Origin of the sequence: Bartonella japonica (genome assembly GCF_040545385.1) — a bacterium.
GTDB classification, from domain to species: domain Bacteria; phylum Pseudomonadota; class Alphaproteobacteria; order Rhizobiales; family Rhizobiaceae; genus Bartonella; species Bartonella japonica.
This window is the reverse complement of record NZ_JBEPLT010000004.1, coordinates 57,672-108,468: the sequence shown is the minus strand read 5'-3', so window position 1 is coordinate 108,468 and position 50,797 is coordinate 57,672. Positions and strand designations below refer to the sequence as shown.

Sequence of the window (50,797 nt, the reverse complement as noted above, 5' to 3'; positions counted from 1 at the left end):
TTTGCTATTCGTGAAGGTGGTCGTACTGTTGGTGCCGGTATCGTTTCTAAGATCATTGAGTAAATAAAAGACATCTTTATTGTTAAAGATGTTTTGCATGACAGGGAAATAAAAGAGCATGAATAGTCAAAATATCCGCATTCGCTTGAAAGCGTTTGACCATAGAATTCTTGATGCTTCGACGCGTGAGATTGTGTCGACTGCTAAGCGTACCGGTGCGAATGTCCGTGGTCCTATTCCGCTCCCAACGCGGATTGAGAAGTTTACGGTCAACCGTGGTCCGCATATCGATAAGAAGAGCCGTGAGCAGTTTGAAATGCGTACACATAAGCGTCTTCTTGACATTGTTGATCCAACACCGCAAACGGTGGATGCGCTTATGAAGCTCGATCTTTCTGCTGGTGTGGATGTGGAAATTAAGCTCTGAAGTTTGAGGACAGAAGGAACGATCAGATGCGTTCAGGTGTAATAGCACAGAAGCTGGGTATGACCCGCGTTTATAACGATGCTGGTGAGCATGTGCCAGTCACAGTACTTCGTTTGGAGAATTGTCAAGTCGTTGCCCAGCGTACAGTTGAAAAGAACGGTTATACTGCTGTTCAATTAGGTGTTGGCTTTGCCAAGGTTAAAAATACTTCACAGGCTCTTCGTGGACATTTTGCTAGGGCTTCTGTTGAGCCAAAGGCTAAAGTAGCGGAGTTTCGTGTGAGTCCTGAAAATCTTCTCGATGTTGGTACGGAGATTACAGTGGAGCATTTTGTTCCGGGACAGAGAGTTGATGTAACGGGTACGAGTATCGGTAAAGGTTTTGCTGGTGTTATGAAACGGCATAATTTTGGTGGACATCGCGCTTCACATGGTAACTCGATCACGCATCGTGCTCATGGTTCTACGGGACAGTGTCAAGATCCGGGTAAGGTGTTTAAGGGTAAAAAAATGGCTGGCCATATGGGGCAGGTTCGTGTAACAACACAGAATATTGAAGTTATTTCCACAGATATTGAACGTGGTTTAATTTTAGTGCGTGGTGCTGTTTCAGGTTCTAAGGGTGCTTGGATTTTGGTGCGAGATGCTGTAAAGAAGCCTCTTCCTAGTCATGCGCCAAAGCCTGCTGGTATTCGCCAACTTGCGAAAGAAAAAACGGAAGTGGTTACTCCAGTGATGGAAATCTCTGAATCTGAGGGAGCCGAATAATGGATCTTGTAATTAAAACTCTTGATGGCCGTGAAGCTGGCAAGTTAGAGGTTTCTGAGAGTATTTTTGGTCTTGTTCCGCGTGAAGATATCTTGCAGCGTGTTGTTCGTTGGCAACTTGCTCGTCGTCAGCAGGGGACACATCAAGCACAGGGGCGTTCAGATGTTTCGCGGACTGGAGCAAAGATGTTTAAACAAAAAGGAACAGGGCGTGCTCGACATTCGTCTGCTCGTGCGCCACAGTTTCGAGGTGGTGGTAAAGCACATGGTCCGGTAGTTCGTAGCCATGCGCATGATCTTCCTAAAAAAATTCGTGCTCTCGGAGTACGTCTTGCTTTGTCAGCAAAATTGAAGACAAATGATTTGATTATTGTTGATGATCTGAGTGTTAAGGATGCTAAAACGAAAATCCTTGTTTCTCGTTTTTCTAAGCTTGGATTGGATAATGCTCTTTTAATTGGTGGAAAAGAAATTGATATGAATTTTTCTTGTGCTGCATCTAATATTCCTAATATTGATGTTTTGCCAATTCAAGGGATTAATGTTTATGATATCTTGCGTCGCAGCAAACTTGTTTTGTCAAAAGCAGCTGTCGAGACTCTTGAGGAGCGTTTTAAATGACAGATCTTCGCTATTATGATATAATTGTTAGTCCAGTTATTAGTGAAAAGTCGACTATGATTTCTGAGTATAATCAGGTTGCTTTTAATGTTGCGCCGAAGGCGACGAAGCCTGAGATTAAGGCTGCTGTTGAAGCGCTTTTTAACGTTAAAGTTAAGGCGGTTAATACGATGGTTCGCAAGGGTAAAGTGAAGCGTTTCAAGGGTGTTATTGGTTGTCAGAGTGATGTGAAGAAAGCGATCGTAACCTTGGCTAGTGGACAATCTATTGACGTTTCAACAGGTCTTTAGAGGAGCTCGGAGATAAGAATAATGGCACTTAAGCATTTTAATCCAACTACGCCCGGGCAGCGTCAACTTGTTATTGTCGATCGCTCTTGTCTTTATAAGGGTAAGCCTGTAAAGATTTTAACTGAGGGGTTATCATCAAAAGGTGGGCGTAATAATCGTGGTCGGGTTACTGCTCGTTTTCAGGGTGGTGGACATAAGCGTAGTTATCGGTTTGTTGATTTTAAGCGTATCAAACGTGATGTTCCTGCGAAAGTTGAGCGTTTAGAATATGATCCGAATAGGACAGCGTTTATTGCATTGGTTCGTTATGAAGATGGACAGTTAAGTTATATTCTTGCGCCACAGCGCCTTGGGGTTGGTGATTCTATTATAGCTGGTTCAAATGTTGATGTTAAACCAGGTAATGCTATGCCGCTTGGTAATATGCCAGTGGGTACGATTATTCATAATGTTGAGATGAAACCGGGAAAAGGTGGTCAGATTGCACGTTCAGCTGGCACTTATGCACAGCTAGTTGGACGAGATCAGGGAATGGCTATCCTTCGTCTTAATTCTGGAGAGCAGCGTTTGGTGTCTAGTAGTTGTTTTGCGACTGTTGGTGCTGTTTCAAATCCTGATCACGGTAATATTAATGATGGTAAGGCAGGACGGTCGCGTTGGCGTGGTAAGCGTCCGCATGTTCGTGGTGTTGCTATGAATCCGGTTGATCATCCACATGGTGGTGGTGAAGGTCGTACGTCGGGGGGGCGTCATCCAGTGTCTCCTTGGGGTAAGCCTACAAAAGGTAAGCGTACGCGTTCTAATAAAGCCACTGATAAGTTTATTATGCGTACGCGTCATCAGCGCAAAAAATGAGAAAGGTAGTCTGAAGTGGTTCGTTCAGTTTGGAAAGGTCCGTTTGTTGACGGCTATCTTCTTGGAAAAGCAGAAAAGGTTCGTGCGAGTGGGCGCAATGAAGTTATTAAAATATGGAGTCGTCGCTCTACTATTTTGCCGCAATTTGTTGGTTTGACTTTTGGTGTTTACAACGGTAATAAGCATATTCCTGTTTCTGTTTCTGAAGAGATGGTTGGGCATAAGTTTGGTGAGTTCGCTCCCACCCGGACTTATTATGGTCATGGTGCAGATAAGAAAGCGAAGAGGAAATAGGGATGGGAAAAGCTAAGGTTCCACGCCAACTTAAAGAAAATGAGGCGAAAGCTGTCACTCGGACGATTCGTGTTAGTCCGCAAAAACTTAATTTGGTTGCTGCGATAATTCGTGGTAAAGGAGTTAATACTGCATTAGCTGATTTGACATTTTCGCGTAAACGTATTGCAGGTACTGTGAAAAAAACTCTTGAATCAGCGATTGCAAATGCAGAAAATAACCACGGTCTTGATATTGATTCGCTTATTGTTGCAGAGGCCCATGTTGGCAAGTCGATAGTGATGAAGCGTTTTCATGTCCGTGGTCGTGGACGTGCTAGTCGGATTGAACGTCCGTTTTCGCATCTTACTATTATTGTTCGTGAAGTTACCGAAAAAGTGGAGGCCGCATAATGGGTCAGAAGATCAATCCAATAGGACTTCGTCTTGGAGTTAATCGGACCTGGGATTCCCGTTGGTATGCTGATAGTGGTGAATATGGTCGTCTTCTTCATGAGGATTTGAAGATTCGTCTATATGTTCTTGAAGAACTTAAACAAGCAGCTATTTCGAAAGTTGTTATTGAACGTCCTCATAAGAAGTGTCGTGTGACGATTCATTCTGCACGTCCAGGCTTGATTATTGGTAAAAAAGGTGCTGATATTGAAAAGCTTCGCCGTAAGCTTTCAGAGATGACGAGTGCTGAGACTTCGTTGAATATTGTGGAAATTCGTAAGCCGGAAATTGATGCTACGATTATTGCACAATCGATTGCTCAGCAGTTAGAGCGTCGTGTTGCTTTTCGACGTGCAATGAAGCGTGCGGTTCAGTCCGCTATGCGTCTTGGGGCAGAGGGCATTCGTATCAACTGTTCTGGTCGTTTAGGTGGTGCTGAAATTGCTCGTATGGAGTGGTATCGTGAAGGTCGCGTTCCTCTTCATACCTTGCGTTCTGATGTTGATTACGGTACAGCAGAGGCTAAAACTGCTTACGGTATTTGTGGTGTTAAGGTTTGGGTCTTTAAAGGTGAGATCCTCGAGCATGATCCGATGGCTTCAGAACGTCGTGCTACAGAAGCTGACAATTCTGGTGCTTCATCGAATCGTCGCCGTGAAAATGCTTGATTTTTGTGGTTGAACTAAAATTTGGAGTAGAGAGCAATGTTGCAGCCAAAGCGCACAAAGTTCCGTAAACAGTTCAAGGGCCGTATTCACGGTGTTTCGAAGGGTGGTACGGATTTAAATTTCGGTGCTTACGGTTTGAAGGCTGTTGAGCCGGAACGGATTACCGCCCGCCAAATTGAGGCGGCGCGTCGTGCGATCACGCGTTATATGAAGCGTTCTGGTCGTGTGTGGATTCGTATTTTTCCAGATCTTCCGGTTACATCTAAGCCAACTGAAGTTCGTATGGGTAAAGGTAAGGGGAGTGTTGATTATTGGGCTGCTCGTGTTGCACCTGGGCGTGTTATGTTTGAGCTTGATGGGGTCCCTGAGGATGTAGCACGTGAGGCGTTAAGATTAGGGGCTGCAAAGTTGCCTATTAAAACACGTTTCATCCAGCGTATTGCTGAGTAAAAGAGGTTAAGCGATGAGAGCCACAGAACTACGGGCGCAAACGCTCGACCAAATGAAAGATGAATTGGCTAAGTTAAAGAAGGAGCAATTTAATTTGCGCTTTCAAAAGGCGACAGGTCAATTGGAAAAGACGGCACGTGTTAGGCAGGTTCGTCGTGATATTGCGCGTGTAAAAACTCTTCTTCATCAGAAGATAAATGAAAGTAAGGTTTAAGGAAAATAAGAGATGCCTAAACGCATTTTGCAGGGTGTTGTTGTTAGCGACAAGAGTGATAAGACTGTAGTCGTCAAAGTGGAGCGCCGTTATTCTCATCCACTTCTCAAAAAGACTGTTCGTCAGTCTAAAAAGTATAAGGCGCATGATGAGAACAACCAGTTCAAGATTGGAGATCAGATTTCTATTCAGGAATCTAAACCAATTTCGAAAGATAAGCGTTGGATTGTTGTTAAAGACAGTGTAGCGTAGTTTAATCAGGTTTATTGTTTTAAAATTTAACAGTGGTTTTATTCTCATTGATAGATTTAAAAACGGTAACTTTATCATTGTTTGGCAGGCAGATCCGGATGTGTTAGGGGTGCGACCGGATGTAAATATTTAAGAGAAGGTGGCCAGTCATGATTCAGATGCAAACAAACCTCGACGTTGCTGATAATTCTGGTGCTCGTCGTGTCATGTGCATCAAGGTGTTAGGCGGTTCAAAGCGAAAATATGCTTCGGTCGGTGACATTATTGTTGTTTCGGTTAAGGATGCTATTCCTCGAGGACGTGTTAAGAAGGGTGATGTGATGAAGGCTGTAGTGGTCCGTACTGCTAAGGATATTCGTCGCGCAGATGGTAGTGTCATTCGTTTTGATAGTAATGCTGCTGTTTTGGTGGATAATAAGAAAGAGCCGATTGGTACACGTATCTTTGGGCCAGTTCCTCGCGAACTTCGTGGTAGGAATCATATGAAAATCATTTCGCTCGCTCCTGAAGTGCTATAAGGGGTGGATATCATGCAAAAGATTCGAAAAGGTGACAAAGTTGTTGTTTTATCCGGTAAGGATAAAGGATTTAGTGGTGAAGTAATTAAGGTAAAGCCGAGGGAGAGTAAAGCTTTTGTTCGTGGGATTAATATGATCAAGCGTCATCAGCGTCAGACACAAAAGCAAGAAGCTGGAATTGTTTCTAAGGAAGCTCCGATTCATTTATCTAATTTAGCGATTGCTGATCCTAAGGATGGTAAGCCTACACGTGTAGGTTTTCGTGTGAATGCAGATGGTAATAAAGTTCGTTTTGCCAAGCGTTCGGGAGATTTGATTGATGGCTGAGGAAAAACAAACGCCGCGCATGAAGATGCATTATTTTGAAGTCGTACGTAAAACTCTTCAAGAGAAGTTTAATTATAAGAATGCGATGCAAATTCCACGGGTTGATAAAATTGTGGTTAATATGGGAATTGGTGAGGCAACTGCTGATTCTAAAAAGCCATCTATTGCTGCTGAGGATTTAGGATTAATAACAGGTCAGAAGGCTGTTGTTACTCGTGCGCGCAACTCTATTGCAACCTTTAAGGTTCGTGAAGGTATGCCTCTTGGGGCTAAAGTTACGTTGCGTAAAGATCGTATGTTTGAGTTTTTGGATCGACTTGTTACAATTGCGCTTCCGCGGGTTCGTGACTTTCGTGGTTTGAATCCAAAAAGTTTTGATGGTCGTGGTAATTTTGCTATGGGTATCAAAGAACACATTGTGTTTCCGGAAATTAACTATGATAAAGTTGATCAAATTTGGGGCATGGATATTATCGTTTGTACGACAGCAAAAACGGATGATGAGGCGCGTGAATTGTTGCGTGCTTTTAATTTCCCTTTTCGTTCGTAACGGCAAACGTAGCGAGGTGAAGTTATGGCCAAAGTGAGTGCCGTTGAAAAAAATAAACGTCGTGAGGTTATGGTAAGGCGCTATGCTGCGCGTCGTGCACGCTTAAAGGCAATAGTTATGGATCAGAAGTCTTCTCTTGAAGAGCGTTTTCGAGCTTCTGTTCAGTTGGCAGAATTGCCGCGTAACTCTGCAAAGGTTCGTGTTCGCAATCGGTGTGAAGTTTCGGGGCGTCCACGTGCTTATTATCGTAAATTAAAAATGTCGCGGATTGCATTGCGTGAACTTGGTTCTATAGGCCATATTCCGGGCATCGTTAAGTCTAGTTGGTGAGAGGAGATTACTTAATGTCTATGTCAGATCCTCTTGGTGATATGTTAACGCGTATTCGTAATGCGCTTGGTCGTAAAAAAAACAAAGTAGTTACACCTGCTTCGAAGCTTCGTGCGCATGTTCTTGAAGTTCTTCAATCAGAAGGTTATATTCGCGGATATAATCAAGTCAATTTAGGTGATGGAAAGTCTGAGATTGAAATTGAGTTGAAGTATTTTGAAGGTTGTGCTGCTATTCGTGAAATTTCACGTGTTTCAAGACCTGGGCGTCGTGTGTATGTTTCTGCTAAGTCGATTCCTCAAGTAGCAAATGGTCTTGGTATTTCGATTTTATCGACTCCTAAAGGCGTTATGGCTGATCATGAGGCGCGTGAACAGAATGTCGGTGGAGAACTACTTTGTCGTGTTTTCTAAATTCTATTAGGAAAACAGAAGAAGAATAGGTTAGAACAATGTCTCGTATTGGAAAAAAGCCCATTTCAGTTCCTTCTGGGGTTACAGCAACTGTTGAAGGTCAATTGGTTAAGGCAAAAGGACCAAAAGGTGAATTAAGCTACATCGTTAGTGATGAGGTTTTGGTCAAGCTTGAAGAAAATGTTGTATCGGTTTTACCACGAGATCAATCGAAAGATGCGCGCTCTAAATGGGGAATGTCGCGCTCAATGATTGAGAATATTTTTTGTGGTGTGAAGGATGGTTTTGAAAAAAGACTGGAAATTAATGGTGTTGGTTATCGTGCTGCTTTGCAAGGTAAGGATGTTCAGCTTTCATTAGGTTTTTCACACGATGTGATTTATAAAGTTCCATCGGGTGTTACTGTAATGGTTCCTAAGCCTACTGAAATTGTTATTTCTGGAATTGATAAACAACAAGTTGGGCAAGTTGCTGCAGAGATTCGTGAATATCGTAGGCCTGAGCCTTATAAAGGTAAGGGTGTCAAGCATGCAGATGAGCGTATCTTCCGTAAAGAAGGTAAAAAGAAATAAGGATTTTGCGTCATGGTTTCATCTAAGGATATCATCCAGCGTCGTGCACGACGTGTTCGCCGTAGAATTAAGATGGTTTCTAATGATCGTCCTCGGCTTAGTGTCTATCGTTCAAATCAAAATATTTATGCTCAAATTATTGATGATTTGCGCGGATGTACGCTTGTTTCGGCATCTACCATTGAAGGTGATTTAAAAAAGACGCTAAAACGTGGTTCAGATAAAGAAGCTGCTTTTGCTGTTGGTAAATTGATTGCTGAGCGTGCAAAAAAAGCTGGTGTGAAGGAAGTGGTTTTTGATCGTGGTGCATATGTTTACCACGGTAGAGTAAAAGCTTTGGCTGATGCTGCTCGTGAAGGTGGTTTAAGCTTCTAAAATACCTTATTTAGTTTGAATAATGAGGTTTTTAGTGTATTTCGTGTAAGTTCCTCTTGTTTGATGAGGAGACTTTGTTGTGGTGCTTCCGGAAAAGAAAAAGGAATGAGGAATGGCACAGAAAGAACGTGGTGAACGAGATGAGCGGGATAGTGAATTTGTCGATAGACTTGTTCATATCAACCGTGTTGCTAAAGTTGTGAAGGGTGGTCGGCGTTTTGGTTTTGCTGCTCTTGTTGTTGTTGGAGATCAAAAGGGGCGCGTGGGATTTGGTCATGGGAAGGCGCGTGAAGTGCCGGAAGCAGTTCGTAAAGCTACAGAAGCTGCAAAGCGTAGCATGATTTATGTTCCGCTTCGGTCTGGGCGTACATTGCATCATGATCTTGAAGGTCGTCACGGGGCAGGTCGTGTTTTGCTGCGTTCAGCTTCTGCTGGTACTGGTATTATTGCTGGGGGGCCGATGCGTGCTGTTTTTGAGACTCTTGGTATGCAGGATGTTGTTGCAAAGTCACTAGGGTCGTCTAATCCTTATAATATGGTGCGTGCAACTTTTGATGCGCTAAAACATCAAATGCATCCTAGAGATATTGCTGCGCAGCGTGGTATTAAATATTCGACTTTGCAGGCACGTCGTCAACATTTAGTTGATGCAGAAGGGTAGTTTCTGAGATTGTCAGAATAAGGAATTAGAAAATGGTTCAGAAAAAATCTCAGAGTAGTAGGACTATAACAGTCGAACAAATTGGAAGTCCGATTCGGAATCCACAGGTTCAGCGTGCGACCTTGAAGGGGCTTGGGTTAAATAAGATGCGGCGGCGGCGTGTTTTAGAGGATACACTTTGTGTTCGAGGAATGATTGCTAAAGTTCGGCATCTTGTTCGCATTGTGGATGAAGGTTAAAGGTTGCGGGAGTATAAGATATGAAACTCAATGAACTACGTGATCGTGAAGGTGCAACAAGAAATCGTAAACGTGTTGGGCGTGGTATTGGTTCCGGTATTGGTAAAACTGGTGGTCGTGGTGTAAAAGGACAAAAGTCACGTTCTGGTGTTTCACTTAATGGTTTCGAAGGTGGGCAAATGCCTATTTATCGTCGTTTACCAAAGCGTGGATTTAGAAATTTTTTTGCTAAGGCTTATAATGAGGTTTCGTTAGGACGTGTTCAGTTGGCGGTTGATGCTGGTAAGTTGAATATTGAAAAAACTGTTGATATTGTTGCCTTAAAAGAGGCTGGTATTATTCGGCGTATGAAAAATGGGGTACGTCTTCTTTCTGATGGTGATTTGAAAGCAAAGATTATATTTCATGTTTCTGGTGCTTCTAAGGCTGCTCGTATTAAGATTGAAAAAGCTGGTGGTCAGGTTATTTCCCCTAAGGTTGTACAGTAATTTTGGGGGGTAAGTGATGTTCTAAAAGTACGTATGTACTGTGTTGGGGCGATATCTTTTGTGGAGAATTCTTTAAGTTTTATATTTATTATGTAGTATGGTTTTTTCAGGTTATACTGCTGTAATTTTAAAGAATTGGAGTGGTGGAGACATTTTATGGCATCAGCAGCAGAGCAATTTGCTTCTAATATGAACTTCGGAACTTTTTCACGTGCGACCGAATTGAAAAAGCGCATTTTGTTTACTTTAACTGCGCTTCTCGTGTATCGTTTTGGTACTTATATTTCCCTTCCCGGTATTAATATAGATTCTTTACGGCAGACGTTTGAGCATCATGCATCTGGTGTTTTGGGGTTGTTTAATATGTTTGCTGGGGGAGCTGTCGGGCGCATGGCGATTTTTGCGCTAGGAATTATGCCTTATATCTCAGCCTCGATTATTGTTCAGTTGCTCACTTCAATTATTCCTTCGTTGGAAACTCTCAAGAAAGAAGGTGAGGTCGGGCGTAAAGTTATTAACCAGTATACCCGCTATGTAACAGTGGTATTGGCAATATTGCAAGCTTTTGGTATCGCAGTTGCACTTGAAACTGGTATAGGAACAGGTCTTCAAATTGTTGTGGAGCCGGGTCTCATGTTTCGCATTTCTTCTGTCATTACACTTGTTGGTGGGACGATGTTTTTGATGTGGCTTGGTGAACAGATTACGTCACGCGGTGTCGGGAATGGGATTTCTCTCATCATTTTTTCAGGTATTGTGGCTAATCTGCCTTCTACTTTTGCTCAACTTTTGACTGCTCATAGCCAAGCTGATTTATCAACTTTTTTGTTGATAGCAATCGTTCTTATTGCTGTTTCTGTTATAGGAATTATTGTTTTTGTAGAGCGTGCGCAACGGAGAATTCTTATTCAATATCCAAAACGTCAAGTTGGTAACCAAATGTTTCAAGGTGATATGTCGCATCTTCCTTTAAAGCTCAATACTGCTGGTGTTATTCCGCCAATTTTTGCTTCATCTTTGTTGTTGTTACCTGCGACTGTTAATAACTTTTCTAGCACAATGCCACAATGGGTTCAGTCCATTTCTTATTCTCTTGGTCACGGACAGCCACTTTATATGTTTGTTTATGCGCTATTGATGGCGTTTTTCTGTTTTTTTTATACGGCTATTGTATTTAATCCAAGTGATACAGCGGATCAGCTGAAAAAGCATTCTGGTTTTATTCCTGGAATTCGCCCTGGTGAACGTACAGCTGAATATCTTGATTATGTTTTGACGCGTATTACTGTTGTAGGGGCAATTTACATTATTTTGGTTTGTTTGCTGCCTGAGTTTATGATATCTGCGCTGCAGGTTCCTTTTTATCTTGGGGGAACCTCTTTGTTGATTGTTGTTACTGTTACGCTTGATACTGTTGCTCAAATTCAGGGACATCTTGTTGCACACCAATATGAAGGACTGATTAAAAAGTCGAAACTTCGTGGAGGTAAGCGGAATCGATGAGAATTGTTCTTTTAGGACCTCCTGGGGCGGGGAAAGGTACACAGGCAAAAATGTTAACTGAGCTATATAATGTCCCTCAGTTATCGACAGGTGATATATTACGTGAAGTTGCTACAAGAGAAACGGAAATTGGTAAGAAAGCTAAAGATATTATGAGCTCTGGTGCTTTAATATCTGATGGCATTGTTAACCAAATTGTATCGGATCGAATTGATGAAAGTGATTGTGTGAACGGTTTTGTCTTAGATGGGTACCCACGAACTGTGGGACAGGCAGAAGCTTTACAAGAAATTTTGCAATCGAAAAATATGCAGCTTGATGCTGTTATCGAGCTAAGTGTCGATGAGGATGTGTTGATTGAGCGAATGAAAAGGCGTGTTCATGAGACAGTGTCTGCTGGTGGACAGACCCGTTCTGATGATAATCCTGTTGCTTTTGCCAAGCGATTGGCGGAATACCATGAAAAAACAGCGCCTCTATCAAAATTTTATTTAGAAAAGGGATTATTGAAGGTCGTTGATGGAATGATTGATATTGTTGAGGTATCACGTATAATTAGAAAGTTTCTTCAATAAGAAAATTTTTAGAAATAAATGAAAAGTGTTGACTTTTTGGATAAAATCTATCAGAAAATGCTTTAATTTATTTTACTAAAGTAGTTGGATTCGGAATATATGTATACCGGATTATTTTTCTATAAGATACATCAGGTATTTTATGGTTAATTGTCAATATAACCAAGGAGAATAGGCGTGGCTCGTATTGCTGGCGTCAACATCCCGACAAATAAGCGTGTAATTATTGCGCTTCAATATATCCACGGGATCGGACCAAAATTTGCTCAAGAAATTACTAAAAAAGTTGGCATTCCTGCGGGCCGTCGTGTACATGAGCTTTCGGATGCAGAAGTATTGCAAATTCGTGAAGCAATAGATCAAGGTTATCAAGTTGAAGGTGATCTTCGTCGTGAAGTTGCGATGAATGTTAAGCGTTTGATGGATCTTGGTTGTTATCGTGGTTTACGTCATCGCCGTTCTTTGCCCGTTCGTGGACAGCGTACGCATACAAATGCGCGCACGCGTAAAGGTCCAGCTAAGGCAATTGCTGGTAAGAAGAAATAGTAATCTCTTTAGTTTACTAAAGAGGCATGTTTATTACATATTTCATTTCTTGTTAAAATTTTTAACAAGGATAAAGAAGGTGGAGCTGCTGGTGTTACGGCAGTAAAGAGATCGTTGAAAGGAAAGCTATGGCCAAAGAAGCCACACGTGTTCGTCGTCGCGAACGTAAGAATATTTCGTCAGGTGTTGTTCATATCAATTCAACATTTAACAATACAATGATAACCATTACTGATGCTCAAGGAAATACGATTGCTTGGTCGTCTGCTGGTGCCCAGGGATTTAAAGGTTCGCGAAAATCTACGCCTTTTGCAGCGCAAGTTGCGGCAGAGGATTGCGCTAGAAAAGCACAAGAACATGGTATGCGTTCTTTGGAAGTTGAAGTTTGTGGACCTGGCTCAGGCCGTGAGTCTGCTTTGCGTGCATTGCAGTCTGTCGGTTTTATTATTACTTCTATTCGCGATGTAACACCAATTCCTCATAATGGATGCCGTCCACGAAAAAGGCGGCGTGTTTAATTGGGTATTGTTTTTTTGTTGTCAGAGATTTCTCTGATGTTCACATTGGCCGTTACGATTGAATGGTGGCGGAACTAAAGAACGGGAATAAAAATATGATCCAGAAAAACTGGCAGGAACTGATTAAGCCCAATAAGGTTGAATTTTTTAGGCATGATAATTCAAATGTGTCAAGCATGATTGTGGAGCCTCTTGAGCGTGGCTTTGGTTTGACGTTGGGAAATGCGCTTCGTCGCGTATTGTTGTCTTCGTTGCGGGGGGCGGCCATTACTGCTGTGCAGATTGATGGTGTATTGCACGAATTTTCATCCATTCCGGGTGTTCGGGAGGATGTGACAGATATTATCCTTAATATTAAAGAAATTGCTCTTCGTATGGAAGAAGAGGGGCCGAAACGGGTTGTTATCTCTAAAGAGGGTCCAGGCGTTATAAAAGCCGGAGATATCAGTGTTGTTGGGGATATGGTTATTTTGAATCCAGAGCATGTTATCTGCACCCTTGATGAAGATGCTGAAATTCGTATGGAGTTTATTGTTAATACAGGGAAAGGTTATGTTCCATCTGATCGCAATTGTGTTGATGATGGGCGGATAGGGCTTATTCCGATTGACAGCCTTTATTCACCAATTCGTAAAGTATCTTATAAAGTAGAAAATACGCGTGAAGGTCAAGTTCTAGATTATGATAAATTAACGCTTACGATTGAAACCAATGGTGCTGTTAATGGAGAGGATGCAGTTGCTTTTGCAGCACGTATTCTTCAAGATCAATTGGCGTTGTTTGTTAATTTTGAAGAGCCAGAAAAGGATGATGTGGAAGAGCCTGATTCTGAACTTTCTTTTAATCCTGCACTTCTCAAAAAAGTGGATGAGTTGGAGCTTTCAGTTCGTTCGGCAAATTGTCTTAAGAATGATAATATTGTTTATATCGGTGATCTTATTCAAAAAACAGAATCTGAAATGCTTCGAACACCAAATTTTGGACGCAAATCGTTGAATGAGATTAAAGAAGTTTTGGCATGTATGGGATTGCATCTTGGTATGGAGATCTCTGCATGGCCTCCTGAAAACATTGATGATCTTGCTAAACGTTATGAAGATCAGTTTTAAAGTTAGAATTTAAGGAGAAGACTCATGCGCCATAGTAAGTCAGGCCGCAAGTTGAACCGGACTGCCAGTCACCGTAAAGCGATGTTTGCAAATATGGCGATTTCGCTGATCGAGCATGAGCAGATTGTGACAACGCTTCCAAAGGCTAAAGAAATTCGTCCTATTGTTGAAAAATTAGTGACATTAGGCAAACGTGGGGGGTTGCATGCACGTCGACAAGCTATTGCATCTCTTCGTGATACAGGGAAGGTTGCGAAATTATTTGATACGCTTGCGCCACGTTATGCATCACGCAACGGTGGGTATTTACGTATCATGAAAGCAGGTTTTCGTACTGGTGATAATGCTCCTATGGCCGTTATTGAGTTTGTTGATCGTGATATTGATGCAAAGGGCGCTATAGATCGTGTACGCACGGAAGATTCTGAAAATCAAAAAGAAGTTTCTTCATAAAAATAAAGTGTTTTCTTTTCTTGAGATTTGAAGAAGCCGCCTTTTTATGGCGGTTTTTTTATAGATATTCTAGGTCAATGTTTTCAAAAGTGAAACATTGATGGAAGATTACCATATATTGAATTATTTTATTTTTATAATATTTACTGTTCAAGTGGTTGTTTTTTTCTCCATTATAAATATTAATGAAAATCCTTAGCTTGTGGAGGATAAGGAGATTTCTTATCCTATTACTATGAAAAAGTGGATTACTTTTAAAGAGGAGTGAGGCATGAGGTATTCTCTTTTGGCGTGGCTTTTTGGAGCTATAATGGTACATATATCTTTTCATTGCGCGTATGCTCAAATTCCGCAAACACAAAAAGAAATCACTCTTTCATTTTCTCCTTTGGTAAAAAAGGCTATTCCATCTGTTGTAAATATTTATGCTGCTCGGCAAATTAGAGCTCGTTCACCCTTTGACGGTGACCCATTTTTTGAGCAATTTTTTAGCCGTTTTCAAAACAATTTACCTGTACGTAAGCAATCTTCATTAGGATCTGGGGTGATTGTTGATCCACGTGGTTTGATCGTTACAAATTACCATGTCATTAAGGATGCCAGCGAAATCAAAGTTGCTCTTTCAGATGGGCGGGAGTTTGATAGTAGAGTTATGCTAAAAGATGAAGCAACAGATATTGCTGTGCTTGAAATTAATATAAAGGATGAGAAGTTTCCTGTTATTCCTTTGGGAGATTCTGATACCGTTGAAGTTGGTGATCTTGTTTTAGCAATTGGTAATCCTTTTGGTGTTGGTCAAACAGTTACCAGTGGTATTGTTTCAGCACAAGCGCGTACACGTGTTGGTATTTCTGATTTTGATTTTTTTATTCAGACAGATGCTGCTATTAATCCAGGAAACTCTGGTGGTGCTTTGATTGATATGAAAGGACATCTCATAGGGATTAATACGGCTATTTATTCACGTTCAGGTGGTTCCGTAGGAATTGGTTTTGCTATTCCAGCAAATCTTGTGAAAGTGATGCTGGATACTGTTAAAAATGGTGGAAAATATTTTGTACCACCTTATATTGGTGCATCTTTTCAAAATGTTACACCTGATATTGCGAGTGGTTTAGGTTTAGAACATCCCTATGGTGCTCTTGTTATTGAAATTATCAAAGATAGTCCTGCTGCGAAAGCTGGTTTGAAAGTAGGCGATGTTGTTTTGAGTATGCAAGGGGCCCGCATTGATAATCCAGATGGTCTTGGATATCGTTTGATGACAGCTGGCACTGGACAAAGTCTTGATTTAGAATATTTCCGAAGTGGAAAGACTTTAAAGACAAAAATAGTGGTTTCGTCAATATCGGAATCTGCATTTTCGAAGTCTGAAAAAATTACTGGTGAAGGTCCTCTTTCTGGTGCTGAAATATTGGATTTAACACCGCAAAATAGTCAGCATTTTCATCTTCCTATTTCTACAAGAGGTGTGGTGATTACTAATGTTGATAATATGAGTAATGCAGCAGGTATTTTTCGTCCAGGAGATGTTTTGCGTGTTGTTAATGGACATAAGGTTCAAACAGTGAGTCAGTTAAAAAAAATTCTTATGCAAGGTCGCCCCAATATGTGGCAATTAGAATATGAACGTGGTGGTATGTATATTCGTCAGTTTATTCGCTGAGGTTTTTTTGAATAAAGATTTTTTTACTTCATCTTCTGATCTCCAAGTTAATAAAAATCGTCCGCTTGCAGAAAGAATGCGTCCTCGTTCTCTCAGTGAAGTAATGGGACAAGAACATTTGCTTGGAGAGACAGGGGTGCTTTCGCGTATGCTGGCAACTGGCTCAATTGGTTCGATGATTTTTTGGGGGCCTCCTGGCACGGGAAAAACAACGGTTGCGCGATTATTAGCGCTTGAAACAAGTTTTATTTTTGAGCAAATTTCTGCTATTTTTACTGGAGTTTCTGAGCTTAAGAAGATTTTTGAAAGTGCTCAGATGCACTTTATGTCTGGAAGACAAACGCTTTTGTTTGTTGACGAAATTCATCGATTTAATCGTGCTCAGCAAGATAGTTTTCTTCCTATCATAGAAGATGGTACTGTTATTCTTGTAGGGGCAACAACAGAGAATCCCTCATTTGAACTTAATGCTGCCCTTCTTTCTCGTGCACGTGTTTTGTCATTTTTTCCGCATAACAATGAAAGTTTGGAAAAGCTTTTGAAACGTGCTGAAGAAGTAGAAGGAAAGCTTCTCCCGTTGGATGCTGCTGCCAGAGATGTTTTGATAGGAATGTCTGATGGAGATGCAAGGGCAGCATTAACATTGGTAGAGGAAGTGTGGAGTGCTGCACAACCAGGGGAGATATTTGATGCTCTTTCTTTGCAAGAAATTATTCAACGTCGTGCACCGATTTATGATAAAGGGCGAGATGGGCACTATAATCTTATTTCAGCATTGCATAAATCAGTTCGTGGATCTGATCCTGACGCCGCTCTTTATTATTTAGCACGTATGTTTGTTGCCGGTGAAGATCCTCTGTATATTGGACGAAGATTGGTTCGTATGGCTATTGAAGATGTTGGTTTGGCTGATCCGCAAGCTTTGGTTATTTGTAATGCTGCGAAAGATGCCTATGAGTATTTAGGTTCACCAGAAGGAGAGCTAGCTTTAGCGCAAGCATGTCTTTATGTTGCAACAGCACCAAAATCAAATGCAGCATATCTTGCTTACAAAGCAGCTATGAATTGTGCTCGCAAAAATGGTTCTTTGCCTCCTCCTAGGCATATCCTTAATGCGCCTACGAAATTTATGAAAGAAGAAGGATATGGTCACGGTTATCGTTATGATCATGATGAGCCAAATGCTTTTTCAGGACAGGAATATTTTCCAGAACAGCTTGGGCGTCAGATTTATTATAAACCACAAGAACGTGGTTTTGAGCGTGAGATTATAAAACGTCTTGAGTGGTGGGAAAAATTGCGACAAAAACGAGGTCAATAAAGAAGTTTCGTTGAGATAGGAGTTTTGTGTCGTTGTCAGGTTGATTTTATTCTCATTCTATGATTATCGTTATCATTGATAATTGAGTGTATATTTATAAAGTTTATTGTTTTTTATAAAGTAAGAAGATTTTCTTTTTGATACTTCAGAGCTTCATATATGCTTAAACTAAATTTGAATAAATGTTTTGAGCTATAATTTATAGGTTGTTCTATATTTAATGGTTTAAGTTTAACGCGGAATTTTGAAATTGATTAATGATAGATTCATAGGGTGCCAAGAATGAGGTATTGAGATAAAGAGAGTTGAGATTCTTTATTGTATGAAAGAGAAATGCTCAAGGGATGAGGATGTAGAAACAATCGATATCATTATGGAATCAGCAATCGAAGCTGGTGTTGAAGAAAGATACTGCATTTAAATTGTTTCTTTTTTGGAGGAGCGTTATATATATTTCTGTTTTTTTCTTAGAGATGTCTCATTGAAGTTTTTTTATGTATCATAAAATGAAAAGCTTTTTATGCATGCTCATGAGAGATTGTGGATAGATATGCTGAGAAGAATAGAAATAGTTTGTGAAAATCTAAAATCAAGGCTTTAGTTGAGTTAAAAGAACAGTGTAAACTGGATATTGGGTTATTATGTATTGATCAAGGATGTAGTCGTGGATAAAACAAAAGCTCTCGATGCTGCTCTATCACAAATTGAACGTTCTTTTGGTAAAGGCTCGATTATGCGTCTTGGACAAAAAGAGCAGGTTGTTGAAATTGAAACAATTCCAACGGGGTCATTATCCTTGGATATAGCTTTGGGTGTCGGAGGATTGCCAAAAGGGCGTATCATTGAGATTTATGGACCAGAAAGTTCTGGAAAAACAACATTGGCTCTTCATGCTATTGCTGAAGCACAGAAAAGTGGTGGGGTTTGTGCTTTTATTGATGCAGAACATGCTCTTGATCCTATTTATGCACGTAAGCTTGGGGTTAATTTAGAGAACTTATTTATTTCTCAGCCAGACACCGGTGAACAGGCATTAGAAATTACAGAAACGTTAGTTCGTTCTGGTGCTGTTGATGTGCTTGTTGTTGATTCTGTAGCAGCTTTAACACCACGTGCGGAAATTGATGGTGAGATGGGTGATGCTTTACCTGGATTACAAGCACGCTTAATGAGTAAAGCTTTGCGAAAATTAACAGCGTCAATTTTTCGTTCTAATTGTATGGTAATCTTTATCAATCAAATTCGTATGAAAATTGGTGTGATGTTTGGTTCTCCTGAAACAACAACAGGTGGGAATGCCTTAAAGTTTTATGCTTCTGTTCGTTTGGATATTCGTCGCATTGGATCTATTAAGGATCGGGATATGATTGTTGGCAATCAGACACGTGTTAAAGTAGTGAAAAATAAGTTGGCTCCTCCATTCAAACAAGTTGAGTTTGATATTATTTATGGTGAGGGTATTTCCAAATTGGGGGAGTTGATTGATTTGGGAGTCAAAGTTGGCATAGTGGAAAAATCTGGCTCGTGGTTTTCTTATAATTCTCAACGTTTGGGACAAGGACGAGAAAATGCTAAGCAATTTTTACGTGAACATGCAGAAATAGCTACAGAAATTGAAGCGGCTTTACGTCAAAATGCTGGTTTAATTGCTATTGAGTTGTTAGAAAATACAGGATCAGAAATTGCAGAGAGCGATGAAGAAATTTGATGGAATTTTTATTCGAGTACAATTCCTTCATTTAAAACATTTAAAATTTTTTCTGTTTTGGTTTTATCGAGTTTTTAAATATAAGATCGCTTATTTCTAAGCTTTTTTGAATAAATATTCCACTCTTTGATTAAATTGACTCTAGGCGTGGCAAAGAGGGTATTTAATGAGGAGGGGAAGCCTTTATGGTTTTGTGCTGTATTTAGCAGGTAGAAATATGAATAGTGTTAATAACATACGGTCAACTTTCCTAGATTATTTTCATCGTCATGGACATAAAGTTCTTTCTTCTAGTCCACTTGTTCCACGTAATGATCCTACGCTTATGTTTACAAATGCAGGAATGGTACAGTTTAAAAATGTTTTTACTGGACTTGAGCAGTATCCTTATAGACAGGTAACAACGGCGCAGAAATGTGTTCGTGCGGGTGGAAAGCATAATGATCTTGATAATGTTGGTTACACGGCACGTCATCATACATTTTTTGAAATGCTGGGGAATTTTTCTTTTGGTGATTACTTTAAAGAAGAAGCTATTTTGTTATCATGGAATCTTTTGACAAAAGAATTCTGTCTTCCAAAAGATAAATTGTTGGTGACAGTTTATCATAGTGATGATGTTTCTGCTGAATTATGGCGTAAAATTTCAGGTCTGCCAAACGAAAAAATCATTCGTATTGCAACATCGGATAATTTTTGGGCTATGGGAGATACAGGCCCTTGCGGTCCTTGTTCAGAGATTTTTTATGACCATGGTGATAAAATCTGGGGAGGTCCGCCTGGAAGTAAGGAAGAAGATGGGGATCGCTTTATTGAGATTTGGAATCTTGTTTTTATGCAATATAAGCAAGTGGATAAGGAGAATCGCGTTGAATTACCTCACCCTTCTATTGACACAGGGATGGGATTAGAGCGGATTGCTGCGGTTTTACAAGGCGTTCATGATAATTATGATATTGATCTTTTTCGTACATTAATTGGTGCATCACAAGAAATAACAGGGGTTAAGGCAACGGGTGATTTTGTTGCAAGTCATCGTGTGATTGCTGATCATCTTCGTTCATGTGCGTTTTTGATTGCTGATGGTGTTCTTCCTTCCAATGAAGGGAGGGGATATGTTTTACGTCGTATTATGCGTCGTGCTATGCGTCATGCTCATCTTCTTGGGGTTAAGGAACCATTGATGTGGCGTCTTTTGCCTGCTTTAATCCGTGAAATGGGGCAAGCTTATCCTGAGTTGGTGCGAGCTGAATCTTTGATTTCAGAAGTCTTGAAATTGGAAGAGATGCGTTTTCGTAAAACGCTTGATCGGGGACTTAGTTTGTTGAATGAAGCAAGTACTCATCTTACAGAAGGAGATCATTTAAATGGTGAGGTTGCCTTTAAACTTTATGATACCTATGGTTTTCCACTTGATTTAACACAAGATGTTCTTCGGCGTCGTGGAATATTTGTTGATGTTGATGCTTTTGATAAAGCGATGGAGCGTCAAAAAAAAGAAGCACGTGCCAATTGGTCTGGCTCTGGTGAAGCTGTAACAGAAACAATTTGGTTTTCTGTTCGTGATCAAGTGGGCGCTACAGAATTTTTGGGTTATAAAGAAGAAAAAGCTGAAGGCATTATAACAGCTCTTGTCTTTGATGGTAAAATTGTTGATCATATTTCTTCAGGACAAAAAGCATTTCTTGTTGTAAATCAGACACCCTTTTATGGTGAATCTGGTGGGCAGGTTGGTGACAGCGGTATTATTTCTAGTAAAAATTTTATTTTTGAAGTCCATGATACTCAGAAAAAGGGGGATGGGGTTTTTGTTCATATTGGAGAAGTTAAATTTGGTCAGGCAAAGACGTCTGATTGTGTAGAATTAAGAGTTGATGTTATTCGCCGTAAAAAAATTCGTGCAAATCATTCTGCTACTCATTTATTACATGAAGCTTTACGTCAAGTATTAGGGGTTCATGTTACACAAAAAGGTTCTCTGGTATCTCCGGATAGATTGCGTTTTGATTTTTCTCATCCTAAATTAGTTTCTTTAGAAGAATTGAAAAAAATAGAAGATTTAGCAAATGATATTGTGTTGCAAAATAATGAGGTAATAACACGGCTTATGCTCACAGATGATGCAATTTCTGAAGGAGCAATCGCATTATTTGGTGAAAAATATGGTGATGAAGTGCGTGTTGTTTCTATAGGAAATCAGATTGAACAAGGAGGTTTAAAAAAGCATTGGTCCGTTGAGCTTTGTGGGGGAACACACGTGGAAAGAACAGGGGATATTGGTTTCATTCATATTGTTTCTGAGAGTTCTGTGGCAGCCGGCGTCCGTCGTATTGAAGCTTTAACAGGTACAGCTGCACGCCTTCATCTTAGTCGTCAAAATGAGAGAATACGTGAAATTGCTGATCTTTTAAAAACTTCTTCTGTTGAGGTGGAAGAACGTATTCAAACTTTGCTTGATGATCGTCGTAAGCTTGAAAAAAAGTTAAATGACATACGCAAAAACATGTTGCTAAATGATGGAGCAATGAAAAGTGGCCAAGAAGATATTCACATCATCAATGGTATTTCTTTTATGGGGCGTGTTGTTCAAAATGTTTCACCAAGGGATCTTAAGGCATTGGTCGATTCTGGAAAGAAACAAATTGGATCTGGGATCATTGCTTTTATCGGTATTTCAGAAGAGGGTAAGGGAAGTGCTGTTGTCGGTGTTACTGATGATTTAACGGATAGGTTCAGTGCTGTTGATCTTGTGCGTGTTCTTTCAGCTTCTCTTGGTGGTCAAGGTGGCGGTGGACGCCCTGATATGGCACAGGCTGGTGGTCCGGAGGGAAATAAGGCTGATGAAGCACTGACAGCGTTAAAAGATTCTCTTGAGGGATAATTTTTGATCATCTGGGCGCATAATCTTTAAACCTCTTAAAGAGAAAGTTTTTTCAGAAATGAAAAATTGTTAGGCAGAGAGTATAGCGAGAAAATATTTCGAAAAGGAATCTTTTTCCGTAATAATTGCTTTGCACAATAAAGTTTGCAAAACCTAGAATCTTATTAGTCAATAATTCGAAAGAAAGGATGCACTTTGTAGAGTGTATGTTTGAAATTTCTACGCCCTAGTTTTTTTTACGCACCTCTAATCTAAAATATATAAAATCAATATACTCTTCTAGGCATAGAGGTAAGTATTTTCTTGCAGTGGGATTACGTTTTCATCTTTTTCTTTTATTTCTGGTGGGGTGATTGTTAGATCACCAGTTTTTAAGAGTTTATAGAAACGCCCACCTTTGTTGACTAATTCTTGAAAGCTTCCTTTTTCAATTAAATGACCATGTTCTAGAAAGAGTACAACATCAGCATTGCGTATTGTTGAAAGCCGATGAGCTATAATGAAAGTAGTACGATTGCGATTTATGCTTTCAAGAGCTTCTTTAACATGCGCTTCTGTTTCGACATCAAGAGCACTTGTTGCTTCGTCTAGAATAAGAATGGGAGCATTTTTTAAAACAGCGCGTGCGATTGCTAATCTTTGTCTTTCACCACCTGACAAATGAGATCCACGCTCACCAACTATTGTATCGTAACGATCTGCTTTTTTCAAAATAAAATCATGGGCAGCTGCTATTTTTGCTGCGTTGTAAAGTTCTTCATTCGTTGCAGTTGTTCTTCCTATTGAGATGTTGTCATGAATACTGCGGTTAAAAAGTCCAGCGTCTTGAAACACTGTTGCTAAAGATTTGCGTAAGGATTCACGATTAATGGAGCGTATATTGATTCCGTCAATAGAGATATGCCCAAATGTAGGATCGTACACACGTTGCAAAAGATTGATTAATGTTGTTTTCCCAGCGCCTGTTGGTCCTACAATTGCAACAGTTTGTCCTGTTTTAACTTCAAAGGAAATATCAAAAACACCTTGAGAAGAATTTGGAAATTTATAGGTAACATGATGGAATTGTACTGTTCCTTTAACCTCTTTGAGAGAGGGCAAGTTTTCAGGTTCGTTGAGATGAAAAGTAGAATCTTCCATTGCAAAGAATTCTTGTAGTTTTGCTTGTGAGGATATGGTCAAATTAATAAAATTGCTCATTTGATCTAGACGGTTAATCATTAATTGTGCAAATCCAACAAAAGCAACAACTTCACCTACACGAAATTGATTTTTTGCTACAAAAAAAGCACCAAGTAGAAGAACACAAACGATTGAAATGGTTGAAGCCATTCGGTTTAAACCGCTTGCAAGAGCCCACCAGTTAAGAACAGGATTTTGTTCTTTAAGAAGATCGTTTGTATATCGATGTAATGTTGAAGTTTCTTCCTTTATTCGGTTATAACTTTGTACAATGGAAACGTTAGAGATTGAATCACTAATATGTTGAAAAAGATTATGATGATAGCATTCGACAGCAGCTTGCCCGTCTTTTGTTTTTCGCATCACTAAACGTGCAATCAATACATAGATAATGGCGAGCAGTACTAAAATTGTTGAAAGACGCCAATTCATGTTAAAGGCTATAGGAATGAGGATGAATAATGTGACAAGGGTCGAGAGATGCTGACGCATAAAATCAAGCCATATGGTTGACATGCAGTCTACAGCACGTAGAAGTGTATGAAGAGTGTTAGAAGTTCCACGCTGGTGATGCCAAATTAAAGGCATAGCGATGATACGTCCAAAAGATTCAGTTAAAACAGCTAAGCGGCGTCTATGCATTAAGCGGTCAGCACTACGAGCAATAAGAACATAAGCAATAATATGAGAAAGACCAAAGCATACCCAAAGCGTAAGGGTAGGTATAATTGCTGATTTCTCTGCAATGGAGTCAATGACACGTCCAAATAAAATAGGTTCCGCGATGGTGATGGTTGCCAACATAACGTTAGCAATACAGATTAAAGAAGATATACTTTTTTCTCTGTTGAGATAAGTGAGGACACGAGCATAGGTTTTCAATAAAGACACAGGTGATAATCTCCACTCAACTATTGCAAAAATTGCTAAACTTTGAGCTAATAAAATTTGAATGATAAGAAAATGCAATTTTCGATACGGGCTGTAATATGGTGTGATAAAGCCAACACTATGGGATATAGATCTTTGTGTTTATACAGAGAAAGCACAAAAGTTAGTAAATAAAATCATATGGGCAAAGGAACTTTTATGGCAGGCGTAGAAATAAAAAAAGTTGAGATAGATGAAAATGGAATGCGTTTAGACCGCTGGTTTAAAGTGCATTATCCAGGACTTGGATTTGGATATTTACAAAAATTACTACGTTCTGGACAGATACGGGTTGATGGGGGGCGTGTCAAAGCAGATATGCGTCTTTTTCTGGGACAAACTGTTCGTGTGCCACCTTTACCTGTTAAAGACAGGGAAAGTCTTCTTGTAACGGATAAAACACTTCGCGGACAAGATGATGCAACCGTTTTGAAAAAAATGCTACTCTATGAAGATTCTAAAATCTTTGTTTTTAATAAACCTGCAGGTTTAGCAGTACAAGGGGGATCTGGTTTAACCCGTCATGTGGATAGTATGCTGGAGGTATGGCGTAACAAAAAAGGTGAAAAGCCGCGTTTGGTTCATCGTCTTGATCGTGAGACATCAGGTGTGCTTATTGTTGCTCGGTCAAGGGGAGCTGCACAGGCTTTAACAGCTGCTTTTAGAACACGGGAAACGAAAAAGACTTATTGGGCATTGGTTCGGGGGGTACCTAAAAAAAAGCAGGATAAAATTTCAACATGGATAGTGAAGGAAAATATTGCACAAGGTGATAAAATGCGTGTTTGTGAACATGGGGAGCCAAATGCTAACCATGCAGTTTCTTACTATCGCGTTCTTGATACGCGAGGGCGGGCTCTTTCTTGGCTTGAGATGGAACCTTATACAGGTAGAACACATCAGTTGCGTGTGCACGCTGCTTATATGGATCATCCTATCATCGGCGATTCAAAGTATTTTTTTTCTGATAGTAATTGGAATTTACCAGGAGGAATTCAAAATCGACTTCATCTTCACGCACGCCGTATTCGTATACCTCATCCTTCTGGAAAAATATTAGATATCACCGCACCTTTACCACCTCATATGGTACAAAGCTTTAATCTTTTGGCTTTTAACGAAATTGATGGTGATACGGAATAATAAAAATTTTTATGTAGATTGAATGAGCTGTATACAGGTATAATTTATTATGAATGGATCTCTTGATGGAAGTAACGAGTAAGATTTGTGTTCTTTTATGATAAATTTGTGGCTAGCTTTATTAATTCTTTTTCTATAGTTTTTTTATTTTATCAAGCTGTAAAAGATCATTATTTAGTCCAGTGGTATAAGACATGTAAATCCTTATTATAGGACATTTTTTGTTTTTTAATGGTTTGATGAATAACGTTAATCGATGTATCTTTGCAATTGATTGACAAAATAGGATAGTGAGAAAAGTCTTTTTTTATATTATGAATACTTTCTTTCTTAAATATTTTGACGAGAAATCTCTTTTTTAAGTACTTGTATAGTGATTGCTATTTGGGATGAGTAATTTACAAGCAGATAAGTATAATTCTCTTCAGCACCACGTTTAATTATTTAGCTGCAAATCAGTGCAAATACTATTTAAAAGTTGTTCTCGTAACTCTTATTCAATGTATAAATTATAGCTTGTATGGATTGAATGTTTTGTAATCATGTCATAAAAATGAGGTGGTTAGATGCTCCATACTGTATCTTCATATTGTTGTTATGGAAAAATATCATAAGCATCCTTTGTTTTCATGAAAAGATGTCTGATATTTTCCGAATTAAAAATACTATTTTTCTTGTTTTATGCTTGCGAAATATCTTTACAGATATTTTATTCAATGGCCTATACAAGTAATTTTCACTGCATTTTCTATGCTATCAAGAGTCTGAAAAATCATTATAGAATGGTTCTGATCATGTTCTGTGATTACCATCATTGTTGGTACTTCATAAAGCTTCATTCAGATTCATAAAAATGTATTTTCCACAGTTGCTTCCATATTGCTTATTGGCTTTGGTTAATTCTCTGGTTTTAGAATAAGTTAGTATGTTTTTTTTAACCCCCTTTTATTGATAGACAGATGCTTGATATAATGAGATCGCTCTAATTTTTATATAAATGTAGAGAAAATTCGTATGAAGCAATATCAAAAAGGTTCTAAAAATATTTTTATCATGAACACACAAAAATGAGTGATTATTTTTCATTTTTGCAACAAATGCAGAAAAGAAGTGGCAGCTGTTTTATGTTCTGATTTTTTCTGAAGAAAATAGTTTAAAGAAATAATTATTACAATAATCGGGAAGAAGGCGAGGTGGGACATCTTGAAAAAGGCAGTTAATCTAAAAGGTTGTCGACATATATATTCTGGCTTTTCTTATTATCATTGATAGAAGCATATATAATAGAGGTATAGAGATCATAGTTATCAATATTTCATTGTGCACTGCTTTTAATACTCTCTAAAAATACATTTTCAAGAAAATATGCAGTTGTACAAATTTTAATCGGTATCTTTAATATCAATTGTCATAATTTTTCTAATAATATGAAGAGTGGTTTTTAAAATTTCCAGTTTTGTTTCATGGTTTAATTTTAAGAGCCGATCGATTTGTTTTGGAGATAGAGCTTCAAAAGGCGCAATAAGATCAGCTTTGCATAAGTTTTTTTGATCATGGTATGATATATTGTAATTTTTAAAGTAATCAGTTTTTAGATGAGCAAAAACAGAAACTGAAACAGGTTTACTATATTTAAAATATTATAAAATTTAAAATATTATAAAGATACTGATGACGTTATATACAGTGCGATAGTAAAGATCTACAAAGTGATGGTAAAGATGGAAGCTTGTTTTATCTTTATATTTTTTCTAAATGAGTTTCTTTACTCGTTTTGAGAATTTCTCAAACAGATGTAATATACTCGCTTCAAACTGCCATGGAAAAGCTGGCACTTCTTACAGAAGAACGTGATCATTTTTTATCTCAAAACTTATTGAGAAGTATAGAATTAAAAAACAGTAGATTGATTGAAAATATCAGAGGTAGAATAATATGCGTGAAATTTTGGATCATTTTTCTATACCATTGAACAAAAAATGTTCTGTTCAGAAGACGCGGAAGCCTTCATGTCAGCTACACGCTAAACGATTTTATAGAGAAGTGAAAACTGTGTGTGAAGAAGGTGGTTTTTCTATATTATTGGATGGGGTTTCAGTTAAAACACCGGCAAGGCGTCACTTTTTTGTGCCAACAGAAGTGTTTGCTACATTAGTTGCACATGAATTTGAGAATCAGAAAGAAGTTATTGATCCAGCAAAAATGCCGATTACGCGCCTTGTTAACACTGTTATTGATGGCGTAGCTGATGATATGCAAGCTGTTTTTGAAGATTTATTGCGTTTTGTTGCATGCGATATGATTTTTTATCGTGCTCAAACACCAAAAGAGCTGGTACAGCGACAGTGTGAGAAATGGGATCCTTTACTAGATTGGGTAGAAGAAAAATTTGGTGCACGTTTTCATTTGGTAGAAGGGATTATGCATGTTGAACAATCACGGGAATCTGTTCAAGCAGTCAGTAATTATTTACGTAAATTTGAGTCTCCCTATATGCTTGCTGCACTTCATACAATGACAACCTTAACAGGATCAGCTCTCATTGCTCTTGCTGTTGCTGCAAGAAAAATTGATGCAGATTATGCTTGGGATATTGCTCATTTAGATGAAAATTGGATGATAGAACAATGGGGATTTGATGAAGAATCAATGGTACGTCGTGTACATAAGAAAGCTGAATTTGATGCGGCAGTTGCAGTCATTACAACCTGTTTTTAAGGATAAATTTTCTTTTATTTTCCTCCGCTCTTTTTCTTAATCATAGTATTTTTGTAATTTTCTGAGGATTGATTTTTATTTTTTCAAGTCCAGGAAATGCTTCATTGGTGATGTTTAAGATTGTTTCGTCATTACTGGGGATAAAATACCACTTGTTATTATCAAAAAGGGCAACAACCTCTGTTTGAATAGAGCATTTTTTTCCAGCATTTGTTATGGCTACAAATTCTACAGGTATAACAAAATAAGGGATACCGTTATCAAGTTTTCCTTCACGTCTTTGTGCTTGGTCGATGCGGACACTTTCAATTTTATAATTTTCCCCCAGCCGCTTTATTTGGTTTTTCATAATCTGTTGAAATTGTGATTTACTAAATTTTTTTTTTGCAGTTAAACTGTCGATGATTTGGGGAGGAATTGCATCTAAGATGACATTTGCATCGGAATCTTGGATTGCTTTGCTGTAAGAAAAAATTGCTTTTTCAAGATCTATAAGTTTTGGGTCTGTAATTGTATAAGCTTGAATTGTTGGTATACTGAGGGTCATGCATAAGAGAATAGAGAAGAGAAAACAAATTCGCGGCATTAGAGACCTTGTTAATTGATTTAAGTAGATTCACCTGAGATTATAAAGGAAAAGTACATTGTCAAAAAGCTATTTGAGCTCTTTGATAGGGGGAATATTCACAAAAATGGAGATTATAACCTCCATTTAGAGCGTAAAGAATAGCCTATTATTTCTAAACAGAATAGTACATATCAAATTCAACAGGATGAGGTGTTGTTTCATAACGTAAGACTTCTTGCATTTTTATTTGGATGAAGGAATTAATTTGATCATCATCAAAAACGTCACCCGCTTTAAGAAAACTACGATCTTTATCAAGAGCTTCAAGTGCTTCACGCAAACTTCCTGAAACAGTAGGAATCTCTTTGATCTCTTTTAAAGGAAGATCGTAAAGATCTTTATCCATAGCATGTCCAGGATGAATTTTATTTTTGATACCATCAAGACCAGCCATTAAGAGTGCTGCAAATGCTAAATAAGGGTTTGCTGTAGGATCTGGAAAACGTACTTCTACACGTTTTGAATTGGGTGAAGAGCTCATTGGAATACGGCAAGATGCAGAACGATTGCGTGCAGAATACGCAAGAAGAACAGGAGCTTCATAACCAGGGACTAAACGCTTATAAGAGTTTGTGGAGGGATTGGTAAAAGCATTGATTGCTTTTGCGTGCTTAATAATACCACCGATAAAAAATAAGCAGGTTTCTGATAATCCAGCATATTCATTTCCTGCAAAGACTGGTTTGCCATCTTTCCAAATGGACATATGAACATGCATGCCTGAGCCATTATCACCAAAAATTGGTTTTGGCATGAAAGTTGCTGTTTTCCCGTAACTGTTTGCAATTTGATGCACAACATATTTAAAAATTTGCATTTTGTCTGCTTCGCGAACGAGCGTATCAAAGCGAATCCCCAGTTCATGTTGTCCTGCAGCCACTTCATGATGATGCTTTTCGACGCGAACCCCCATATCTTTAAGTGCCGTGAGCATTTCAGAGCGCATATCTTGACAGGAGTCGATAGGAGGAACAGGAAGGTAACCTCCTTTCATTCGTGGGCGATGGCCAAGATTGCCTGTTTCATATTCGGTATCATCATTGGAGGGAAGTTCACTTGAATCAAGTTTAAATCCTGTATTGTAAGGATCAGTTTTATAGCGCACATCATCAAAGATAAAAAATTCTGCTTCAGGACCTATATTGATTGTATCTCCAATTCCTAAAGATTTCATATAAACTTCAGCTCTCTTGGCGATAGAACGTGGATCTCTTCGATAAAATTCTCCAGAAACAGGATCGAGTACATCACAAAATATGACTAAAGTTGATTGAGCAAAAAAAGGATCAATATGTGCTGTTTCTGGGTCTGGCATTAAAACCATGTCAGATTCATTAATTGCTTTCCATCCGGAAATTGAAGAACCATCGAACATAACGCCATCACTAAATGTATCTTCGCTGATTTCTACGATATCCATTGTAACGTGATGCAGTTTTCCTCGCAGATCAGAAAAACGCAAGTCAACAAAACGAATTTCGTTGTCTGTAATCTGTTTGATAATATCTGATGCGGTTGTCATATTCAATTTCCTTATGTGGGATTGAGGTGGATAAAAAGGTAAAAAATTATCATTATTTGTTAAAGGACATCTATCCCAGATTCATCAGGGCCGATACGAATGGCATCATCAATAGAAAAAACAAATATTTTTCCATCTCCGATGTGTTTTGTCTGAGCAGCTTTACGTATTGTGTTGACAGCCTGATCCAGCTTTTCATCGGCAACAACAATTTCAATCTTTACTTTAGGCAGAAAATCAACAACATATTTAGTACCACGATAAAGTTCTGTATGGTCTTTTTGATGACCAAAACCTTTCGCTTCTGTTACTGTAATACCATGTAAACCAATTTTTTGAAGTGCTTCTTTCACTTCATCAAGTTTGAAAGGTTTTATGATGGCTTCTATTTTTTTCATGCTGAAATTATCTCCAACGTCATTTTGTCTTTTTAGACCGCATCACATTATATTGGCAACTATGAGATGTCCAACAGATAGTTTGTACACAAAAAGTCAAAAACAATATCATTCGATATTTTTCGAGAAAAGGTTCTTTTATGGTGTAAAGTGAAGGGCATTATTAGAGAGAAGAAAGTTTATAAGATTGGTAAAGAATAAAAATGATTCAATGAAGAGACATTTCGTTTTTTGATCATACCACATTGTATTTTATAAAAGCTGAATTAAAATGCGATGGTAAATATGAGGGCTGTTTTTTTAAGGATTTTATGTCCTTCCAAAATTGAGTTATCTCCTCTTTTTAGAAATTACTTAAATAGATATAGGTAATTCTTGCTTCTATCTGGCATGAAAAAGTTTCAACAGTAGAGAAAGCACTGAATTGCTTTAATCTGTATTTCAAATATGCTGTCGTGGTGGTATGAGATACTGATTTTCAGGTGATAGCAAAAGCAAAGGCTTATTAGGAAAACAATGCATAAAACATATTACTACTATAAAACATAGCAACAATGAATTGGAGAAAGGTTTTGGTTTTTATCAGATACTTCGCAAAACCACTGCCATAATACACCTAGCTTTGCGTTTATTTATCCGACAGTCGTTCAATCGTTTGCATACATCCTTGTGTTATCTTCAAAAGATCAGATTGATGGAGATATATGGGCTATTCTTACTGAAAACAGGATCTGCTTTAAGGGTTAGAATGATATATAGGACGACGCAGGAGAATTTCTTTTAAAAATTTTCCTGTATAAGAAGAGGGAACATGGATAATATCTTCAGGACGTCCAACTGCAACGATTTCACCACCACGATCTCCACCTTCTGGTCCTAAATCGATAATCCAGTCTGCTGTCTTTATAACTTCGAGGTTATGTTCAATGACTACGATTGTATTGCCTTGTTCAACAAGTTCATGCAGGACTTCAAGAAGTTTAGAAATATCATGGAAATGCAAACCTGTTGTTGGCTCATCCAAAATGTAAAGTGTACGACCCGTAGTTTTTCGTGAAAGTTCTTTGGCAAGTTTTACACGTTGGGCTTCACCACCAGAAAGCGTTGTGGCTTGTTGTCCTACTTTGATATAGCCGAGACCAACTTTAATGAGAGTCTTTATTTTATTATGAATGGCAGGAACAGCTTGAAAAAAATCTTCAGCCTTTTCGATTGTCATATCCAAAATATCGGCAATGGATCGACCTTTAAATTTTACTTCTAGCGTTTCTCGATTATAGCGTTTTCCTTGGCAGATATCGCAAGTCACGTAAACATCAGGTAAAAAATGCATTTCAATTTTGATGATTCCATCACCTTGACATGCTTCGCAGCGCCCTCCTTTAACATTAAATGAAAAACGTCCTGCTTGATAACCGCGTGCCTTTGATTCTGGAAGTTCGGCAAATAAATCACGGATTGAGGTAAAAGCACCAGTGTAGGTTGCAGGATTAGAACGTGGGGTGCGTCCAATAGGTGATTGATTTATATCAATGACCTTATCGAGAAATTCTAATCCTTCAATTTTATCATAATTTGCAGGGCTTTGATCTGTTCCCATGATATGGTATGAAGCTGCTTTGAATAGAGTTTCGATGAGGAATGTTGATTTTCCTCCACCTGAGACGCCGGTTATACAGGTGAAGGTTCCAAGAGGGATGTCAGCACTGATATTTTTGAGGTTGTTTCCTCGGGCTCCGATGATTTTAAGCATTTTTGATTTTGATATTTTTCGTCTTTGAGTAGGCACTATCACAGCCATTTTTCCTGAAAGATATTTGCCTGTAAGAGAGGATGGATTTTCTATGATATCTTGCGGTGTACCTTGCGCGATAATTTCTCCGCCATGAACGCCTGCGGCTGGGCCCATATCAACCACATGATCTGCACTCAAAATGGCATCCTCATCATGTTCAACAACAATAACTGTATTGCCAAGGTCACGCAGATGGTGCAACATTTTCAGAAGACGTTCATTATCACGTTGGTGTAAACCAATGGAGGGTTCATCTAAAATATAAAGAACACCTGTAAGACTAGAGCCAATTTGTGAAGCTAACCGAATACGTTGACTTTCTCCTCCTGAAAGGGTTCCTGAATTTCGAGATAAGGTAAGATATTCAAGTCCCACGTGGCTTAAAAAAGCTAAGCGTTCACGAATTTCTTTTAAAATACGTATCGCGATGTTACGTTGTTTTTCAGTGAGATTTTTGTGAATATTGGCAAACCAATCGTTTGCTTTTAAGATAGAAAATTCTGATATTTGTCCAATATGCATCCCTTGGATTTTGACAGCGAGAGCTTCTGGTTTTAGACGGTAGCCATGACAAGCTGGACAGGATGAAGAGGACATATAGCGCTCAATTTCTTCGCGTGACCATGCCGAAACAGTTTCTTTCCATCGCCGTTCCATATTAGGGATGATTCCTTCAAAGCTTTGAGTCGTTTTATGCGAGCTTGAATCATTTTTGTAAATAAAGGAGATTTCTTTTCTTTTTGTTCCATAAAGAATAGCGTGTTGTGCTTCATCTGAAAGTACGCACCATTTGTCTGTAAGTTTAAATCCATAAACTTTTCCCAATGCTTCTAAAGTTTGGTTGTAATAGAGTGAAGATGATTTAGACCAAGGTGCAATTGCTCCATCCTTTAGAGTAAGATTTTTATTTGGTACAATTTTGATTGGATCTATAGTCATTTTTGTACCAATCCCACCGCAGGCGGGACAAGCGCCAAAAGGATTGTTAAATGAAAAAAGACGCGGTTCAATTTCAGGGATAGAAAACCCTGATATAGGGCAGGAAAATTTTTCTGAAAAAATCAGCCGTTTGTGTGTTTCATTTTTTGATTTATAAGCAGATTCCTTTGAGGTGTCTCTTTTATCTAAAGGTTTGTCTGCCATTTCAGCAACTGCTAGACCATTTGCTAATTGTAAACAGGTTTCTATACTGTCTGTTAAGCGAGAGATGATATCACTTTGTACAATAATGCGGTCTACGACCACATCTATATCATGCTTATATTTTTTATCAAGAGGAGGAATATCAGGGATTTCATAGAATTCTCCATCTACTTTAACGCGTTGAAATCCTTTTTTTAAAAGCTCGGCTAACTCTTTTTTATATTCTCCCTTTCTTCCTCGGACGAGAGGAGCCATAATAAAAATCCGAGTACCTTTTGGTAAAGTCATAATTTGATCAACCATTTGGCTTACCGTTTGACTTTCAATGGGAAGCCCTGTAGCAGGGGAATGAGGAACGCCAATGCGCGCAAAGAGAAGGCGCATATAGTCGTAGATTTCAGTAACGGTACCTACTGTTGAACGAGGGTTACGGTTGGTTGTTTTTTGTTCAATGGAAATAGCTGGAGAAAGACCGTCTATTCTATCAACATCTGGTTTTTGCATCACTTCCAGAAATTGGCGTGCGTAAGCAGAAAGGCTTTCAACATAACGGCGTTGACCCTCGGCATAAATTGTATCAAAAGCCAACGATGATTTACCTGATCCAGAAAGTCCCGTGATAACGATTAGTTTGTCACGAGGAAGATCGAGGTCAATATTTTTAAGGTTATGTTCACGTGCACCGCGAATGGAAATGTATTTTTGAAGAGCCATATTTTATCCTTAGCATATGTAGCAAAAATAGAGCATCCAGAATACAATAAAGCTGTTTTTTAGAATTACAATGTATTTAATATAATAAGGATAAAGATGGGTGAAGAATGCAAGTTCTGTGAAAAGAAAAATATAAAGAACAGCTTTTTATTCCCTAATGGTGGAATAAACTATGCGTTTTTGTCATCTTTTGCTATAACTACACGATACGGTATTTAGAGAAGGTAACAAAATCCATATTATAGATCAATTGTAGATATGTGAATAATACGGTCAAGATGATAAGACCACTATACAACAAAGATTGTTTGTAAATTAAAACTTTGGAGTTTATGCGATGGCTGGTAGCCTTAATAAAGTTATTTTGATTGGTAATCTCGGTGCAGATCCTGAAATCCGCCGTTTGAATTCTGGTGATCAAGTGGCAAATTTACGGATTGCTACTTCAGAGAGTTGGCGTGATCGTAATACAAATGAACGAAAAGAACGAACTGAGTGGCATAGTATTGTTATTTTTAACGAAAATCTTATCAAAGTTGCAGAACAATATCTGAAAAAAGGCAGCAAAATTTATATTGAAGGTCAGTTACAGACACGAAAATGGCAAGATCAAAATGGCAATGACCGTTATACAACGGAAGTGGTTTTGCAAAAATACCGTGGAGAATTACAAATGCTTGATGGACGTGTAGCCTCTGGTGGGGAGCAAGGTATAAATCAGTCAAATGGAAGTTATGAAAGCGGCAGTTTTGGTGACAGTAGCTCAGATCAGAGGGGGGCTTTCAGTCAAAACAATCATCAATCGAGAGGGGATTTTTCACATAAATTAGATGATGATGTCCCTTTTTAATAATCTTTAAGATTTGGTATCGTTATTTGTTTTCATTTTTTGAAGTTCAGCAAAGTAGCTCTCGTTGATTTTGTCTGAGATTTTTAACATAAATAAATAACATATTGAAAGTTATTGTTAAATTTCTTCTCTATTGCAGGAGAGAAATTGGCATTTTGATGTATTTTTCGCTATACAAAGAATTAAAGTGATTCTTTTTTTGAAAGTATTAAATTTGAAAGTATTAAAACTGTGACCGATCTTACTCCACACCCAGAACGTGATGTGCTGACCGGTATTGAGCCAATCAGTATTATTGATGAAATGCAACGCTCTTATCTTGATTATGCGATGAGTGTGATTATTTCGCGTGCACTTCCGGATGTACGTGATGGGTTTAAACCTGTTCATAGGCGTATTCTTCATGCTATGAATGAAATGGGGCTTTCTTTTAATAAGCCGTATCGTAAATCTGCGGGTGTTGTGGGTGAGGTTATGGGGAAATTCCATCCCCATGGTGATTCTTCAATTTATGATGCTTTAGTGCGTATGGCACAGGATTTCTCTTTAAGAAATCCACTGATTGACGGTCAGGGAAACTTTGGTTCTGTTGATGGCGATCCTCCTGCAGCGATGCGCTATACAGAATGCCGTTTAGAAAAAGTGTCAGAAGAGCTTTTAGCTGATATTGATAAAGAGACGGTTGATTTTCAGGATAATTATGATGGACGTGAACGTGAACCGGTTGTTTTACCAGCACGTTTCCCTAATCTTTTGGTCAATGGATCTGGCGGTATAGCCGTAGGAATGGCAACAAATATTCCTCCTCATAATCTTGGTGAGGTGGTTGATGGTTGTATCGCTTTGATTGATGATCCAGATATAACGCTTGATAAGATCATTGAAATCATTCCTGGTCCGGATTTTCCTACAGGTGGCATTATCCTTGGTCGTTCTGGTGTCCGTTCGGCGTATGAAACGGGGCGTGGTTCCATTATTATGCGTGCTAAGGTGGATATTGAAGAAATTCGCAATGGTCGGCAGGCGATCATTGTGAGTGAAATACCTTACCAAGTTAATAAAGCAACAATGATTGAGAAAATGGCCGAATTGGTGCGTGATAAACGTATTGAGGGAATTTCTGATTTGCGTGATGAATCCGATCGTGATGGATATCGCGTAGTTATTGAACTGAAGAAAGATGTCGTTGCAGAAGTTGTTTTGAACCAATTATATCGTTATACGCCACTGCAAACTTCCTTTGGTTGTAATATGGTTGCGTTAAACGGAGGAAAACCTGAACAGATGACGTTGCTTGATATGTTGCGTGCATTTGTTTCTTTCCGAGAAGAAGTAGTCAGCCGGCGAACAAAATATCTTTTGCGCAAAGCACGTGAGCGTGCTCATGTTTTGGTTGGTTTAGCACTTGCTGTTGCCAATATTGATGAAATTATAGCACTCATTCGCAAAGCACCTGATCCGCAAACAGCACGCACACAATTAATGGAGAGACGCTGGCCAGCCGCTGATGTAGCCTCTTTGATTAAGCTTATTGATGATCCTCGTCATATTATTCATGAGGATAATACTTATAACTTATCTGAAGAGCAGGCGCGTGCTATTCTAGAGCTGCGCTTGCAAAGATTGACGGCGCTTGGGCGTGATGAAATTGCTGATGAATTGAATAAAATTGGAATAGATATTACCGATTATCTTCATATCCTGTCTTCGCGTTTACGAATCATGAGTATAGTTAAGGATGAGCTAAAAGCTCTTCGGGAGGAATTTGCAACTCCTCGGCGCACTATTTTTGGTTTTGGTAGCGCTGAGATGGATAGTGAAGATCTGATTGCGCCGGAAGATATGGTGGTGACGGTTAGTCATAGTGGATATATTAAGCGTGTGCCTCTCAACACATATCGTGCGCAACGTCGCGGTGGTAAGGGGCGTTCTGGTATGTCTACCAAGGATGAGGATTTTGTAACACAATTATTTGTGGTTAATACGCATACACCAGTTCTTTTCTTTTCTTCGCGTGGTCTTGTTTATAAGGAAAAAGTTTGGCGTTTGCCACTTGGTACGCCTCAATCACGTGGGCGCGCTTTAATTAATCTTCTTCCCTTACAACAAGGTGAACGTATAACAACTATTATGCCTTTACCAGAAAATGAGGAAAGTTGGAGTGCATTAGATGTTATGTTCGCGACAACGCGTGGTACTGTGCGACGTAATAAATTATCAGATTTTGTTCAGGTTAATCGTGGTGGCAAAATTGCCATGAAACTTGATGAAGAAGGAGATGAAATTCTTTCTGTCGAAACTTGTACAGAACATGATGATGTTGTGCTGACAACGGCTAATGGACAATGTATTCGTTTTCCAGTTGTTGAAGTTCGTGTTTTTGTAGGGCGTAATTCAGTGGGGGTCCGTGGTATTAATTTGGCTGATGGTGATAAAGTCATTTCTATGACGCTGTTAGAGCATGTTGAAGCAACATCGGTTGAACGCGCTGCTTACGTCAAACGTATGATTAATGAACGTCGTGCCACTGGTGGAGATGCTGAAGATGTTGTGACTCTTTATGAAGAGGATGAAGGCGTTGAAACGGAGTTGACAGAAGAGCGTTATGCAGAACTTCATGCACGCGAACAGATGCTTTTAACAGTGAGTGAGTTTGGTTATGGAAAACGATCTTCCTCATATGAATTTCGGATTTCAGGACGTGGTGGGAAAGGGATTCGTGCAACAGATCTTTCTAAAACAGCTGAAATTGGTAAATTAGTAGCAGTTTTCCCAGTGAAAGCACAAGATCAAATTATGTTGGTGTCAGATGGGGGACAGCTTATTCGTGTGCCTGTCGATGGGATTCGTATAGCTGGTCGTTCAACAAAGGGGGTGACAATTTTTAATACGGCAGAAGGTGAAAAAGTCGTATCGGTTGAGCGTATTTCTGAAGCTGAAGATGATGATACCCAATTAGAGAGTGAATCTGAAAAGAATTCTAAGACGATTAGTGTGAGTGAAGAAGAGTCATTCAAAGGGGCAGAGTAAAATAATGAAAATTGCTCTTTATGCAGGTTCCTTCGATCCTTTTACGAATGGTCATCTTGATGTTTTAAAAGGCAGTTTCATTCTGGCCGATAAGGTGATTGTGGCTATAGGTATGCAAGCTCAGAAAGAACCACTTTTTAGTTTTGAAGAGCGTATTGATTTAATTACTCAGGTGGGAAGAGAGCTGTTAAACGTAGGTCCTGATCGGTTACAAGTTATTTCATTTGACACTCTTTTGATCGATAAAGCGCGTGAGATTGGTGCTTCATTTTTTATTCGTGGGTTACGTGATGGCACCGACCTTGATTATGAAATGCAAATGGCTGGAATGAGTGGCATTATGGCTCCTGAATTGCAAACTGTTTTTTTGCCAGCGAGTATTTCTGGGCGTGCGATAACTTCTACATTGGTAAAACAAATCGCTTCTATGGGAGGTGATGTAACACCTTTTGTCCCTGAAAATATTGCTAGAGCTTTGCGTTTAAAATTTCAATCATTCAAGAGAATGATGGAGAATGATAATGTATTTTAGAATTTTTTCTGTTTTGATATGTATTTTTTGTTTCTTATCATTTAATGCTGTCGCTCATGATTCTCATAGTGTTGATGTTTCTGATATTCTTGTTCTATCTCTCAAAAATGGTGAAGTGGTTATTCGTCTCCGTCCTGATTTAGCACCAAAACATGTTGCGCAAATCAAGAAGCTAACAAAAGAAGGTGCTTATAACAATGTTGTATTTCACCGTGTTATTCCAGGTTTTATGGCTCAGACTGGTGATGTGAAGTTTGGAAAAAAGGACAGTGCAGATTTTAATCTTAAACGCGTTGGTACGGGTGGTTCTCATTATCTTAATATCCCGGCGGAGTTTTCAAAGCAGCCATTCAAGCGTGGTACCGTTGGGATGGCACGTTCACAAGATATAGATTCCGCTAATTCACAATTCTTCATTTGTTTTGATGATGCTGCTTTTTTAAATGGTCAATATACCGTTGTTGGAGAGGTTATAAAAGGAATGGATGTTGTTGATAAAATTAAAAAAGGCACAACAAATAATAATGGATCTGTAACAAATCCTGATGTTATTAATGCTGCCACTTTGCAAGTTGATAGATAAAACAAAGGAGTTGTTGCATGAGTGAGATGAAAGATTTAGAGAATACCTTAATTCTTGAAACAACAAAAGGTAGAGTTGTTATTGCACTTTTGGCTGATTTAGCGCCTAGTCACGTTGCACGTATTAAAGAGCTCGTGTGTGAAGGTGCTTATGATAATGTTGTTTTTCATCGTGTTATTGAGGGTTTTATGGCTCAAACTGGCGATGTGCAATTTGGAAAAAAGGACAGTGAAGAATTTAATTTATCACGTGTGGGGATGGGTGGTTCAAAAAAACCTAATTTGGCCTCAGAGTTTTCAAATCTTCCTCATCAGCGTGGTACAGTTTCTATGGCACGTAATCAGGATCCACATTCTGCTAATTCACAATTTTTTATTTGTTTTGCGGATGCTCCTTGGCTTGATCGTCAATATTCTGTATGGGGGCGGGTTATTGATGGAATGGAAAATGTCGATCAAATTAAACGTGGTGAGCCTGTTATAGATCCTGATATTATCATTAAAGCTACAATTGCTGCTGATACAGAATAGTATCATTGTATTCATTATAACTTTAAGATCACCAAGTGGTGATTTTTCCATTTAGTTGTTATCTTGAATGTGATGACAATCGATTATTGCGGCTTTAATTTATAAAAGGGGTTGGCTGCTATATACTAGTTTTACTTTAGGATTTGTCGCCTTCGGGAATAATAGGCTCTTATAACATGTTATTTGCACATTATTGGCAAATGAAACATTTATCAATAAAATAGAAAGCATGTGTTTCAAGGTTGCTATTTACGAAAGACTATTTATTTGCAATTTTATATGATCAGCTCGTCTAACAATGCGAAAAATTATAAGATTCATCGCTTTTTATAGATATTTTGTATTTTACTGAAATTTAGTTTCCTATTTTATATCAGTATGATTTGAAAAAATTATCAAGCGTAACATTTGCATTGTGTGCATTGTAATTTGTTCGTTTGAATGAGAGGATTATTTTTCTTTATCTTTAAGCTATTCAGCTGTAGCAAGTACTTTACAAGACAATTATTTTTCTATTTGGTGAGGAATGAATTGCACTTTGCATCTATTATTTCGTTCAGATTTTACAATGTCCTTCACAAGGAGAACAATGCGGTTAAAAGTTATCATCTTTCTTGAAAGAAAGATGAGAGGGTATTTTCATATCTATGCTTTTTTGAAGATTTTTAATGACGGAAAGCTCAATTTTAATGATATAAAATAGTTGGAGTATAGTTATTAAGATATTCTATTGAAGTTCGTTATGAGGTGTCTTTTTGTATATGTTTTTCTCTCGTATTGAATCATAGTAGTTTAGATGTGAAAGCAGAAATATGCATTTTTTGCTTGTAAATCAAATGATAAATCTGACTACTATTGGTTTGTATCTTACTAAGAGTTACTGAATGGATTTGGGCTGTTACCATTCCATATTTAGATATAAAACTTTATCTATTAAATAGTAACATACTGATTTATAACGATGTTTCATATTTCATATGTTTCATAAAAGCTTTAAATATCGTATAATTTTTTCTCTTCTTTTTTATAATGCGTCAATCAAAATCATTTTCCTATATTTTATAAGTGAGGGGGCGTATGAAAAAGATTGCTTGAGAAAGACGTAAATATGCTTCTTATGAACCCTCTCAATGCAAGCGCTATTGGTAAATAATATCAGGAGTTGGTAAATATGCTGCTGATGGCGGCTTTTTATTTCCTAGATAGAATATGCTTTAGGCTCAACTTTAATGTTGAGAGATTTTTTCTAATCAATATAAATTTTTTATTGGGAAAGAAAATGTGCCAGAAAAGTTATTACTGAAAAGCAGTTTTACAATTGTTTGAAATTTGGTGAGTAAGCACAGATATCTTGAGAAGTCATCAGATACGTTCAATGTTTTTTTATGAAGTGAGATTATCATTTTGCCTGTGGTTATTGCTTTGTAACAAAACTTTATTTCTCTCATTTAATTTTTTTATGCTAGTGACAATATTGAGTGAGTCGAAAAACAATCCATAAATTTTGTAATGAATCGAGCAAGAGGGAGCTATTCTTTTTACTGCAAGATGAGTTTATGGAAGCGAAAAGACAAGAGTGATGATAAAAACATTTCATTATAGGAAAATCGCCCAAGATGGTTATGCGCGTCGTGGCGAAATTATAACGGGTCGTGGGTGTATTCGTACACCTGCATTTATGCCAGTTGGGACGGCAGGAACCGTTAAAGCTATGTATATGGATCAGATACGTGCTCTTGGAGCGGATATCATTTTAGGCAATACTTATCATTTAATGTTGCGTCCAGGAGCGGAGCGTGTCGCACGTTTAGGGGGCTTACATGAATTTTCACGCTGGTTTGGACCTATTTTAACAGATTCTGGTGGATTTCAGGTTATGTCGCTTGCGGGAATCCGTAAAATTACAGAGCAAGGTGTTCTTTTTCGTTCTTATGTTAATGGCGCGTATTATGAAATGAGTCCAGAGCGTTCTATTGAAATTCAAGAGCTTCTTAATGCTGATATCCAAATGCAGTTGGATCAATGTATAGCATTACCTGCAAGTGAAAAAGAAATGGAAGCAGCTATGGAACTCTCATTACGATGGGCACAACGTTGTAAGACAGCTTTTGGTAATCAACCAGGCAAAGCAATGTTTGGGATTGTTCAGGGTGGTGATAATATGAAATTACGTGAATATTCCGCCAAAGCGTTAAAAGAGATGGATTTGAAAGGCTATGCTATTGGAGGACTTGCTGTTGGTGAACCGCAGAATACAATGATAGCTGTGTTGGAGGCTACTTGTCCAATTTTGCCAGAGGACAAGCCACGTTATCTTATGGGGGTCGGAACACCTGATGATATTTTGAAAAGTGTTGCTCGCGGTATTGATATGTTTGACTGTGTTATGCCAACCCGTGCGGGGCGTCATGGTTTAGCTTTTACGCGCTTTGGAAGAATTAATTTGCGTAATGCACGTTATGCAGAGGATCCAAATCCTCTTGATCCACAGTCACTTTGTCCTGCTGCATCTGATTATAGTTGTGCTTATTTGCATCATTTGATCAAATCTGGCGAATCTCTTGGTGGTATGTTGTTAACTTGGAATAATCTTTTTTATTATCAACAGCTTATGCAAGGAATTCGTGACGCTATTGAAGAAGGGTGTTATGCTGATTTTTGTGCAGAAACGCATGCTTTATGGACACAAGGACGCTAACGTAGGAATACCATAAGACACAGAAACCCTTTTTATGTTGCTTAATTTATTTGTATCAGAAGTTTTTATCTAAAGATAAACCTACTTCTCAAGAAACATAAAATCGCACTACTCTACAAGATGAATCCGCAGTTTTATGGCGTTAGGCTTTCTACAATTAATAACATTTACAGAAACTATTACTCCGGTACGCGCTACCTGATCCGGAGAAAAACAGTTTGTTTCTGTTTCTAATGACTGTTTAGACTAACAATGTTAATGAGGGGTTAGCGAATCCTTAAGGAAGTATGAAAATTGCATTTTTATAAGATGTTTTGTGTTTTTTATCGGGTTAAATAATGAAGTTTCAACAAAAGTTATTGATATGACTCATTCGTGTATGGAATTATCAAGGTGTTTCATTGTTGAGTTAAAAAGTTTTTAGAGTTTAATGATGGTATAAAGGGCCTCTATGAATGTTCTGAAATTGATTAGGTCCGCATTGGAGGTTTAGAAAATGAAAATGGTGAGTATTTAAATGTGCTGGATTTATGTTGTTCTGACAACGAGGTATGTATAGTTGATGTTCTATTTAAGTTACAGAATATTGTAGATTCTATGTAGTTAAAAGGTTTTCTTTATAATTATCTATTTAAGGATAAAACATCTCATGATTATTATATCATTTCCAATGAACTATTATGTTTTTTAGGAAGTTGAAGATTCTGATTTCATTATATAGATGTTTTCGTTGGAAAGTCTTAGGTGGAGATATAAGAAGATTATACGTTCATTTATGCATATTATAGTATTCGCGATTAAAGTTTTGCTCTATAGAAATGATAATAATGAAAAATTCACATAGAGAAAATTTTTTTGTATCAGAGATTAATTCTAAAACACGGCGTTTGACAATTTTAGCTTTTGCTGTGGGAAGTTTTGCTATTGGAACCGCTGAATTTGTTGCAATGGGATTGCAGCCGGAGATGGCACAGAGTTCTTATGTTGATATTCCTACAGCGGGTCAATACATTTCTGCTTATGCATTGGGTGTTGTGATTGGAGCACCTCTTTTAGCAGTTGGGACGGCTAAGTTGTCGCGTAAGGCTGTTTTGATAGGGTTGATGTTTTTTTATGCACTGGCGAATATTGCGAGCGCCTTTTTTTCTGATTTTGGCATATTAGTGATATTGCGGTTTATTAGTGGTCTTCCACATGGTATCTATTTTGGTCTTGCAACTCTGGTGGCAGCTTCAATGGTGGAAATGAATGAACGTTCCAAAGCTGTTGGTTGTGTTATGCTTGGTCTAACAATTGCAACGGTTTTGGGGGCACCAAGCGCAACTTGGATTGGTCAGCTTATTGGTTGGCAAAGTGCTTTTATTCTTGTAGGGATTATCGCTTTATTGTGTTGTTTGCTCATTTGGAAGTTCTTACCTTCTGTTTCAAATACTTTAATAACAAGTCCTCTGCGCGAATTAGGGGTATTAAAAAAAAAGCAAGTCTGGCTCCTCTTCGTGATGGTTTCTGTTGGCGCGTCAGGATTATTTTCTGTTTTTACTTATATTAAATCAACATTAATGCATATTTCTGGTGTTTCACTTGATTTTGTACCCTTTATTATGCCGTTGGTTGGGCTAGGAATGATCGTGGGTAATATTGGGGGACCTAAATTGGCAGTTAAATTTGGTACTTCGCCGGTGATATTTTTTGCTATGCTTTGGAGTGCATTTGTTTTTTTTCTTTTTTTCTTTTTATCCTACACTCCATTAACAGCAGCATTAGGATGTTTCCTTGTGGGGACTTCTTTTGCAGCGATGCCTTCTATACAAACAAAAATTATGGATGTTGCTCTTCACGGACAGATTTTAGCAGGAGCGTTAATGCAGTCCGCGTTTAATATTGCTAATGCCCTTGGAGCAGAATCTGGAGCGTGGATTTTAAAATTAGGTTACAGTTATGAATATACTTCTCTTTTAGGAGGTGTTTTAGCTTTATGTGGCGTCTTGATTTTTTGCTTTTCATGGTATGGGGAAAAGCGCGATTAATAATCTTTCTTTATCTTATTGAGAGAGGAAATATTTTTGTTTATTTCGTTGTTTCATTGTCTGTTGGGTTTTTATATATATTGTAAGAAATACGAAGAGCAAATGGAATACCAAGACAAAATAAGAGACTGATGAGTGCTACAAGAAGGGTTTTTGCAGCTAAAATCATTCCTACTATTCCTCCAGGGTTAAAGAGACCAGAAAGATTGGTAATTATCCCTGCGAGTATTGCACTTAATGCAGCTGAAAAAAGTTGTACAGAGGTAAGAGATTCACTGGCACGTAGAGCGTCTTCATCTTTTGCACATTGTAAGATCCGTGTTAATAAATGCGGCCATGCTATGCCAGCGCTCATACCGATAGTAAATAAGGATAAACAAATAATAAGAATATATCTAGGTGCGGAAACTTCGGTCGGAATAAGCCACAGAAGAATGCTTATGCCTAGTAGATTTAATATGGGGGAATATATAATGATTCTGCGAATTTTTTTTGCGGATACACCAGCACTTGATAGGGCACCACATGTCCAACCAAGGCTCATGAGTGCTGCCATATAGCCAGCAATGAATGGAGATTGTCCATGCAGTTTTTGCAGAAAAAGTGGAAAATAAAGCTCTATACTATACACTACGATAGTCATAATAAGAATCAATGTGTAAACAGGAAAAAGCTCAGAAGAGAAGGAAAAAGAGTTGCGCGGTAGCATGGGATGAAGCGTAGATGATTCAATTTTTGCTAGAACAAGGAGAAGACTGAGTCCAATAATCAGTCCACAAATTTTTGCAATCGTAGCATCCATATCTCCTCCATAGGAAATGATAAAAATCATCAAGACAAGTGTAAAAAGCTGAGGGAGAGGAAATGGGGAGGCTGGAACATAGTTTTTATTTTCTTTTGGTAAAACTTTTAGAGCTATGAGTGAGAAGATTATTGCAAATGAACCAATGATCCAAAAAGATGCTCTCCATACACCATATTGTACAGAAATACCACCAATAGCTGGGCCTAATAAGGTTGATATTCCCCACATTCCTGAGATAATACTCAATGCATGTGACCATACAGATGGTGTGAAAACAATACGTACCATGGAATAGGAGAGGGATAGCAAAGAACCGCTTCCAAATCCTTGAATGAAGCGTCCTATTAAAAATAATGGCATAGTGGAGGAAAGGCTGCATATGAAAGTGCCAATGGTAAAGACCAATCCAGAGATAACATAAGCTTTACGAGGCCCTATTTTCGTTAATATTTTTGTTGCAAGTGAAGTACCAAGGAGAGATGCTGTAATAAAAACAGTCGCTACCCAAGAATAATACAGTTCACTGCCAATATCATTTATAAGAGAGGGTAAAATAGTAACAACAATATAAACGTTTGTTGCGTGCAACATGACACCGCCTGTAAACGTTAAAAAGAGAATACCACTTTTGCCCAATAAAAGCGCAGACCAGCTTTCTTTTGTCACTATTTTTGCTTTTTAATAAAATTCAGCCTTTTCTATTTATAAGGCAATTATTTGAATTTGCCAAGAAAAGATTCAAAGCTCTTTTTTACAGAGCTTTGAAAATTAAATTATACTTTAATTGTCCATTGCTTTTTTGAGATTTTCATTAATTTTATCGAGAAAACCTGTTGTAGAAAGCCATTTTTGTTGAGGTCCAATTAAAAGAGCGAGATCTTTTGTCATAAAACCGGATTCAACGGTTTTAATACTAACTTCTTCCAATGTTGTGGCAAAGTTCTTTAATGCTTCATTGTTATCGAGTTTAGCACGGTGCGCGAGTCCACGTGTCCATGCAAAAATAGATGCAATGGAATTTGTTGATGTTTCTTCATTTTTTTGATGTTGACGGTAATGGCGCGTTACTGTCCCATGAGCGGCTTCTGCCTCAACAATTTTACCGTCTGGTGTCATAAGAACAGAAGTCATAAGACCAAGGGAACCAAATCCTTGAGCAACGATATCAGACTGGACATCACCATCATAGTTTTTACATGCCCAAACGTATCCACCTGACCATTTAAGTGCAGAGGCAACCATGTCATCGATGAGACGATGTTCATAATGTAATTGACGACTTTCAAATTCAGCTTTAAATTCTGTATCAAATATTTCTTGAAAGATGTCTTTAAAACGACCATCGTAAGCTTTTAAAATAGTATTTTTTGTTGAAAGATAGACAGGAAGATTTCGTTGTAACCCATAATTAAAAGATGCCCGTGCAAAATCGCGAATCGATTCATCAAGATTATACATAGCCATAGCAATCCCTGCGCTTGGAGCGTCAAAAACATCATGTTCTATAACTTGATTATCATCGCCAACAAATTTGATACTTAATTTTCCTTTTCCAGGAAATGTAAAATCGGTTGCTTTATATTGATCACCAAAAGCATGACGTCCGATAATAATTGGTTTTGTCCAGTTAGGAACAAGGCGTGGAACATTTTTGCAGATAATAGGTTCACGAAAAATAACGCCTCCTAAAATATTGCGAATTGTTCCATTGGGCGATTTCCACATTTTTTTTAGATTAAATTCTTTAACACGTGATTCATCAGGGGTGATGGTTGCACATTTTATGCCGACCCCATATTTTTTGATAGCATGAGCTGAATCGATAGTTACTTGATCATTCGTTGCATCTCGATTTTCGACGGAAAGATCGTAATATTTAATATCAATGTCGAGATAGGGATAAATCAGTTTGTCTTTGATATATTTCCAGATAATACGGGTCATTTCATCCCCATCGATTTCAACAACGGGGCTTTCTACTTTGATCTTTGCCATTGGAAGTCCTTTTTTATTTTGAGTGATATCATTTTATAACACTTTCAGACTTATGATGAAAAGCAAAAACAAGAATGATAGAGGTTCATACAAATGGAATGCTTAATGGGATCTATCATTACAGACTATAAAATTTTATTGAGAAATCGGTTCATTAAAAGAAGCTGATATTTTTCCAAGGCATAATTATTGTATATTTAAGAAAAAGCTTCTCTCAATTAAGGGGTAAATATTTATAAAGAGTATTGAGTTTATTTATTTTTTTAAATATTTTATTTAACTGATTGATAAGTTGATATTATTTTTATTAACAGTTATGTTTTTTGAGATTTTGTGTTGCACAAAGCTATCGATGAATAAGACGACAAATCCTTCTATTGACATTTCAGCTTCAAAATTGTGGCTTATTTGTTTAGAAAAAGATCCAATATGATAAAGATCTATCATAAAACATAATGCTCTATGAACAGATTTTTTGTTAATCTTTTAGGACATCCTAAAAATTTGTAGCAAGGATAAAGTGTATTAAGCAGCAGCTTCTTTGATTAATACCACTTATAATTTTGTAGAAACATATTGTTGCGCTTTTTTCTGTTCAAAACAGCTTATAGGATGTCACGATATTCCCTTAAAGAGAATGTTGTTATACCAGCAATCTTGATGCAGATGATTTTGTAAAAATAACAAAGATTTTCTAAAATAAGAGATGAATACAAGTTTATATTGGGACTTAATGAATGTGAAGAGGTACGAAAAGCTTTCAAAGTTTTGATTTTTTAAAAGTGAAAATCTATAGCGCATCTAGTATAGCAAGAAACACTTCACAAAGAGGTTCTTATTTGTGACAATTATAGAGAAAAATCAAAAAATTTTTCTAGAATCACAATGAATATTTGTCTTTCTAAAAGGATTTGTTCAGATGCTTATACCTTTTGATGAAATTTGATACAAACTTTGCATTGATCATTCTGCGCATTTATTAGACATTATGGGTATCTATTAGATATGACTAAATAGATATATTATAGTGTTTTTCTCTTCTGTTAAGACTGGTAAAAGATCTCTGCCCGTTGGAATGGAAGAAAAGATCATAGAGTTATACGATTTAGATCAAGAGATAGCAGTTAATTTAAGAAGGAAAGCTGATGCTTTCTGCAAGAATTTCACCATAAAATCTTCTGATCCATTGAGTTATGAAATTGTTGGTATGTTTGCTGTAAACTTAAAGTGTCTCTCACAACAGGAGTTAGGAGAATTAAAAACCAGAGAAAATTAATAAAAAAGAATACATTTTGGAAAAGAAAGTTTGAAAATCCTATTCCCACATCTTTATTTTACTATCCCGCACCCTGAAAAAAGATTAATAAAATCAACATATTACGCACAATAAAAAGAAGTATGGTACGCCCAAGGGGAATCGAACCCCTGTTTCCGCCGTGAAAGGGCGGCGTCCTAACCGCTAGACGATGGGCGCGAACCAATGATGAGGCTTATAGAGAGGATCTTTTTACTTCGCAAGCCCTCTCGTTCATTTTTTTGAAAAAAACGCATTTTATCGAATTATTTTTGAATATGTTTTCTCATTTTTGTTGAGATTATTTTATTTTCTACAGTTGTATGCAAGAAAATGAGAGAGAATAGTTGTTATGGATGATAGAAAGTTTTGATGATGAACATCATCATAATTTCAGCGATATTATTTAAATAATAGGAAGGAATGACTAAAACAGCATTTTAATATTATGTTTTTTTATATCATTTTACTTATTATTGTAGGAGAGTGCACAATGTTTTACTTACTCAGGGATATTGTACGAAAGAGAGTAAAAGGTTCTTTTCTAAAATTATGAGCTGCTACAGAACAGTTCTTTGCGATATAAAGGTAAATTTTTGTTGATAAGTTCATAAATGATACGAATCATGAGAAAATGATCTCTTATAGGAAGTAGATTTATTTCATAAAATAACGAGAAAATATATATCAATAAATGCAAAAACGCTAATTTAAAATATAATAATAATAGGAATTAAGCATTATTTTTATTGTATTCTCTTCATAGATGAATAAAAATTTAAAAATAAATACCATCATTTTTATAATTGTTTTAAATATTATTTTAGAATTTTTTATATATAAATTATTAATTTATATATAAGAGTATTTCTTTATATAAATAATATTTACTTATAATATATTTATATTATTATGAATTAAATATTTATACTATGATTTAATTTATAAGATAGTCGTAAAATATGTGGTATTATATTGTGTTATACTTAATTATGTCCTTTCTTTTTCTTCATCATATGAAGGAATGTCATTTGTTTTGTTGTTTATTCAATAATTGTTGAATTTAATCCATTATTTTATGTATGCTTCGTCATGTCTTTAGATGGTTATTCAGTACTCTTTAGAGTTTTTATTCTTCTTGTTTTATTGATCAAGATTTCTTTTATGAGGTAAATTTTTGTTTTGGGTAAGTAAAAGTATCCTTTTATGTTATTTCTTATGATAATTTGTATCGGTAAATTCTAAAATTTTCTATTGGGAGTGTCTATGAAGAGTTGAATTTATGTATAAAGCATTTTTCAACCTCGTGATAAGGATAGGTTTCTCTATTGGAAGTGAATGAGTTGTATTTTTTATATGGGGAAAAACCTGCTAAGCTTATGATATATTGCATTGTTTATGAAGGCCAATATTCCCCGTGCTTGTAAAAATAATGTTTTTTATGTTGCTATTTTTTGCAAGATGTATAAAAGGTGCGCAGTTTTAAGGGGGGGCATTGTTCATGAAGGATTTTTATCATCTGTAAATGTGTTGTTTTTCACGACTCTTAAGATTCTTAACTTTTGAAAATATGAATATTCGTATTCTTTATAAATTTTATTGAATAAGTGTTCATGGCTTTATTAGGGGAGGAATTGAGTTGAATAGAGTGAGGGGCTTCTTTATAAATTGTACTATTGTAATAAGCATTGTTTGTGTTGACTTGCGCAGCATGTGGCACATTATTTCAATAAAGGTAAGCAATTAGATAATGGCAGAAGCTTTGAAAGTTGGTATTGCGGGGCTAGGTACCGTTGGTACTTCAGTTGTTCGGATTTTGCGTGAAAAAGCCGATTACTTGGCTTGCCAATGTGGACGATCGATTGAAATTGTTGCTGTGAGTGCGCGTGATAAGGTTCGTAATCGTGGCATTGATTTAAGCGATGTAAAGTGGTTTGATACACCTGTGGAGATGGCTGCTGCTGGGGAAATCGACGTTTTTGTTGAATTAATTGGTGGCGAACTAGATGTCGTGCATAAAGCTGTTGAGAAGGCTCTTGAAGTAGGGCATCATGTTGTTACTGCCAATAAGGCACTTCTTGCTCGACATGGAGTAACCCTTGCTATTAGTGCGGAGAAAAAAGGTGTTTTTCTCAATTTTGAAGCTGCTGTTGCTGGAGGAATTCCTGTTGTTAAAGCAATGAGAGAATCTCTCTCCAGTAATTATATATCGAAAATTTACGGCATTCTAAATGGAACCTGTAACTATATATTAAC

The 50,797-nt window shown here is 37.7% G+C and carries 49 protein-coding genes and 1 tRNA gene (1 of these 50 running past the window's edge); 42 read left to right on the top strand and 8 right to left on the bottom strand.

Annotated elements, in window-relative coordinates; translation table 11 throughout:
• The first annotated feature begins 118 nt into the window (after positions 1-118).
• The 31 genes from rpsJ (at position 119) to alaS (ending at position 22,024) form a co-directional block, all read left to right on the top strand.
• The gene (gene rpsJ / locus ABID39_RS03245) at positions 119-427 is read left to right on the top strand and encodes a 30S ribosomal protein S10 (RefSeq protein ID WP_004855744.1); all 309 of its coding nucleotides are present in this window, start codon (positions 119-121) and stop codon (positions 425-427) included.
• Positions 428-453: 26 nt separating this feature from the next.
• The gene (gene rplC / locus ABID39_RS03240) at positions 454-1,194 is read left to right on the top strand and encodes a 50S ribosomal protein L3 (protein WP_354185990.1); all 741 of its coding nucleotides are present in this window, start codon (positions 454-456) and stop codon (positions 1,192-1,194) included.
• On the top strand, positions 1,194-1,814 hold the full coding sequence (gene rplD / locus ABID39_RS03235; protein WP_354185988.1) for a 50S ribosomal protein L4: 621 nt from the start codon (positions 1,194-1,196) through the stop codon (positions 1,812-1,814). The genes rplC and rplD overlap by 1 nt, the downstream gene beginning before the upstream one ends.
• Positions 1,811-2,104, top strand: coding sequence for a 50S ribosomal protein L23 (locus tag ABID39_RS03230; RefSeq protein ID WP_354185986.1), 294 nt, complete (start codon positions 1,811-1,813; stop codon positions 2,102-2,104). The genes rplD and ABID39_RS03230 overlap by 4 nt, the downstream gene beginning before the upstream one ends.
• Before the next feature lie 21 nt (positions 2,105-2,125).
• On the top strand, positions 2,126-2,959 hold the full coding sequence (gene rplB / locus ABID39_RS03225; protein WP_354185984.1) for a 50S ribosomal protein L2: 834 nt from the start codon (positions 2,126-2,128) through the stop codon (positions 2,957-2,959).
• A 15-nt stretch (positions 2,960-2,974) separates the two neighbouring features.
• A complete protein-coding gene (gene rpsS / locus ABID39_RS03220) occupies positions 2,975-3,253 on the top strand; it encodes a 30S ribosomal protein S19 (protein ID WP_004855734.1) in 279 nt (92 codons plus the stop codon).
• A 2-nt stretch (positions 3,254-3,255) separates the two neighbouring features.
• The gene (gene rplV / locus ABID39_RS03215; RefSeq protein WP_354185981.1) at positions 3,256-3,645 is read left to right on the top strand and encodes a 50S ribosomal protein L22; all 390 of its coding nucleotides are present in this window, start codon (positions 3,256-3,258) and stop codon (positions 3,643-3,645) included.
• Positions 3,645-4,355 carry a 30S ribosomal protein S3 gene (gene rpsC, locus ABID39_RS03210; protein WP_354185979.1) on the top strand — a complete coding sequence of 237 codons (711 nt, stop codon included), beginning with the start codon at positions 3,645-3,647 and terminating at the stop codon, positions 4,353-4,355. Before rplV ends, rpsC begins: the two co-directional genes overlap by 1 nt.
• Before the next feature lie 36 nt (positions 4,356-4,391).
• Positions 4,392-4,805 (top strand): 50S ribosomal protein L16, encoded by a 414-nt coding sequence (rplP, locus tag ABID39_RS03205; protein WP_336294648.1) that lies wholly within the window; start codon positions 4,392-4,394, stop codon positions 4,803-4,805.
• Positions 4,806-4,818: 13 nt separating this feature from the next.
• Positions 4,819-5,019, top strand: coding sequence for a 50S ribosomal protein L29 (gene rpmC / locus ABID39_RS03200; RefSeq protein ID WP_354185977.1), 201 nt, complete (start codon positions 4,819-4,821; stop codon positions 5,017-5,019).
• A gap of 12 nt (positions 5,020-5,031) precedes the next feature.
• Positions 5,032-5,271 carry a 30S ribosomal protein S17 gene (gene rpsQ, locus ABID39_RS03195; protein WP_011179543.1) on the top strand — a complete coding sequence of 80 codons (240 nt, stop codon included), beginning with the start codon at positions 5,032-5,034 and terminating at the stop codon, positions 5,269-5,271.
• 149 nt (positions 5,272-5,420) lie between these two features.
• A complete protein-coding gene (rplN, locus tag ABID39_RS03190; RefSeq protein ID WP_004855715.1) occupies positions 5,421-5,789 on the top strand; it encodes a 50S ribosomal protein L14 in 369 nt (122 codons plus the stop codon).
• Positions 5,790-5,801: 12 nt separating this feature from the next.
• Positions 5,802-6,116, top strand: coding sequence for a 50S ribosomal protein L24 (rplX, locus tag ABID39_RS03185; RefSeq protein WP_354185973.1), 315 nt, complete (start codon positions 5,802-5,804; stop codon positions 6,114-6,116).
• Entirely contained in the window at positions 6,109-6,666 is a 558-nt protein-coding gene (rplE, locus tag ABID39_RS03180; protein ID WP_354185971.1) for a 50S ribosomal protein L5, read from the top strand. Before rplX ends, rplE begins: the two co-directional genes overlap by 8 nt.
• 24 nt (positions 6,667-6,690) lie before the next feature.
• Entirely contained in the window at positions 6,691-6,996 is a 306-nt protein-coding gene (rpsN, locus tag ABID39_RS03175) for a 30S ribosomal protein S14 (protein WP_354185969.1), read from the top strand.
• 14 nt (positions 6,997-7,010) lie between these two features.
• A complete protein-coding gene (rpsH, locus tag ABID39_RS03170; RefSeq protein ID WP_354185967.1) occupies positions 7,011-7,409 on the top strand; it encodes a 30S ribosomal protein S8 in 399 nt (132 codons plus the stop codon).
• Positions 7,410-7,447: 38 nt separating this feature from the next.
• Positions 7,448-7,981, top strand: a complete 534-nt coding sequence (gene rplF, locus ABID39_RS03165; protein WP_354185965.1) for a 50S ribosomal protein L6 — start codon at positions 7,448-7,450, stop codon at positions 7,979-7,981.
• Positions 7,982-7,993: 12 nt separating this feature from the next.
• Positions 7,994-8,356, top strand: a complete 363-nt coding sequence (rplR, locus tag ABID39_RS03160) for a 50S ribosomal protein L18 (protein ID WP_354185963.1) — start codon at positions 7,994-7,996, stop codon at positions 8,354-8,356.
• Between the two features lie 112 nt (positions 8,357-8,468).
• On the top strand, positions 8,469-9,017 hold the full coding sequence (gene rpsE / locus ABID39_RS03155; protein ID WP_354185961.1) for a 30S ribosomal protein S5: 549 nt from the start codon (positions 8,469-8,471) through the stop codon (positions 9,015-9,017).
• A gap of 32 nt (positions 9,018-9,049) precedes the next feature.
• A complete protein-coding gene (rpmD, locus tag ABID39_RS03150) occupies positions 9,050-9,256 on the top strand; it encodes a 50S ribosomal protein L30 (RefSeq protein WP_354185959.1) in 207 nt (68 codons plus the stop codon).
• A 20-nt stretch (positions 9,257-9,276) separates the two neighbouring features.
• Positions 9,277-9,744 carry a 50S ribosomal protein L15 gene (gene rplO, locus ABID39_RS03145; RefSeq protein WP_354185957.1) on the top strand — a complete coding sequence of 156 codons (468 nt, stop codon included), beginning with the start codon at positions 9,277-9,279 and terminating at the stop codon, positions 9,742-9,744.
• 156 nt (positions 9,745-9,900) lie between these two features.
• Positions 9,901-11,247, top strand: coding sequence for a preprotein translocase subunit SecY (gene secY / locus ABID39_RS03140; protein WP_354185955.1), 1,347 nt, complete (start codon positions 9,901-9,903; stop codon positions 11,245-11,247).
• Positions 11,244-11,822, top strand: coding sequence for an adenylate kinase (locus tag ABID39_RS03135; RefSeq protein ID WP_354185953.1), 579 nt, complete (start codon positions 11,244-11,246; stop codon positions 11,820-11,822). Before secY ends, ABID39_RS03135 begins: the two co-directional genes overlap by 4 nt.
• A 177-nt stretch (positions 11,823-11,999) precedes the next feature.
• Positions 12,000-12,368 carry a 30S ribosomal protein S13 gene (gene rpsM / locus ABID39_RS03130; RefSeq protein ID WP_354185951.1) on the top strand — a complete coding sequence of 123 codons (369 nt, stop codon included), beginning with the start codon at positions 12,000-12,002 and terminating at the stop codon, positions 12,366-12,368.
• Between the two features lie 128 nt (positions 12,369-12,496).
• Positions 12,497-12,886, top strand: a complete 390-nt coding sequence (rpsK, locus tag ABID39_RS03125; protein ID WP_354185949.1) for a 30S ribosomal protein S11 — start codon at positions 12,497-12,499, stop codon at positions 12,884-12,886.
• 95 nt (positions 12,887-12,981) lie between these two features.
• Entirely contained in the window at positions 12,982-13,995 is a 1,014-nt protein-coding gene (locus ABID39_RS03120; protein WP_354185947.1) for a DNA-directed RNA polymerase subunit alpha, read from the top strand.
• A gap of 24 nt (positions 13,996-14,019) precedes the next feature.
• The gene (gene rplQ, locus ABID39_RS03115) at positions 14,020-14,448 is read left to right on the top strand and encodes a 50S ribosomal protein L17 (RefSeq protein ID WP_354185945.1); all 429 of its coding nucleotides are present in this window, start codon (positions 14,020-14,022) and stop codon (positions 14,446-14,448) included.
• Between the two features lie 271 nt (positions 14,449-14,719).
• Entirely contained in the window at positions 14,720-16,114 is a 1,395-nt protein-coding gene (locus ABID39_RS03110; protein WP_354185943.1) for a DegQ family serine endoprotease, read from the top strand.
• Positions 16,115-16,121: 7 nt separating this feature from the next.
• Entirely contained in the window at positions 16,122-17,435 is a 1,314-nt protein-coding gene (locus tag ABID39_RS03105) for a replication-associated recombination protein A (RefSeq protein ID WP_354185941.1), read from the top strand.
• 664 nt (positions 17,436-18,099) lie between these two features.
• The gene (gene recA, locus ABID39_RS03100; protein WP_354185939.1) at positions 18,100-19,143 is read left to right on the top strand and encodes a recombinase RecA; all 1,044 of its coding nucleotides are present in this window, start codon (positions 18,100-18,102) and stop codon (positions 19,141-19,143) included.
• 217 nt (positions 19,144-19,360) lie between these two features.
• On the top strand, positions 19,361-22,024 hold the full coding sequence (gene alaS / locus ABID39_RS03095) for an alanine--tRNA ligase (protein WP_354185993.1): 2,664 nt from the start codon (positions 19,361-19,363) through the stop codon (positions 22,022-22,024).
• A 279-nt stretch (positions 22,025-22,303) separates the two neighbouring features.
• Here the strand turns inward: alaS and ABID39_RS03090 are convergent, their stop codons facing one another.
• Positions 22,304-24,097 carry a glucan ABC transporter ATP-binding protein/ permease gene (locus ABID39_RS03090; protein WP_354185937.1) on the bottom strand — a complete coding sequence of 598 codons (1,794 nt, stop codon included), beginning with the start codon at positions 24,095-24,097 and terminating at the stop codon, positions 22,304-22,306.
• Between the two features lie 198 nt (positions 24,098-24,295).
• On the opposite strand from ABID39_RS03090, the gene ABID39_RS03085 reads away from it, so the two are divergent.
• Together ABID39_RS03085 and ABID39_RS03080 are read left to right on the top strand one after the other, a co-directional pair.
• Positions 24,296-25,279, top strand: coding sequence for an RluA family pseudouridine synthase (locus ABID39_RS03085; protein ID WP_354185935.1), 984 nt, complete (start codon positions 24,296-24,298; stop codon positions 25,277-25,279).
• 1,935 nt (positions 25,280-27,214) lie between these two features.
• Complete coding sequence (locus ABID39_RS03080; RefSeq protein WP_354185933.1) at positions 27,215-27,997, top strand: ATP12 family chaperone protein; 783 nt, start codon at positions 27,215-27,217, stop codon at positions 27,995-27,997.
• A gap of 40 nt (positions 27,998-28,037) precedes the next feature.
• Here ABID39_RS03080 and ABID39_RS03075 read toward each other — a convergent pair whose 3' ends face one another.
• From ABID39_RS03075 to uvrA, 4 genes are all read right to left on the bottom strand, one after another.
• On the bottom strand, positions 28,038-28,583 hold the full coding sequence (locus tag ABID39_RS03075) for a hypothetical protein (RefSeq protein WP_354185931.1): 546 nt from the start codon (positions 28,581-28,583) through the stop codon (positions 28,038-28,040).
• 154 nt (positions 28,584-28,737) lie between these two features.
• Positions 28,738-30,147, bottom strand: a complete 1,410-nt coding sequence (gene glnA, locus ABID39_RS03070; RefSeq protein ID WP_354185929.1) for a type I glutamate--ammonia ligase — start codon at positions 30,145-30,147, stop codon at positions 28,738-28,740.
• A gap of 59 nt (positions 30,148-30,206) precedes the next feature.
• Entirely contained in the window at positions 30,207-30,545 is a 339-nt protein-coding gene (locus tag ABID39_RS03065) for a P-II family nitrogen regulator (RefSeq protein ID WP_354185927.1), read from the bottom strand.
• A 736-nt stretch (positions 30,546-31,281) separates the two neighbouring features.
• A complete protein-coding gene (gene uvrA / locus ABID39_RS03060) occupies positions 31,282-34,197 on the bottom strand; it encodes an excinuclease ABC subunit UvrA (RefSeq protein WP_354185925.1) in 2,916 nt (971 codons plus the stop codon).
• A gap of 337 nt (positions 34,198-34,534) precedes the next feature.
• Here uvrA and ssb point away from each other — a divergent pair, with 337 nt between their 5' ends.
• From ssb to ABID39_RS03025, 7 genes are all read left to right on the top strand, one after another.
• On the top strand, positions 34,535-35,047 hold the full coding sequence (ssb, locus tag ABID39_RS03055; RefSeq protein WP_354185923.1) for a single-stranded DNA-binding protein: 513 nt from the start codon (positions 34,535-34,537) through the stop codon (positions 35,045-35,047).
• Positions 35,048-35,278: 231 nt separating this feature from the next.
• Positions 35,279-38,077 carry a DNA gyrase subunit A gene (gene gyrA / locus ABID39_RS03050; RefSeq protein ID WP_354185921.1) on the top strand — a complete coding sequence of 933 codons (2,799 nt, stop codon included), beginning with the start codon at positions 35,279-35,281 and terminating at the stop codon, positions 38,075-38,077.
• 4 nt (positions 38,078-38,081) lie between these two features.
• Positions 38,082-38,609, top strand: a complete 528-nt coding sequence (gene coaD, locus ABID39_RS03045; RefSeq protein ID WP_354185919.1) for a pantetheine-phosphate adenylyltransferase — start codon at positions 38,082-38,084, stop codon at positions 38,607-38,609.
• The gene (locus ABID39_RS03040) at positions 38,599-39,192 is read left to right on the top strand and encodes a peptidylprolyl isomerase (RefSeq protein ID WP_354185917.1); all 594 of its coding nucleotides are present in this window, start codon (positions 38,599-38,601) and stop codon (positions 39,190-39,192) included. Before coaD ends, ABID39_RS03040 begins: the two co-directional genes overlap by 11 nt.
• A gap of 17 nt (positions 39,193-39,209) precedes the next feature.
• Complete coding sequence (locus ABID39_RS03035) at positions 39,210-39,722, top strand: peptidylprolyl isomerase (RefSeq protein WP_354185915.1); 513 nt, start codon at positions 39,210-39,212, stop codon at positions 39,720-39,722.
• A gap of 1,579 nt (positions 39,723-41,301) precedes the next feature.
• Positions 41,302-42,420 (top strand): tRNA guanosine(34) transglycosylase Tgt, encoded by a 1,119-nt coding sequence (gene tgt / locus ABID39_RS03030; protein WP_354185913.1) that lies wholly within the window; start codon positions 41,302-41,304, stop codon positions 42,418-42,420.
• 818 nt (positions 42,421-43,238) lie between these two features.
• Complete coding sequence (locus ABID39_RS03025) at positions 43,239-44,447, top strand: MFS transporter (protein ID WP_354185911.1); 1,209 nt, start codon at positions 43,239-43,241, stop codon at positions 44,445-44,447.
• A gap of 40 nt (positions 44,448-44,487) precedes the next feature.
• Here ABID39_RS03025 and ABID39_RS03020 read toward each other — a convergent pair whose 3' ends face one another.
• Together ABID39_RS03020 and ABID39_RS03015 are read right to left on the bottom strand one after the other, a co-directional pair.
• Positions 44,488-45,918: an MFS transporter gene (locus tag ABID39_RS03020; protein ID WP_354185909.1), complete on the bottom strand. Its 1,431-nt coding sequence runs from the start codon at positions 45,916-45,918 to the stop codon at positions 44,488-44,490.
• A gap of 114 nt (positions 45,919-46,032) precedes the next feature.
• Entirely contained in the window at positions 46,033-47,247 is a 1,215-nt protein-coding gene (locus ABID39_RS03015) for an NADP-dependent isocitrate dehydrogenase (protein WP_354185907.1), read from the bottom strand.
• Positions 47,248-48,274: 1,027 nt separating this feature from the next.
• On the opposite strand from ABID39_RS03015, the gene ABID39_RS03010 reads away from it, so the two are divergent.
• A complete protein-coding gene (locus tag ABID39_RS03010) occupies positions 48,275-48,523 on the top strand; it encodes a hypothetical protein (RefSeq protein ID WP_354185905.1) in 249 nt (82 codons plus the stop codon).
• A 123-nt stretch (positions 48,524-48,646) separates the two neighbouring features.
• Here the strand turns inward: ABID39_RS03010 and ABID39_RS03005 are convergent.
• Positions 48,647-48,721 (bottom strand) — tRNA-Glu (locus ABID39_RS03005).
• A gap of 1,570 nt (positions 48,722-50,291) precedes the next feature.
• Here ABID39_RS03005 and ABID39_RS03000 point away from each other — a divergent pair.
• Positions 50,292-50,797, top strand: the 5' portion of a protein-coding gene (locus ABID39_RS03000) for a homoserine dehydrogenase (protein ID WP_354185903.1). It continues 805 nt past the right edge of the window; 506 of the gene's 1,311 nt are visible here — the first part of the coding sequence; it begins with the start codon at positions 50,292-50,294; its stop codon lies off the right edge, out of view.

What these genes read in the sequence shown, in the direction of transcription:
- rpsJ (WP_004855744.1), top strand. Translation starts at nt 119, where the DNA reads ATGAATAGTCAAAATATCCGCATTCGCTTGAAAGCGTTTGACCATAGA.
- rplC (WP_354185990.1), top strand. Translation starts at nt 454, where the DNA reads ATGCGTTCAGGTGTAATAGCACAGAAGCTGGGTATGACCCGCGTTTAT.
- rplD (WP_354185988.1), top strand. Translation starts at nt 1,194, where the DNA reads ATGGATCTTGTAATTAAAACTCTTGATGGCCGTGAAGCTGGCAAGTTA.
- ABID39_RS03230 (WP_354185986.1), top strand. Translation starts at nt 1,811, where the DNA reads ATGACAGATCTTCGCTATTATGATATAATTGTTAGTCCAGTTATTAGT.
- rplB (WP_354185984.1), top strand. Translation starts at nt 2,126, where the DNA reads ATGGCACTTAAGCATTTTAATCCAACTACGCCCGGGCAGCGTCAACTT.
- rplV (WP_354185981.1), top strand. Translation starts at nt 3,256, where the DNA reads ATGGGAAAAGCTAAGGTTCCACGCCAACTTAAAGAAAATGAGGCGAAA.
- rpsC (WP_354185979.1), top strand. Translation starts at nt 3,645, where the DNA reads ATGGGTCAGAAGATCAATCCAATAGGACTTCGTCTTGGAGTTAATCGG.
- rplP (WP_336294648.1), top strand. Translation starts at nt 4,392, where the DNA reads ATGTTGCAGCCAAAGCGCACAAAGTTCCGTAAACAGTTCAAGGGCCGT.
- rpmC (WP_354185977.1), top strand. Translation starts at nt 4,819, where the DNA reads ATGAGAGCCACAGAACTACGGGCGCAAACGCTCGACCAAATGAAAGAT.
- rpsQ (WP_011179543.1), top strand. Translation starts at nt 5,032, where the DNA reads ATGCCTAAACGCATTTTGCAGGGTGTTGTTGTTAGCGACAAGAGTGAT.
- rplN (WP_004855715.1), top strand. Translation starts at nt 5,421, where the DNA reads ATGATTCAGATGCAAACAAACCTCGACGTTGCTGATAATTCTGGTGCT.
- rplX (WP_354185973.1), top strand. Translation starts at nt 5,802, where the DNA reads ATGCAAAAGATTCGAAAAGGTGACAAAGTTGTTGTTTTATCCGGTAAG.
- rplE (WP_354185971.1), top strand. Translation starts at nt 6,109, where the DNA reads ATGGCTGAGGAAAAACAAACGCCGCGCATGAAGATGCATTATTTTGAA.
- rpsN (WP_354185969.1), top strand. Translation starts at nt 6,691, where the DNA reads ATGGCCAAAGTGAGTGCCGTTGAAAAAAATAAACGTCGTGAGGTTATG.
- rpsH (WP_354185967.1), top strand. Translation starts at nt 7,011, where the DNA reads ATGTCTATGTCAGATCCTCTTGGTGATATGTTAACGCGTATTCGTAAT.
- rplF (WP_354185965.1), top strand. Translation starts at nt 7,448, where the DNA reads ATGTCTCGTATTGGAAAAAAGCCCATTTCAGTTCCTTCTGGGGTTACA.
- rplR (WP_354185963.1), top strand. Translation starts at nt 7,994, where the DNA reads ATGGTTTCATCTAAGGATATCATCCAGCGTCGTGCACGACGTGTTCGC.
- rpsE (WP_354185961.1), top strand. Translation starts at nt 8,469, where the DNA reads ATGGCACAGAAAGAACGTGGTGAACGAGATGAGCGGGATAGTGAATTT.
- rpmD (WP_354185959.1), top strand. Translation starts at nt 9,050, where the DNA reads ATGGTTCAGAAAAAATCTCAGAGTAGTAGGACTATAACAGTCGAACAA.
- rplO (WP_354185957.1), top strand. Translation starts at nt 9,277, where the DNA reads ATGAAACTCAATGAACTACGTGATCGTGAAGGTGCAACAAGAAATCGT.
- secY (WP_354185955.1), top strand. Translation starts at nt 9,901, where the DNA reads ATGGCATCAGCAGCAGAGCAATTTGCTTCTAATATGAACTTCGGAACT.
- ABID39_RS03135 (WP_354185953.1), top strand. Translation starts at nt 11,244, where the DNA reads ATGAGAATTGTTCTTTTAGGACCTCCTGGGGCGGGGAAAGGTACACAG.
- rpsK (WP_354185949.1), top strand. Translation starts at nt 12,497, where the DNA reads ATGGCCAAAGAAGCCACACGTGTTCGTCGTCGCGAACGTAAGAATATT.
- ABID39_RS03120 (WP_354185947.1), top strand. Translation starts at nt 12,982, where the DNA reads ATGATCCAGAAAAACTGGCAGGAACTGATTAAGCCCAATAAGGTTGAA.
- rplQ (WP_354185945.1), top strand. Translation starts at nt 14,020, where the DNA reads ATGCGCCATAGTAAGTCAGGCCGCAAGTTGAACCGGACTGCCAGTCAC.
- ABID39_RS03110 (WP_354185943.1), top strand. Translation starts at nt 14,720, where the DNA reads ATGAGGTATTCTCTTTTGGCGTGGCTTTTTGGAGCTATAATGGTACAT.
- alaS (WP_354185993.1), top strand. Translation starts at nt 19,361, where the DNA reads ATGAATAGTGTTAATAACATACGGTCAACTTTCCTAGATTATTTTCAT.
- ABID39_RS03085 (WP_354185935.1), top strand. Translation starts at nt 24,296, where the DNA reads ATGGCAGGCGTAGAAATAAAAAAAGTTGAGATAGATGAAAATGGAATG.
- ABID39_RS03080 (WP_354185933.1), top strand. Translation starts at nt 27,215, where the DNA reads ATGCGTGAAATTTTGGATCATTTTTCTATACCATTGAACAAAAAATGT.
- ABID39_RS03075 (WP_354185931.1), bottom strand. Translation starts at nt 28,583, where the DNA reads ATGCCGCGAATTTGTTTTCTCTTCTCTATTCTCTTATGCATGACCCTC.
- glnA (WP_354185929.1), bottom strand. Translation starts at nt 30,147, where the DNA reads ATGACAACCGCATCAGATATTATCAAACAGATTACAGACAACGAAATT.
- ABID39_RS03065 (WP_354185927.1), bottom strand. Translation starts at nt 30,545, where the DNA reads ATGAAAAAAATAGAAGCCATCATAAAACCTTTCAAACTTGATGAAGTG.
- uvrA (WP_354185925.1), bottom strand. Translation starts at nt 34,197, where the DNA reads ATGGCTCTTCAAAAATACATTTCCATTCGCGGTGCACGTGAACATAAC.
- ssb (WP_354185923.1), top strand. Translation starts at nt 34,535, where the DNA reads ATGGCTGGTAGCCTTAATAAAGTTATTTTGATTGGTAATCTCGGTGCA.
- coaD (WP_354185919.1), top strand. Translation starts at nt 38,082, where the DNA reads ATGAAAATTGCTCTTTATGCAGGTTCCTTCGATCCTTTTACGAATGGT.
- ABID39_RS03040 (WP_354185917.1), top strand. Translation starts at nt 38,599, where the DNA reads ATGTATTTTAGAATTTTTTCTGTTTTGATATGTATTTTTTGTTTCTTA.
- ABID39_RS03035 (WP_354185915.1), top strand. Translation starts at nt 39,210, where the DNA reads ATGAGTGAGATGAAAGATTTAGAGAATACCTTAATTCTTGAAACAACA.
- tgt (WP_354185913.1), top strand. Translation starts at nt 41,302, where the DNA reads ATGATAAAAACATTTCATTATAGGAAAATCGCCCAAGATGGTTATGCG.
- ABID39_RS03025 (WP_354185911.1), top strand. Translation starts at nt 43,239, where the DNA reads ATGATAATAATGAAAAATTCACATAGAGAAAATTTTTTTGTATCAGAG.
- ABID39_RS03015 (WP_354185907.1), bottom strand. Translation starts at nt 47,247, where the DNA reads ATGGCAAAGATCAAAGTAGAAAGCCCCGTTGTTGAAATCGATGGGGAT.